Genomic DNA, 57,671 nt, shown 5'->3' with positions numbered 1-57,671 from the left:
CCACCAGGGAGTAATACGCTTCGCACTCGCGACGGGCGTCCTCTGGCGCACAGGGCAGTTCTGCCAGCACCATGTCGATGGGGTTTAGTAGCGGCAGCGTTATTTCTGCGCTGCTGTTGTAGTGATAAAGTTCGGTTTCCGGAAAATGGTGACGCATAATGGTCTCCAGCCCGGTATGCATCACGGGGGTTTGGCTAATGATAATGCCTAGTCTGCAACGTCCTGGTAACATATTTCCTCCGGTTATATCCTTCCGGCCAAACAAATTTCAAAACCAACTTATGTAATAACGTAAAAATAAATTTCAAAATCTAAATCAAGAAAAAAACGCAGACCGCGTTAGCAGATAATGTATATAAGTGGACATAAAGAATTTTCTGCCCGACAAAACATCGGCATTCTATGAACCCTTTATTTTACTGTCAACGACAAACAAGGCTAAAAATACGCCACCTCGGTTTAAAGGATATTCTCATAGTAAAAAGATAAAAAATGTCTATTTATAGACACAATATAAATACCTGTTTAATTAATTTGGCGGCTCCGCCAGTACGACATTAATTAACTGTGATAACAGCACCCGCCTCGATTGTTTTCTGCGGAACGAGATTGGCTACCCGCACTCACATACCCCCTGAAGCCACGCCGAAAAATGCAGCAATCTTGATCTACCGCCACGGCTGCGCCTGGCGGCGCATGGTAATAATGGACATCTGGCACCCCCCTTTTCTCACCAGGACCGAATATGGAAGCGGATGCTTTAGCGCAGCGGGACGTGACCCGTTTGTGTATTCAGTGCGGGCTGTTTTTATTGCAGCACGGCGCGGAGAGCGCGCTGATTGATGAACTCACTACCCGGCTTGGCCGCGCGCTGGGCATGGACAGCGTGGAGAGTTCTATCTCCGCTAACGCCATTGTGCTGACCACGATAAAAGATAATCACTGCCTGACGACGACACGAAAAAACATCGATCGCGGCATCAACATGCACATGGTGACCGAAGTCCAGCACATCGTCATTATGACTGAACATAAGCTGCTGGACCGGCACGACGTCGCGAAACGCTTTTCGCAATTAAAACCGCTGCGTTACCCGCGCTGGCAGGTGGTGCTGATGGTCGGGCTCTCCTGCGCCTGCTTTTGCAAAATGAATAAAGGCGGTTGGGACGGCGCGCTGGTGACGTTTATCGCGAGCACCCTGGCAATGTATGTGCGCCAGACGCTGACGCAGCGCCATCTGCACCCGCAAATTAATTTCTGTCTGACGGCCTTTGTGGCGACTACCGTCTCTGGTCTGCTGCTGGCGCTGCCGCCATTCGCAGGTGCGTCCACCGTGGCGATGGCCGCGAGCGTCCTGCTGCTGGTGCCGGGGTTTCCGCTTATCAACGCAGTGGCCGATATGTTTAAAGGCCACGTGAATACCGGTCTTGCCCGCTGGGCGATGGCGAGTATGTTGACGCTCGCCACCTGCATTGGCGTGATTATGGCGATGGCGTTATGGGGGCTGCGGGGATGGATGTAATTCGTATTATTACGCTGATGCTGGAAGATATGCTGCTTTCCGCGATTCCGGCGGCGGGCTTTGCGATGGTGTTTAACGTGCCGCGACGCGCCCTGCCCTGGTGCGCGCTGCTGGGCGCGGTCGGCCACGGTTCGCGCACCGTCATGATAATGATGGGGCTGAATATCGAATGGGGCACGTTTCTCGCGGCAATGCTGGTCGGCTGCATCGGCATTCAATGGTCGCGCTGGTATCTGGCGCACCCGAAAGTATTTACCGTTGCCGCGGTGATCCCGATGTTCCCAGGCATCTCGGCCTATTCGGCCATGATATCCGCCGTGAAGATCAGCCACTTCGGCTATACCGATGCCTTGATGGTTTCGCTGGTGACCAACTTCCTTAAAGCCGCGTCCACCGTTGGCGCGCTCTCTATCGGGCTGTCGCTGCCCGGCCTGTGGCTCTATCGAAAACGTCCGCGCGTATAACGACTATCAAAGCAAAAGATAAAACCTGGCTTGCAATTAAATCGCGCACTATCTATATTGAAAGCATGAAGACGACACAACAACACGACGGGCTCTCGCTGGGCTTAGACAATCAGCTCTGCTTCGCGCTTTACTCGACAAACCTGGCGCTGCATAAAATTTACCGCCAGTTACTGACGCCGCTCGGGCTGACGTACCCGCAATATCTGGTGATGCTGGTGCTGTGGGAGAAGGACGACGTGACCGTTTCTGAGATTGGCGAGCGGCTCTATCTGGATTCCGCCACGCTGACGCCGCTGTTAAAGCGTATGGAAACAGCAGGTTTATTGCTTCGCCAGCGTTCGCGTCAGGATGAACGACAAGTGATCGTCACGCTCACCGACGCAGGCCGGCAGCTCAAGGCCGAAGCCCACAACATACCGGGCTCGGTGCTCTGCGCCACCGCGTGCGACAAAGAGACTTTGCTGGATCTGAAAGATCAGCTTGAAGCATTACGCCATAATCTGAATCAGTCGTAAGCGCCATCTGCGGATGGCGTGAAAGCACCAAATAAGTAGCGCACGATTAAATCGCCTAAAACTTAAATAAGGAATATTACATGTCTTTAGAAAACGTCATCTACCGCGCCAAAGCCAAAGCCACCGGAGGCCGCGACGGCCGCGCCACTTCTTCTGACGGCGTGCTGGATGTAAAGCTTGGCGTACCGAAAGAGATGGGCGGCATGGGCGGCGACGTCACCAACCCGGAACAGCTGTTTGCCGCAGGCTACTCCGCCTGCTTCCTGGGCGCGATGAAATTCGTCTCCGCCCGCGACAAAATCGCGATGCCGAAAGACGCGTTTATTGAAGGCGAAGTCGGGATCGGCCCACTGCCGACCGGTTTTGGTATCGAAGCGAAGCTGAATATTCACCTGCCGGGGATGGACGCGGCAGAAGCACAAAAACTGGTCGATGCGGCGCATATCGTCTGCCCGTACTCTAACGCGACCCGCGGCAACATCGACGTCACGCTGAATATCATTGCCTGACGCTATCCCCGCTAACGGGGAAGCTTAAAATAAAAAACGAAACTGCCCTCACCAGGGTACGCGGAGCGCGCCAGATGTCATGGCGCGCTCTTTTTTTTACGTGCGATCCCCTGCGCCAATAAGCTCAAACCCCGCCTCTGACTATGCTACTATGAAGGAATTATCGTCTCTGCTGGCGATTTTCGCGCCAGTATCTGATAACGCTTTGATTGAGAACGTTTTATGTCTTCCAGAATCCTGACCCCTGATGTCGTTGATATTGACGCCTTCCGGCGCAATCCCGGCAGCGCGCTGGCGCACGCCGAACGTGGGGCCGTGGCGGTGTTTGATAACAATGCGCCCGCATTTTATGCCGTGACGCCGGCGCGCATGGCGGAACTGCTGGCGCTGGAAAAACAGCTCGCCGCGCCCCGCTCCGATGTCGCGCTGGAAGCGCAATTTTTCGACGAAGGAAACGACGTCGCCCAGCCCGTGCCGGTGCCGATGGGCAAATTCGCCATGTATCCGGGCTGGCAGCCCGACCCGGAGTTTCAGCGTATGGCCGCGCTCTGGGGCATTCCGCTGGCACAGCCGGTCACCAGCGAAGAGCTGGCCTCGTTTGTCGCTTACTGGCAGGCGGAAGGCAAAGTCTTCCACCACATCCAGTGGCAGCAGAAGCTGGCGCGCAGTATTCAGATGAACCGCGCCACCTTTACGTCATCAACGCGGCGTGATGTAAACGCCATCGCGCAGCCGGACGACCATATTCCTGACGGCTTTCGAGGGTAACAATGAAAAACGTCACTGACCTGATGATGCGCCTGAAGCGGCTGATGCCGCCTGATGTCAAGCCGGCCTTTAAAACCGGCGAAGAGCTTATCGCCTGGCAGCAGGAGCAGGGGCGAATTCGCTCAGAGGCCATCGAGCGCGAAAACCGCGCGATGAAAATGCAGCGCACCTTCAACCGCTCTGGCATTCGCCCGCTGCATCAGAACTGTTCGTTCGATAACTATCGTGTTGAAAACGACGGGCAGATGAACGCTGTCAACAAAGCGCGCCAGTATGTCGACGCTTTTGACGGCAACATCGCGAGCTTTGTTTTCGCCGGTAAACCGGGCACCGGCAAGAACCATCTTGCCGCCGCCATCTGTAATGAACTGCTGCTGCGCGGTAAATCGGTGATGATCATTACCGTCGCCGATATCATGTCCGCCATGAAAGACACGTTCGGCAACCGCGAAACCAGCGAAGAGCAGCTTTTAAAAGATCTGAGCAGCGTCGATCTGCTGGTGATCGACGAGATCGGCATGCAGAGTGAGTCGCGCTACGAGAAAGTGATCATCAACCAGCTGGTGGATCGTCGCTCGTCCTCCAAGCGCCCGACCGGCATGCTGACCAACCAGAATATGGAAGAGATGACCAAACTGCTCGGCGAGCGCGTGATGGATCGCATGCGCCTTGGCAACAGCCTGTGGGTGAACTTCAACTGGGACAGCTACCGCAGCCGCGTCACGGGTAAAGAGTACTAAACTCCGCACTTTTTACGGGGCGCGTTTTCTGCGCCCCGACACTTCCCCTTCCCTGCCGTCTCGCTTTACTTTTACGCCTCTGCAGTGAAATCTGCGCCGTCATAAAATTTTCATAAAAGAATCCGCTTTTTAGCGTTTCCGCTCACTGTGTATTACTAAACACCTATTTTCAGGCCTTGCCCGACGCTATCCCCGCGCCACAGGCGATGAGACGCGGCTCATAATTCCGCATATCTAAACCTTATCTGAACTGCTCCATAAAAAGATGACGCTAAAATGGTACCAGTATGACAGTAGCGTTATATTTCGGTGTTAAAAAAGCAGTTTAACCTAACGGGCATGGCGCCTTCGCTGCGAGGATGTAGTGTTGTCAGAGTGGCTTTCCATACTTTTCTTTATCGCCTCCGTGGCGATTTACGCCTTCAAGGCGGGCCGTAACACTTGGTGGTTTATCGCCACTCTGGTGGTGTTAGGGCTGTTTGTTATCCTGAATCTGACGCTGCTTGCCAGCAACTATTTTACCGGCGATGGCATCAATGACGCGGTGCTCTACACGCTGACCAACAGTCTCACCGGCGCGGGCGTCAGCAAATACATCCTGCCTGGTGTCGGGCTGGTCGCGGCGCTGCTCGCGGTCTTTGGCCTGCTGACGTGGATTTTGCGCCGTCGCCGCCATCTGCCTTATCACTTCGGCTACAGCTTCGTGGCGCTGCTGCTGGCGCTGGCCTCGGTGGACGCCAGCCCGGCGTTTCGCCAGATAACCGAACTGGTAAAATCCCAGACCGCCGAGGGCGATCCAGACTTTGCGGCGTACTATAAAGAGCCGCAAAAGCGTATCGACAACCCACAGCTCAATCTCGTTTACATCTACGGCGAAAGCCTGGAGCGCACCTATTTTGACGATCAGGCGTTCCCGAACCTGACGCCGGAGCTGGGCGCGCTGAAAAACGAAGGGCTTGATTTCAGCCATACCGCGCAGTTGCCCGGCACCGATTACACCATCGCGGGTATGGTCGCCTCGCAGTGCGGCATTCCGCTTTTTGCGCCCTTTGAGGGCAACGCGTCTGCGTCTATGTCGAGCTTCTTCCCGCAGAACGTCTGCCTGGGCGATATCCTCAAAAACTCCGGCTATGAGAACTACTTCATCCAGGGTGCTAACCTGCGCTTTGCCGGAAAAGACGTGTTCCTCAAATCCCACGGTTTCGATCATCTCTACGGTGCCGAAGAGCTGAAAAACACGGTAGCGGACCCAACCTATCGCAACGACTGGGGCTTTTACGACGACACGGTGCTGGACCAGGCGTGGAAAAAATATGAAGAGCTCTCAAAAGCGGGCAAACGTTTCTCGCTCTTTACGCTGACGGTCGACACGCACCACCCGGACGGTTTCGTCTCGCGCACCTGTACGCGAAAGAGCTACCCGTTTGAAGGCAAACCGAACCAGTCTTTCAGCGCGGTCACCTGTAGCCAGCAGCATATCGCGGCGTTTATTAACAAAATCAAAGCGTCGCCGTATTTCAAAAACACCGTCATCGTGGTCTCGTCGGATCATCTGGCGATGAACAACACCGCCTATAAATATCTCAGCAAGCAGGATCGTAATAACCTGTTTTTTATTCTGCGAGGCGATCAGCCTCAGCAGGACGTGCTGGCGGTGAAACGCAATACAATGGATAACGGCGCGACAGTGCTCGATGTGCTGGGCGGCGACAACTTCCTGGGGCTCGGGCGCAGCAGTCTTTCCGGCCAGTCGCTCTCGACCGTGTTTCTGAACATGAAATCAAAAGTGCTGGCGTGGAAGCCCGATATCATCAGCCTGTGGAAATTCCCGTCGAAAATAGACAACTTCACGGTCGACACGCAAAAACAGACCATCGCCTTCTCCGGAAGCCATTTCCGCCTGCCGCTGCTGCTGCGCGTGTCGGATAAACGTATCGAACCGCTGCCGGAGAGCGAATACTCTGCGCCGCTGCGCTTCCAGCTGGCGGATTTCGCTCCGCGCGATAACTTCCTGTGGGTGGATAACTGCTACAAAATGGCGCGCCTCTGGGCACCTGCGCTGGCGCTCTCCACTGACTACTGCGTCTCGCAGGGGCAGCTCGGCGGTGAGCAAAAAGTGCAGCGGGTGGATAAAGCCACCTGGCAGGGCAAAGCGGCGTTTCGCGATACGGTTATCGACACCGCGCGCTACCAGCGTAACGTCGAGACGCTCAAAGTGATGGATAACGACATCCGCTATCAGGCCGACAGTTTTATCTTTAACGTGGCGGGCGCGCCGGAAGAGGTCAAACAGTTCTCCGGCATTTCACGCCCGGAATCCTGGGGCCGCTGGTCCAACGCACAGCTCGGCGAAGAAGTGAAAATCGAATATAACCAGCCGCTGCCGGAGAAATTCGATCTGGTCATTACCGCCAAAGCGTTTGGCCCGAACGCCGGGAAACCGGTGCCGGTGAAGGTGGGCGAGAGTGAACAGACGCTGACGCTTGGCAACGAGGTATCCACCACCACACTGCATTTCGAAAACCCGACGCGCAGCAACACGCTGGTGATTGTGCCGCCAGACCCGCAGTCGACCAACGAAGGCAACATTCTTGGCCACTCGCCGCGCCGTCTCGGTATCGGCATGGTGTCCATCAAGGTCATTAACGCGAGCGGGTGATCCCGCTCGTTAGCCGATCCGCTTTCTGCGCTTCTCGGAATACATCACGTTGTCGCTCTCTTTGATCATCTCAAGCAAAGAGTCGTAATTGCCTGAATCGCGATGGAGCATTCCGTACGAGTAGTTGATGTTATAAGGCTTACCGGCGCGCTGGTTATGCGCGTCCAGGCTCGCGCGCAGATTGTTCAGAAACGGCTGCGTGTCGCTTTCCCGGGCCAGGAGTACCGCGAACTCATCGCCACCCAGCCGCCCGGCGATATCTTTCGGGCCCAGATGCTCACGCAACTGGCTGGCGAACACTTTCAGCACCTCATCGCCTTCCGCGTGGCCCCACAAATCGTTAATCGGCTTAAAGCGGTCGAGATCGAAATAGAGAATGCTGAACGGCTCGGGATTCTCCTTCAGGGCACGAAAACGCCGCTCGCCGCTGCGATAAAAACCGCGGCGGTTCGGAATACCGGTCAGGCTGTCGGTCATCGCCATGCTAATCACGTGAAACTCATCTTCAACGATAAACGCCAGGTCTTTCAGCGTCGTGATATCGTCATCGCTGAAATCGCGCGGCGTGCCGTCGATAATACAAAGCGTGCCGACCACCGCGCCATCCGGCAACCGCACCGGGTAACCCGCATAAAAACGGATAAACGGCTCGCCGGTGACCAGCGGGTTATCGTGAAAACGCTCATCCAGGCGGGCGTCATTTACGATAAACGGCCCTTCCTGCAAAATCGCATGCCCGCAAAATGAGACGTCGCGCGTGGTTTCGCGCGTGTTCAGTCCCTGGCAGGCCAGCAGCCACTGACGGTTGCGATCGAGCAGGCTAATCAGCGCCACCGGCACCCGGAACAGTTTTTTCGCCACCCGCGTCAGGCGCTCAAAACGCTCGTCATCCCTGGTATCAAGCAGATCCATCATATACAGCGACTTCAGCCGCGCTTCTTCGTTTTCAGGGATACCAGGAAATTTCATGTTCCGCCTCCGCGTCAGTAGCAGCGCGCCCGCCAGTGTAAGGGAAGCATTCTGCCAGAAAATATATTGAGGTAAACGGATGAGTATAGGAGGAAAAACGGGCGATTTGCGAAACGGCAGCCACTACCGCGGATGACCCGCACCCTATTTGCCGCCGTTGCGCCGCCGCGCCGTCAGGCGCTCGGCTTCAGCCGGTTCGCCACCACGATGCGCGAGCGGCCCATCTCTTTGGCAAGATAAAGCGCAATATCGGCATTTTTTATCAGGCTCTCGCGCCGCGCGTGATCGGGCCAGGTGGCGAGGCCGATGGAGACCGACACCGGGCCAATCTCAAGGCCGTTATAGCGCAGCGATAACTCACTGACCTGCGTCAGAATACGCGTGGCCAGCGCATGAGCCTGCGCCTGTGGCATACCGGGCAGTAGCATCAGAAACTCTTCGCCGCCGTAGCGAAACACCTGCGCCGTCTCGCCCGGCACAGCGCGAATCGTCCGCGCCACTTCTTTCAGCACCGCATCGCCCGCGTCATGCCCGTACTGGTCGTTAAGCGATTTGAAGTGATCGATATCAATCATCAGGCAGCTTACCGGCGAGCCGGTCATCTCCGCCTGACTGATGCAGGCGTACAGCGCGTCTTCCAGGTGATAGCGGTTGCGCAAGCCCGTCAGCGAATCGAACATCGCTTTTTCGGTCAACTCATCGCGCAGCTTCTGGTTGGCGAGCGCCAGCGCCAGCGTCTCGGCCATCAGTTCCAGATAAACGTAAGGCGGCTCAAGCTCCTCGCTGATTTTTTCAAACGACAGCAGCCCGATGGTTTCATTCTGGGCAATCAGCGGCACGCAGATGGCCCGCAAGGCAGCGGCAGGCGGCAGATGCTTGCAGGGAATATCCACCAGATCACGGTCAGGGCTGTGCATCTGCCCGCGCCGCAGCGCCCAGCATTCGTCCGGCGTAAACGCGCTGTCGCCGCCAGAATTTTCAGGCCAGCGAGCGGCGCACACCATCAGATGATCGCGCGTATCCAGCACATAGAGCCTGCCCGCGAGCCCCGGCGCAATTTGCGGTGCAAACAGCCGGACCAGCTCGATAATATCGCCGCGTGATTCACTCCCCTGTAACCGCTGGGTCATGCGTGACAATAATCCCCGGATGGCCCAGTCGGCATCGCGCTCCCGCTCAAGGCGCTGGCGCGCCAGCCCGTTTTCGCGAAATACATGGATAGCCTGCGCCATGTCGCCAATCTCATCCACCTGCTGCAACAGCGGCGCTTCCACTTCGTAATCCTGCGTCGCCAGCCGGTTGACCACATCGCTCAGCTTCACGACCGGCCGCAAAATACGGCGTTTGAGAATAAACCCGAGGACAAAGAGAAACAGCAGCGCGGTGAGGCCGACCATAATTTCCGACAGCGTGCGCAGCCGCAGTGAGGCGTCGGTCGCAGCCTTAATCGACATGCCGGTCCGATAATCAAGCAGGCTGCGAAATTGCGCGAACTGCAGATCCACCCGGTCGAGTTCATGCTCATAATTCACGCCAAACAGCAGTTGCAGCGCGCGTGCGTTATCGCCGTGCGCCACAGCCTCGATCGCCTGCTGCTGCTCCTGCTCCAGGGCATGCGCAACCGCCATGCCCTGGCGCAGATGCTCTAACTCCTCAGGCGTAGCGCCCAGATCCCGCAGCCGCGCCAGATGCGCTTCATCTTTATTGTCCTGCGCTAGTTTCGCCTGCCAGGCCGTCAGATCCTGCGTTCTGCGATCCACTACGTAAACACGCGCCAGCTCGGTGAGCGCGTAAGTCTCCTGTTCTACCGTTTCCGTCAGGCTGTCGTATGCCGCGCTCTGGCGCACAGCCGCCCGCTCCGCCTTGTCGGCGCCGGAGGCCATCATCAGCACGACCCCGGAAATCAGGGTGAGCGCTACCGTTGCGCCATAGGCAATGTTAGTCATCGTTGCGATGCGCACAGAGGATCCCGTTCGTTAAAAAAAGGGCCGAAGATGATATGGCGTGCCTGCGTAAGAAAGACGCCCCGGTTTGGTTATTTTACTGACAGATAAATTATAGAAGCCGTTAACCGATTCTTAATATAAATGCATCAGCGCGGGTGACGGTTTTCAGCCGCCTGTTCGGGGGATGAACGCTGACCATAAAAAAGCCCCCGCCGCGTGAGCGACGGGGGCTTTTCAGGTAAAAACGAACCGCTTAGAACGTTTCCCAGTTATCGCTGCCCTGGGCCACCACCGGCTTTGCGGTGACGACCGGCGCGACGCTTGCTTGTACCGGGCTTACGCTACGCGGCTTGTCCTGCGCGCTCTGGCTGATGCGGAACACGGCGACGGACTGCGTCAGGCGGCTCGCCTGCTCTTCAAGCGCGGCGGCGGCGGCGGCGGATTGCTCCACCAGCGAGGCGTTCTGCTGGGTCACGCGGTCCATCTCGGCGACGGCCAGGCCCACCTGGTCGATACCGCGGCTCTGCTCGTCAGAGGCCGAGGCGATTTCGCCCATGATGTCGGTCACGCGGGTCACCGCGCTGACAATTTCGCCCATGGTTTCACCGGCGCTTTCCACCAGCGTCGAGCCCACGTCCACTTTGCTGACGGAGTCTTCGATAAGGCCTTTGATCTCTTTCGCGGCCTGGGCGCTACGCTGCGCCAGGTTACGCACTTCACCGGCCACCACGGCGAAGCCGCGGCCCTGTTCGCCTGCCCGCGCGGCTTCTACCGCGGCGTTCAGCGCCAGGATGTTAGTCTGGAAGGCGATGCCGTCAATCACGCTTGTGATATCGGCGATTTTCTGGGAGCTGCCTGCGATGTCGCGCATCGTCTGCACTACGTTATCCACCACTTTGCCGCCTTTCTGCGCGGTTTCCGACGCGCTCAGCGCAAGCTGGCTCGCCTGACGGGCGTTTTCGGCGTTCTGTTTCACGGTGGCGGTCAGCTCTTCCATGCTGGCGGCGGTCTCTTCGAGAGACGCGGCCTGCTCTTCGGTACGGGAAGAGAGATCGTTGTTACCGGCGGAAATTTCGCTCGCGCCGCTGTAAATGGCATCGGCACCGTTACGGACTTCCCCCACGGTACGCACCAGCTCGCCCTGCATATGTTTAATGCTGGCGGCCAGCTGGCCCATTTCGTTCGTGCCGTCGACGTCAATCTGACGCGCCAGGTCACCGCTCGCGATATGGCGAATGCTCTCAATAATGCGGTTCAGCGGGGTGATAAGAGTGTTCTGGATACCGAACCAGACGCAAACAATCACGCCCAGCACTACGGCCAGCACGCCAATCAGGATCCAGATAGCCATGCTGTAGGAGCTGTTGCTACCTTCCACGGCGATGTCATACAAGCGGTCGTTCTGCGTCATGTAATCGGTATAGGCTTTTTCGAAACCGTCCTGATATTTCTGGGTCGGCTGGTCAAAGAATTCGTTGATTTTCCCGGCCGCGAGCAGCTGAATCAGCTCCGCCAGCGCACCGTGGTAGATGTCGTAGTTACGCTTAATTTCCTGCGCGTACTCTTCGCTCTGACGCGGATCGCGCAGCAGCGCCTGGTAATCCGCCCAGTGCGTTTCCGCCTGTTTCAGCGAGCTGCTGGCGATTTGCATCAGCTCCTGCACCGTCGCGCCGCTGCCGATGTTGTTCGCATCCATCATGTGACGGATACCGGCGCGGTTTAAGGTGTTACGGGTCTGAATCAGCGCAACCCAGCTGCCATTCAGCGTGGACTGCTGCTGACGGATGGTTTGCAGAACGGTGAAATTTTCCTTGTCACTTTTGATGGCATTAAAGAACAGGCCACCGGAAGCCATTTGCAACAGACCAAACAGGGCCAGAACAAACAGCAAACTGGTTACAACTTTGATGCGGTTTAACATGGTTTCTCTTCCCGATACGACAGATGGAGAGAGTTTCGGCATTAAACCCAAAAACTTTATAAGGATAAGCCCCGCTCAGGCCCGATTTTTGTACTAACTTTGGTGGGGAAATCGCCATAAATACGCAGTGTGTGACGCAGCTCATATTGTGACTTGCGAGAATACAAATTAAGCGCCGCTTAATTTCTGATTTCAGCATGACAAAATAATGCCTAAGCGCAAAACGTTAGCGGTTTGCTCGAAAGTGGGAGAAGAGAGAAAAACAGAGACGTTCCCTGCTTTCCCTCAAAGGCATTTATTTTTTAATCGCGCCATTCGCGCCAAACAGCGTATCCCACCGGCGGATCTCGCCCGTTTCAAAGGCGACACAGCCTTTCATCATCTGGCGGAAATAGCGTACCGAGGCTTCGTTATTGCCGGGGATGAAATTCGCGTAGTCGCGTGCCGTGGCCTGCGCGCGCAGTTTGACAATATAAGCCGGGCAGATGAGATTGACACTGCCGGTGGAAAACAGATTTACACCGCGGATAAAAAAGGCTTTTTCATCGCGGCCCGGCATTTCCTGCGTCTGCCAGACGGTTTGCGGAAACAGCGCTGGTGAGAATTTTTCGTCATCGACCCGGTAGTAATGCGGCTGCGTATCAACCAGACCAATCGAGACCAGCGAGCCAAAAACAAGCGTACTCCAGAGGGTCGGAAAAAGCAGAACGATAAAGACGACGGCAATAAAGGCCGTCACAAAAAAGTTTTTAATAGCCCCGCTGTTATTTTGAGCGTCACTTTTTTGCGAGTAATGCACGATAGCAGGCAAAAATGCCAGCAAGGAGAACAGGCTGATAAACACCCATGCGAATACCACAGCCCATGAACCTTCACCGCGGCTGGAGTGAATAAGAAAGCCCGCAGGTATCGATATGGATAATCCTGGTAACAGGATAAAAAACGTATTGGCGATCAAGACTCCCGTCCACATTAAAACCAGCCACACTCGTTGCCATTTGCCAGGTTTCAGGGGGCGAAGAAGAAAACCGAAGTTGAAACAGATAACCAGTAAGGTTGCGAAGAGAGCAGTAATGAGCAGTATTTTTTCAACGCTAAAGGCATAGTCCCCCGTCAGTTTTTTCACAAGCGTTGTGTGCGGCAGAAAGACAAGCGTCAGATAAAAAAACGAGACAGAAAAGCAGATCCACGGCAATCCTTTATTAAAATAACGCTCAGGATCGCCAGGATTAATTTCGCGGTGTGCCAGTAAAATCGCACTGGGCAGCACCAGCGTAAGTGCCGTCGCCAGTGAAAACACGGCAGCGGAGATCAGAAGCGAGACCAGACCAATATCAAAAGAAAACGCCCCCATCAGAAGATCGAGCCGTCCAATACTCGTCAGATAACTCCAGATAATCGCACCAGATAACAGGGTTGAATAAGGTAATAACGCGACGAAATATTTCCCGACTCGCTTTGCCAGTAATTTTAACTTGTCACTCTCCGTGCTCATCTCTGCGTTCCTTCACTAACCGTATCGTTAGCAGGCAATATACCGGAAAACATCGTCATGCATGTGCATAGTGATTTATCATTGTGCATGTTTTAAACAGTAAAGGCGCCCAGGCAGGCGCCTTTATTTATGACTGCAAAATGACTACACGCGATGCCGGGTTATCAGAAATTCCAGCTAAAGCCCGCGTTGACGCTGTTGTCCTGATAGTTATCGGAAATCAGCCCGCTGTAGCCGAGCGACAGATGCGCGTTGCGGTTCGCCGCGACTTCCGCGCTCGCTTTCAGCACCGTGCCGTCGCGTGAGGCTGACACGCTGTTGGTGACAAACGGCGTGCTGCTGCCCCGGAATTTCAGGCCGGTGGCGCGATCGAGCTCGCCATACTGATGCTGCCAGCCCACTTCGCCGCGCAGCGCCACGGTCGTTTCCGCGGTAGCGTCCCACTCAAGCCCGGAGCGCAGGCCCAGCGTGGAGAACGTGGCGTCGGTATGCTGCTTGTCGCCATGCAGCGCCGTCGCACCGCCCTGCTCGTTAATGCGGTTGTTCTCAAAGTTCACGTAAGAGACATTCGCAAACGGCTCGACGTTTACCATACCCGCCGCCAGCTGATAACCCGCTTCGGCGAAGAACTGCTCGGTACGCGCGTTATATTTCGCGTCAGCACGGTCAGACTGCGAACCAAAGCGGACGGAACGGCTGGTGTCGAAACGGTGCCAGGTGTAACCCGCGCCTGCACGCAGCGCCAGCTCGCCGAGCTGTTTGCCGCCGTAGACCGCCAGATGGTAGTTGTCGCTGTCCGCACTGGAGCCATAACCGCCGTCAAGCGACGTGCGGGTGTAGCCGGTCGCCACGCCCATGCGCCAGTCGTCGGCATAAGCGGAATCGAGCCCCAGCAGCACGCCGTAGGTCGAGGCCTGATAGCCCGTCGCGCTTTGATCGCCGGAGGCGTGATCCCATGCGCCTAACAGCTTCGCCCACGCGCCGCCATCATCGGCAGCCACCGGCGAAACGCTGGTCAGCCCTTCGGCCTGACGCAGACGCTCGTTCAGCGTATCGCGCAGGTAGCGGCTGTCGTTGATCTGCGCCGAGGCGATATCCGCGTGGATCTGGCCGCCCAGCTGGCGGAACGCCTGACGCGCCTGCGCTACCGAACCGGTCGAAAGCAGGCTCTCATACAGCGGGTTGCCCGCGCCGAGCGTTTCCAGCGCGCCAGCGACCGCACGGCCATTGGCGGTATCCGCGATGCTCGCAAACGTGGTGTCGTTACGCGCCACATCCAGCGTCACCTGGCCGCCCGTATAGCCGAGCGAAGTGCCGAGGAACAGATAATCCGGTGCCACGCTGTCGAACTGGCCGGTAATGCCGTCCGCCGCCGACAGGATGTTGTACTGCTGGCCGAGCAGGCTGCGCACTTCCGCCTGGCTTAGCAGATTGCTGCTGTTCTCAAGCGATACCGCGACTTCACCGCCGTTCAGCGCGATAGCGCCCGTGGCGTTAATCACATCGCTGCGCCCGTCCGGCGACACTTCCACCGCGTAGCGCGAGCCTGGCTGGAACGTCACGTCGCCATTCACATTCAGCGTGCCGATGGAGTTACCCGGCGCAACCGTACCGCCGCGCGCCGCCGTCAGCGAGCCGACCGTACCGTTACCCGCCAGCACGCCCTGCTGCTGCACGGTGACGTCAGAGGTCACGGAGCCGTTAACCACCAGCAGGCCGTCGTTAACCAGCGTCGGGCCGGAGTAGGTGCTGGTGCCGGTGAGCCACAGCGCGCCCGCGCCCTGTTTGGTCAGGCCGCCGTGGCCGGAGATATCGTTCGACCAGACATCCATCGCGCACTGAATATCGCTACAGGTGCGCGCCAGTTTGGTACCTGCTTCCACTTCTTCGCCGATGCCCGGAATATCGGCGATAAATTGCGAGGATCCGTAGGCAACGCCATCCGGGTCCGGCACGCGGAATTCTTCAGGAATATCGTCCACGGTGTAGAACATGCCCGGCCCGTGGATCGCCTTGCTGAGATCGATCATCCCCCAGCCGTAAAGCGCATCGATGCCCGGATCGCCCATATCCACGGTCGTGGTTTTCAGCACCTGGGCTATCTGCTCGCCCGTCATGTACGGGAAGCGCTCCATCAGCACCGCCACGCTGCCCGCCACGTGCGGGGCGGCCATGGAGGTGCCGCTGTAGTTGGCGTAATCGGTGGTCAGCGTCTCCAGGCTGTTGCCCTCAATCACCGAGCTGTAAATCCGGCTGCCCGGTGCCGAAACGCAGAAACTTGCGGTGTAGCCACAGCGGGAGGAGAACGTACTGATGGTGTACGGCACGCTGTTGGCGGAGGCCGGATCTTTCATCACGCTCGCGACAGAGAGCCAGTTCGGCGCGATATCCGGCACAAAGTAAGCGAGGCCCGCCATCGCGTCCGGGTTGTTGAGGTTGTAGTCGTTACCGGCGGCGAAAATGGTGACGATGCCGCTGCGGGCCGCGTCGATAGCGCCCTGATACGCGCCGCCCGGTTTGGTGCCGAGGATCTGTTTGATCTGATCGAACTGCGCCTGGGCGTCAGACACGGTGAAGTGCGGATAGGCCGGATCTTTTCCGCCCTGATCGAATTTCTCGGTGATGCCGATGCCCCAGCTGTTGTTAATAATGCGCGCGCCGCTGTCCATCAGCGCGTGCCAGCCCGCCTCATACACCGCGCCGTCGTTGCCGAGAATAATCCCGTCTTCCGGGCCAGGGTCGCCGTTTTCAGCACTGATAATTTGCGCGTTAAATGCGACGCCGTGCATCGGCCCGCCATCGCGGCTGCCTGCCGCAATACCGCCAACGTGGGTGCCGTGCGCGCCCAGCTCGCCATCGGAATCCACAGACGGCGTACCGTCATAGCGGAAAGGGTCGCCTTTTTTCACCGGAATATACGGGTCGGTATATTCGCGGATCCCTTCGGTGACGAGGTTAATGACTTTATCGGTGCCGGAGAATTCCGGGTGCTTTGCATAAACCGGCTGATCGAAAATACCGAGCTTAATGCCTTTCCCGGTATATCCCGCCGCGTAGGCTTCATCGGCGTGAATAGCGCCAAGCCCCCACTCCGCATTAAATTCGCTGCTGCGCCAGCTGGCGGCATCGCCCGCTTTGCCCTGCTCAATATAATTACTCGCCGCCGCCTGCCCGATACCGGCCAGACCTAACGCTATCGCCACCGCGCTCATGCGAATACGACGCCCGCCCCGCACAGGCGAAAATCCCGCCTGAACAGGTTCTGCTGCTCTGCTTCTGTTAATCATCCCAGAGACCGTCCATTGATTGTGAGTTTGCAAGGGGCCAGACGCGCCGGCCCTTATTGTCATAGGTATTGCGCGCGGCCACGGCGGCCGCTGCGAATATCAATGTTAAGCAGAATTTATTTATTTGCGCCAGTGCCAATAAAGAGGGTCAAAATTTAAAAAGGTGAGCTACGTCATACTATTTTTCTATCGGTTTTGTGGTTTCAGGCAGTTAAAAAATCGCGGTGCGCATCAACTCACCGAATATCGGCAATTTTTGCCGCTTCGCTTATTTCTCGGGTTTCCAGAAACCCATGTAAAATTAACCGATTACCATCAATGAACTATAAGCAGATAAATAGTATTTTGATGAAAATATAAACACCTAAAACTACCAGACATAATATTTACGACGCATTTCTTAATTATGCATAAATAAAAATCAAAAAAGCCTATGGCGCATTTTCAGCGTTTTAGGATGTTTCTTAAAAAAGAGTGAAAAATAACCACGTTGCATTTATTCATATTAATGCCAGCCGTAAGCAATAAAAAAGCGCCCGCAGGCGCTAATGAAATGAAGAGATCGTGACCGGCACTGCCGGGCAGACATTCTTTTACGCATAATGCAGCGTTTCCGGCTCCCGGCGCAGAATCACCTTGCCGTGGCGCACGGAATAACGCGCCTTCGCCTGGCGGCGCACCACTTCGTAATCATCCGGCGCGTCGAGCACCACCAGATTCGCCGGACGCCCTTCACAGAGCCCGTAGTTATCGCCGAGGTTCATGGCACGCGCGCTGTTATCGGTGACAAAATCCAGGCTGTGCTTGAGATCCTCATAACCCATCATGTGACAGATATGCAGCCCGGCGTCGAGCACGCGCAGAATGTTGCCGTTGCCAAGCGGATACCAGGGATCTTTAATCGAATCCTGCCCGAAGCAGACGTTTAGCCCGGCGCGGTCCAGCTCCGCCACGCGCGTCACGCCGCGACGCTTCGGCCAGGTATCGAAACGCCCCTGCAGATGAATGCTTTCCGTCGGGCAGGAGACGAAGCTTAAGCCAGCGCGTTTGAGCAGGCGGAACAGCTTTGAGCAGTAGGCGTTATCATAAGAGCCCATCGCCACCGTGTGGCTCGCCGTCACCCGCGCGCCCATGCCGCGCACGCGCGTCTCCTCCGCCAGCACCTCCAGGAAGCGCGACTGCGCGTCGTCGGTTTCATCGCAATGCACGTCCACAAGGCAGCCGGTGCGCTCGGCCAGATCCATCAGGAATTTCACCGAGCTGACGCCCTGCTCGCGGGTGTTTTCAAAATGCGGAATGCCGCCGACCACATCCGCGCCCATCTCCACCGCCTGCTCCATCAGCGCCCGCCCCTGCGGGAAGGACTCAATGCCCTCCTGCGGGAACGCGACGATTTGCAGATCAATCAGGCCGCGCGCCTCGTCTTTCACTTCCAGCATCGCTTTCAGCGCGGCGAGCGTCGGGTCGGTCACATCCACATGGGTGCGCACGTGCTGAATGCCGTGGTCGCGCAGCATGCCGATGGTCGCGTGCGCGCGGCGTTTGGTGTCCTCATGAGTGATGGTGGCTTTGCGCTGGCCCCAGCGCTCGATGCCTTCAAACAGCGTGCCGCTCATGTTCCACGCAGGCTCGCCCGCCGTCAGGGTGGCGTCCAGATGAATATGCGGCTCCACCAGCGGCGGAATAACCAGCCCGCCCTGCGCGTCCAGGTCGCCTTCATGGGGTGCCTGCATCGCCGACTGCGGCGTAATGGCTTTAATGATCCCGTCATCCAGCACGAGCGTGAACCAGCCTTCGCGGCGGCGTAAACGGGCATTAACGATATTCATAACGGCTCCTTTGAGTAAGACGGTGAGTGTGGCTCACGGCTGCGGCTGTGCCAGCGCACGACGCTGTTCCCGCCCGCGCGCCAGGCGCACAAACAGAAGATAGCTCGCCGCCGACACCGCGATACCCACCAGCGGGGCGACCCACGGTGAAAAGTACGCGGTCAGCGCGCCGAGCGAATAAGCGGCAAGCCCGGCATAGTTAAAGCGCGGCAGGCGGGCCTCGCTGAGCGCCGGATAACGCCCGCGGCGGTGAAACACATAGTCGGCGATAATCACCCCGCCGACTGGCGGAATAATGCTGCCGAGCAGCACCAGAAACGGGATCAGCAGCTCATACATCCCGCCGATGGCCAGCAAAATGCCGATGCCCGCGCTCGCGACGGTGAGCGTGCGGCGACGCTCGCTGCGCAGTAAATGGCAGGCGGCAGCAGAAACGTTATAAATCGTCGGCCCCTGAATGGTCCACAGATTCAGACACAACATGATAACCGCCGCCACCGACAGCCCCTGCAGCGTCATGACCGCCACGATATCCGCCTGCTGATAGACCACCGCGCACCATGCGCCTGCGACCACCATCAGCCCGTTGCCGATGAGAAAGCTAATCAGGCTGCCGGTAATGGCGGTGCCGCTGCTGCGCGCCATGCGCGTCCAGTTGGTGGCCTGGGTCGCGCCGCTCGCAAACGTGCCGAACACCATGGTGATAGCCGCAGACCAGCCCAGGGTTTCGGTGGGTTCAATGCGCTGCATCGCCTGCCAGCCGCCCGCGTGGCGGGTCGCAATCCACATTGAGGCCACCAGCAGAATAAACATCAGCGGCACCGAAACGCGCGAGAGCAGATCCAGCCCGCGATAACCCACCAGCGCCGTGACGCAAAACGCGAGGCCGAAGAACACCATCAGCGGCGTGGTGAGCCATTCCGGCAGCGCCAGTAATTTAACGAGCGTGATGGCGACCGTGGCGGTGCCCCACGCGTACCAGCCCAGCTCCGCGAAGCCGAGCAGGAAATCGGAGAGCTTGCTGCCCTTCTCACCAAAACAGAAGCGGCCCATCAGCACCGTGTTAAGCCCGCTGCGGGCGGCTATCCAGGCAAGCGCCGCCGCATAGAGCGCCAGCAACAGGTTGCCGATAGTGGCTATCCAGAGCATCTCGACAATCGGAAACGCGACGCCGAGCTTGCCGCCTGCGAACATCGTGCCGGTGAAAAAGGTAAAGCTGAACAGCACCATAGAAATGGAGAGCAGGCCTTTGCGCCCGGCGGCGGGTGCCTCGCTTAACGGGAATTCGGTGTTGGCTGACATAACGACTCCTCTGCGAAAGATAAAACGCGGGTGGACAGAGATTCAGCAAGTTATGTGCCAGGAATCGGCGGGCGAAATGACGGATATATCCGGCATCAGCAGAGAAACAACGCCCTGCGATTGTGCAACGCGGCGCGGTTTGCACTGTTGGCGGGAGACGCGCGCCGCCCCGGACGGCGGCGCGCGTTACAACGGATGGCAGGATCAGTCGAGATCGGCCCCGTTGCTGGCGATCACTTTTTTATACCACCAGAACGATTTCTTACGCTTACGCTCCAGCGTGCCGCGACCCTGGTCGTCGCGATCCACCCAGACGAAGCCGTAGCGCTTGCTCATCTCGCCGGTGGAGGCCGACACCAGATCGATGCAGCCCCAGGTGGTGTAGCCCATCACCGGAATGCCGTCTTCGATGGCTTCGCGCATCGCGCGGATGTGCTCGCGCAGATAACTGATGCGGTAGTCATCTTCGATTTCGCCGTTTTCATTAAACGCGTCTTTCGCGCCAAGGCCGTTCTCCACCAGGAACAGCGGTTTCTGGTAGCGGTCATACATCATGTTCATGGTGATGCGCAGCCCCAGAGGATCGATCCCCCAGCCCCATTCGCTCGCCTCGATATACGGGTTTTTGAGCGATTTCACGATGTTCGCCGCACTCGTCACCTGGCTGTTCATATCCGCCGAGGCGCAGCGCGAGGCGTAGTAGCTAAAAGAGACGAAATCGACAGTATCTTTAAGGATCTCATCATCTTCCGGCGCTTTTTCAATCACGATGCCTTTTTCACGGAACAGGCGCTGCGTATAGGCCGGGTACGCCCCGCGCGCCTGCACGTCGATGAAAAACAGATTTTCGCGGTCTTTCTCCAGCGCCGCCCAGACATCTTCCGGCTTGCAGGAGTAAGGGTAGAAGTTACCGCCCGCCAGCATGCAGCCCACCTGGTTTTGCGGGTTCACTTCATGCGCGATACGGGTGGCGATAGCGCTGGCGATAAGCTCGTGGTGCGCGGCCTGGTATTTCACCTGCTCATGGTTTTCGCCCGGCTCAAACGCCAGGCCAGCGCCGGAGAACGGGCTGTGCAGCAGAATGTTGATCTCGTTGAACGTGAGCCAGTATTTCACCAGCCCGTCGAACGCTTCAAAACAGGTGCGCGCGTAGCGGGTGAAAAACTCCACCATTTTACGGCTGCGCCACGAGCCATATTCGGTCACCAGGTGCATCGGCACGTCGAAGTGGCACAACGTCACCAGCGGCTCGATGTTGTATTTTTTGCACTCGCTGAACAGCGCGCGATAAAACGCGATGCCCTCTTCGTTCGGCGTCTGTTCATCGCCGTTCGGGTAGAGACGGCTCCAGGCGATCGATGTGCGAAATACCGTAAAGCCCATCTCGGCCATCAGCGCGATATCTTCTTTATAGCGGTGATAAAAATCGATCGCCTCGTGGCTTGGGTAAAATTCATCGTCGCGCCAGCCGGTGCGCTTATCGAGCCCAAGCTTTACCGCCAGACGATTCGGGCCGTGCGGCAGCATATCGACCGTGGCTGGCCCTTTGCCGCCCTCGCGCCACGCGCCTTCCGCCTGGTTTGCCGCAATCGCGCCGCCCCATAAAAATCCTTCTGGAAAAGTGTTGTTATCCATACGCGTCCTCTGATTAATTCGGTTTTACTGCGGGCGCCTGCGCGGTGAAAGCCGCAGGCTGCGGGTTATCGCGGGCGGGTTCGGGTGCTTCGACGGGAATATCCTCAAAGCCCAGCACCAGCGTCAGGATAAACGACAGCACCACCGCCAGCGCCATCACCCCAAAGACCCAGACAATCGTCATCGGGTTGGCCGGATCGAAAAACTGCACGCTGGTAAACAGCCCCGGCGCGGCCATCGAGTGGCTCGCAAGCCCGGCCAGGCCCGCCACCGCGCCGCAGACGAAGCCGCTAATCAGGCTCGCCACCAGCGGGCGCTTCAGCCGCACCGCCACGCCGTACAGCGCGGGCTCTGAAATGCCCGCCACAATGGCGGATGCTGCCGCGGCCAGCGCCGTCTGGCGCAGTTCCGGGTTGCGGGTGCGCCACGCGACCGCCAGCGACGACCCGCCGAGCGACAGGTTGGCCCCGATTTCCGACGGCATCACCATGCCCTCTTTGCCGGTTTCGGCGATGGTCTGGATGATGGTCGGCGTAAACACGCGGTGCATTCCGGTAATGACTAACAGCGGCCAGAGCGCGCCCATAATCGCTACCGACAGCCAGCCCAGATAGCTGTGGATGGTGTACACCACCGACGAAATGCCGCTGCCAATCCAGATACCAATCGGGCCAATCAGCATGATGGCGATGGGCGCAGCGATCAGCACAATCAGCATCGGTTTCAGGAAGTTCTTGGTCACCGCTGGCGTGATTTTGTCCACCCAACGTTCAATATAGGAGAGTATCCAGGTCATGCAGAGCGCCGGGATCACGGTATAGGTATATTTTACCGCGGTGACCGGAATGCCAATGAAATCCACCGGTTGCCCCTGCGCGGCTTTGGCCATCAGGTCAACGAAGTTCGGGTGCACCAGCACGCCCGCAATGGCTATCGCCAGCGACATATTGGTTTTGAATTTCAACGCGGCCGAGGCGGCCACCATGATCGGCAGGAAGAAAAACGCGCCATCGCCAATCACGTTGAGAATGGTAAGCGTCGGCGCGCCCTTCTCCACCACGCCCGACATCTCCAGCACCATCGCCAGCAGTTTGACCATCGAACCGCCGATAATCGCCGGGATAAGCGGCGACATAGTGCCAATTAGCGCGTCGAGAATGCCCGCGCCGATGCGCCGCAGGGTGATTTTGTCGTTACGCGGCAGCGCGCGTTCAACCCGCGCGCCCTCCGGCAGCAGTTTCAGGACTTCGGCATACGCCTGCGACACCGTGTTGCCGATGATGACCTGGCACTGGTTCTCATTGCGCACCACGCCGAGCACGCCGGGAATGGCTTTAAGGCGCGCCATGTCCACGGCGCTGTCATCGTTCAGCACAAAGCGCAGGCGCGTCATGCAGTGCGTGACCGCCGCCACGTTACCGCCACCGCCAATCGCCTCGACGACCGCGCCTGCCAGCGCTACGTAATTCTTTGACATGATGGTGAACTCTCTCGTTATCACACGCCGTGGCACCAGAGCTGCTTCTGCGCGTTTATTATTTTAAATTCAGGTACTTGCCATGCGTTATGGCGCTAAACGCCGCGTCGCACTGACAGGATGATGTAATAGGTAACCGGTTCCACATTAGAGTGGTTGCGGTCATAAAACAGATCAACTGAAATTTAATCGGGCTTTAAAATCTGTGATGCGGATCGCCATGAGGCGCGCGTAAGCGTGCGCGATCTCCTGCCGCCTTACCGGGAAATGTGTAGAATGTGCGGCAATTAAGCCGAGCCGGAGGGATAACATGTCGACAATGCAGGAAGTGGCCAAAAAAGCGGGCGTCTCTAAGGCCACCGTGTCTCGCGTGCTCTCCGGCAAAGGGTATGTGAGCGAAGAGACGCGCAAACAGGTGTTCGAAGCTATCGACGCGACCGGCTACCGGCCCAATCTGCTGGCGCGCAATCTCGCGACCAACACCTCCCAGTGCATCGGGATGGTGGTCACCAACACGCTCTACAGCGGCAGCTACTTCAGCGAAATCCTCTCGCGCGCGGCGAAAAAGCTGGAAGAAAATGGCCGCCAGTTGATTCTGGTGGACGGTAAACACAGCGCCCGCGAAGAGCGCGAGGCGATTGAGTTTCTGCTCGATTTACGCTGCGACGCCATCATCCTCTATCCGCGTTTTCTCGGCGTTGACGAGATTGACGAGATCATCAGCCAGACCCGCCAGCCGGTGATGGTGGTGAACCGCAAGCTGCGTAAACACCAGAGCCACTGCGTTTGCTGCGATCATAAAACCGCAAGCTTTAACGCCACCCTCGCGCTGCTGGAGCGCGGGCATCGCGACATCGCGTTTATCACCGGATCGCCTGATTCCCCTACCGCGCTGGAGCGTCTGGCAGGCTACAAAGAGGCGCTGCGCCAGCATGGCATTACACCTGCGGCGTCGCTGATTGTGGAAGGCAAATGGACGCCCGCAAGCGGCGCGCAGGCGGTAAACACGCTGCTGGAAAGCGGCACCTCATTCAGCGGGCTTATCGCCAGTAACGACGATATGGCGGTCGGCGCGCTGAAAGCGCTGACGGACGCAGGCATTCCGGTGCCGCAGCGGGTGTCGCTGATAGGCTTTGACAACAGCCCCACCGCGCCCTTTCTAAGCCCGGCGCTCGCCAGCGTGAAAGACCCCGTCACGGATATGGTGCATGAAACGATAAACCGCCTGATTGCGATGCTCGACGGCGGCTATCTCTCACGTGATAACCTGTTCGTTTCAGAGCTTATCCTGCGCGATTCGGTGGGGAATGGGCCTTACTGCGCCCGCTCGTAAGTGGCGCTGATTTTTAACGGGAAAGTCTCCGCCGTCGCGAAATGCGCGGTGAATAAGCGCAGCGGACCGCCTTTAAGGCTCTGGAAATAGTAGTACGCCGAATAGCGGTTGCCGGGGCGGTAACGGAATCCCAAATCGGGTAAACACTGCCCGCGCGCCACGTGGCGTTTCTCCTCGGGCAACTGCGATTCCATTAAGGACTCTCCCCTCTCGCTGTATATTTCAACCGAGCGAATGACCTCATCAGGTTGATTCGCCACCAGCAAACAGACCGTATCGCCGCGCGCCATTACCGCGGCGGGCTCTTCAAGAGATATCTTGTCCGCACCGGACGGACACCCCGTCAGTAAACCGGTTAGCATCACGACAAGCAGGCGTTTCATCTTCCCTTTCCCTTCGCATTTCCTGGTGTGCGAGAGTAACGCGTTGTCCACGAGCGCGCCTGTCGACGCGCCGAAAAATGACCGTTTTCAGATTTGCACAAGACGCCTTACGGCTCGCTTTTCACCACGTAACGCGTAGCGGGAAAGCGGTTCAGAATCAGGTGCACTAAAAACACCATCGTCAGCGTGATAAGCAGCGACACGGTGACGGAGCTGATGCGGTAGAGATCGCTGAAAACCAGATCGGTGTCGGGGTGAAGGTTCTGCCCGAACATGATGCCGAGCGTGGTGATACTGGCGAACCCGACGCCCGCGCCGACTTTTTCCATCACATGCAGGCGGGCGCTGAAGGCGAAACCGAGCGCGATAAGCGGCATCATCAGCACCATATGGCTGCTGTGATCGTAGAGCACCAGCTGCACCAGCAGCACATAAAGACAGCCAATCACCACGCCCACCACGCGCCACAGCGAGCTTAACACCGCGCCGCGATAATGCATGGGAAAGAGGATCAGGATGCCCGCCATCAACGCCGAGAGCGAATCGCTTAAATCCGCCATCTGAAACACCACGAAATTCAGCGTTGCCACCGTGCCGGAGAGCAAATATTCATGGCGCACCCGCGCGGCGTCTTTTTCAATCAGCGGCGGCGGCTTGCGCGGTTCAACATCCGGCAGCAGATAGTGCATCAGCGCGCTTAAGCCCACGGCCATCACGCTCGCTTCCATGTTGGAAAAGAGCAGCGTGTGCCAGTCGCTGGTCGGGTAGCTCATAAAGTTGAGCATCACGCTCTGGCAGACGACGCCCATCGAGCCGAAGAGAAACAGCGGGCCTTTGCTCATAAAGCGAAAACGCATGACGTAGAGCGCAAACACCACGCCGGTCATGATCACCGGCCATTGCGACAGATAACCGACAATAATCACCATTTCGACGCAGTTCAGCGCGGCGCTGAAGATAAATTGCTTCGCGACGTGGCGGTTAAATACCGGCACCAGCGACAGCAGCATGATCGGATAGATAACAAAAAAGACGCCGTAGCTGGTGTTATAGAAACTCGAAATGCTGAGCGCGATAACGCCCGCCAGCATGATGCGTAGTGTCTGGCGGAAATCATTCGCCGTATAGACGATGTTGCCGTGCGGGGTAAAGACCCGCGCCAGTGTATTAATAGACATAGTTAATACACATAGTGCAGGAGGCTTATCAGGTGGATCTGTACGCCCGAGAAGAAGCGGGCGAACGGACCTTCGCTGTTGTAGAGCTGCACGGTGGCGCGCGCGCCGGTCGGCAGCGAGGCAGGCAACGGCTCGTCCAGCGCCACATGAATGCGCATCCGGCGGGCGTCGCGCACCCAGCGGTTCGACTCCTCCGGCTGCGACAGCTGCCCGTTCACCGCCTGCTGGCCCGCCAGTATCCCTGCGTCATGGCTGGTGACGTGCGCGTGGAACACCTGGCCTGGCAGCGCGTCGAACACCACGGCGGCGTCGGTGCCCACATGCGTGTGCCGCAGGCTCTTCTCGCGGAAATCAGCCACGATATCGGTGTGCTCGCTCACCAGCGCCAGCGCGGGCGTACCGGCGGCGGCAAACCAGCCGGGGCTTAACTGCAGGTTGCTGACGGTGCCGTCGGCTTCGGCGCGGATCTGTGTCCAGCCGAGATTAAGCTGCGCGTCCTGTAGCGCGTTGCGGTATTTCTGTAGCGTCACGTTACGGTTGTCGTCACGCTCGCCGCGCTCGATGGTCAGTTCGTTGATTTTCGCCTCCAGCTGCGCCACCGCCTGTTCGCTGGTCTGCCAGGTGGTGCGTACCTTATCGAGATCCTGCTGCGAGACGTTTTGCATCGTGCTCAGGCGCTGGTAGCGATCAAAGGTGACTTTATCGTTGCGGGCCGTCAGGCGGGCGGTGTTGAGATTCGCCCTGGAGGCGACGATCTGCGCGTCCAGTTGCTCGTTGGCAAGCCGCGCCTGGCGCAGCGCGATTTCCGCCGCCTCGACGCGGTTGGTAAACGGCGCGGCATCCAGCTCAAACAGCAGATCGCCCTTTTTCACGTGGCTGTTGTTGGCGACATGCACCGCCGCCACGTAGCCCGAGACGCGCGAGGAGACGGGCGTCACCACGCGCATCACGGTGGAATCCGGCGTCAGCGGGATCCAGATATCGGCGAGAATGAAGTAAACGAACATCGCCAGGAAAGTGGCAATACTCACCCTTACCCAGCGGGCAAATTTTTGTTCCGGAGTCATCATAGTTATTGTGCGTTGTTAGCGTCTTCGTCGCGGATCGTGCGCAGATTACGCGCGATCTGGTTTAAGGTGTCGCTGAAGATGTCCATATCCTGCGCGGGAATATTGTGTGACACGCGCGCCTGGTAGCGCGCAATCACCGTGTTAAGCGTGGCGAGCATCGCCCGGCCTTCGTCGGTGAGCGAAACCAGGCGAATGCGTTTGTCCCAGGGTGACGTAGTGCGCACCAGCAAACCTTTACTTTCAAGGCACGCCAGCGTGCGCATCAGCGGCGGCAGTTCAATGCCCTGCACCTGCGCCAGTTCGCTGACCGAAAGATTATCCCCCTGCTGATCGAGCTGCATCAGCACCGTCCAGCCAGACTGCGTCAGGCCGGTGTCGGTAATCGCACTATCAATAATGGCGCGCCACTGACGCACTATCATCGCCATGCGCATGCCCATCGGACGGCGGGCGAACCGTTCATCTTCAGTCATTGAGGGCTCCCTTCAGTTAGCGGGAGGGCAAATTAATACTTATCAGGGTAAGTATCAAGAAACGGGCGGCAGAAAAGCATGGATTGCGAAAGGCGCGGGCCGCCGCATAAGCTGCGCGGCCCGTGATGGTCAGGCGTGATTACTGGCTGAGACGGCTTGCGATAAGCCGCAGCTCATCGGCGATTTTGCGCATATCCGGCGCGTCGTCTTCACGCGGGCCGGTGGAGTGGCGGATCACCAGCCGCGCCGGGAGAATGGAAGAAAGCCGCGAGGCGTCGCTTTCGCTCGCTTCCAGCAACCGCCGCACCGCCTCTTTGCCCTGCATGTCGAGATCGAGCGAGACGGTGGTCAGCGCCGGGTAGAAAAACGAGCTTTCGTAGGTGTCGTCATAGCCGATCACCGATTTCTGCCCCGGAATGGAGAGCTGCTGCTGATGAAACGCACTCAGCACGCCAAGCGCCATCTGGTCGTTCGCCACCAGCACGGCGGTGAAATGCGGCGCTTCACGCAACATTTGCAGCGCGCCCGCGTAACCGCTCTGCGCGTCCCAGTTGCCATGCAGCACCGTCACCGGCGTTAAGCCGTAGCTTTCCAGCGTCTCAAGCCAGCTTTTGAGGCGCAGCCGCGCGGACACCGAGCGCTCCGGGCCCGCCAGCAGTGCGATATCGCGATGCCCCAGTTCATATAAATACTTCACGCTCGCGCGCGTGCCGTCCGCCGGATTAAAAGAGACGTTAAACACCGAGCTGTACGGGTCTACATCAAGGAACAGGCACAGGATGTCGTCGTTATCGGCGGCGATTTTCTCTGCTTCCTGGGTCTCCAGCGGCACGTTGATGATAACCTTATCCACCAGCTGGGACTTGAGTTCGTTGATGGAATCCTGAATTCCCTGGCTGACGTTCTCATCGATCATCGAGATCAATACCTGGTAGCCATCCAGATTTGCGTAACGTTTCACCGCCGCCGCCACCTGTGACGGCGCATGGAGCGCAAGCGACGTGGTGACCAGGCCAAGCGTCATGCTCTGCTTACCGACCAGCTGCTGCGCCAGTCGGTTAGGCACATAACGCAGATGCGCAATCGCCTCTTCCACCTTGCGACGCGTGGCTTCAGAGACATTCGCAGACTTATTCAAAACACGAGACACCGTCTGGTAGGAAACCCCCGCATGGCGGGCGACGTCTTCCAGTGTGGCGCTTTTAGACTTCATGTTCCGGTTCCTTTTTCATGGGCTGCGCTGATTGTAACAGGCACCAGCCGGAAAAGCCTTTTCTGCCTAAATCCCCGTTAGCCACCCGCTTAACCAAGTATTACGTTCACAATACATAAAACTCGTGAGAAACATCACCGTTCGTTACAAAAATGCCTGATTTATTTGCAGTGAGTCACAATTAATTAAGATCAAAATTGCCTGAAATTCTGCAAAGGCGTTTTATGGCCTCGGTTATGTGAACGTAATACAAAACAATAAAAGAGGTTACTATGAACACTACGCTACGCACAGTGGCCGTTGCGTTAGCTGCCGCGCTGACTTCACCTTGTCTGCTGGCCGCTTCATCTTCTGTACCTATTGATTTTCATGGCTATTTGCGTGGCGGCGTGGGCGTCTCGCAGGATGGTGGGCAGGAAGAGTGGCAGAAAAACAAGCTGGGGCGTCTGGGTAACGAAACCGACACTTACGGCGAAGTTGAACTGGGCTCTGAGGTCTACAAAAAAGACGAAGTCAGCTTTTATGTCGACAGCATGGTCAGCATGGTGTCCGACGGCTCTAACGACAACGAAAGCACGCTTAACGACGATGCCCAGTTCGGCCTGCGCCAGTTAAACCTGCAAATTAAAGGGCTGATCCCGGGCGATCCGAACGCGGTTATCTGGGGCGGCAAGCGCTACTACCAGCGCCACGATCTGCACATCATCGATACTAAATACTGGAACATCTCCGGCTCCGGCGCCGGGATCGAAAACTACACCTTAGGCCCGGGCGCGATCTCCTTCGCGTGGATCCGCGGCGACGCCAACGATCTCGACTACCGCGTCGATGGCGATAACGACGTTAACATCAACTATCTGGATCTGCGTTACGCAGGCTGGAAGCCGTGGGCAGGCGCCTGGACGGAATTTGGCATCGATTACGCCATGCCAAACCCGACCGACAAACAGAAAGAGTACGGCGGCCTGTATGAAGCCGACAACGGCGTGATGCTGACCGGCGAAATCAGCCAGGACATGCTCGGCGGCTATAACAAACTGGTGTTGCAGTACGCCAACAAGGGCCTCGCGCAGAACATGGTGTCGCAGGGCGGCGGCTGGTATGACATGTGGAACTACGTTAACGACGCTACCGGCTATCGCGTAATCAACACCGGCCTGATTCCGATCACCGACAAGTTCTCGTTTAACCATGTGCTGACCTGGGGCTCGGCGGACGACATCACCGCCACGACCGATAAATCACGCCTGCTCTCGCTGGTAGGCCGCGGCCAGTACCAGTTCACGCAGTATGTGCGCCTCATCGGGGAAGTGGGCGGATTCTGGCAGAAAGACACCTATAACAACGGCACGGATTACAAGCAGAGCGGTGAAAAATACACTATCGCGCTTGGCCTCGCCGATGGCCCGGAATTTATGTCACGCCCGGAACTGCGCGTGTTTGCCTCTTATCTGAACGATTCACAGAACGGTAAATCCCTGCAGGACGGCACGGCGGACGACACCTGGAACTTCGGTGTTCAGGTCGAAGCCTGGTGGTAAGAAGCAGTCCCTGGCGCTAACCACGCGTCAGGCTGTGCGGGCGGCGGCCCGAAACCGCTGCCCGCAGGCGTTGTCTGATACCGACACGCAGAAGTAAGCGTTGTATCTCTGAGTTATGGCACTGCCATCAAGGCGTCACTGCCGCTGATGCACCCTCGTTGCCTTTTGCGGGATAACCTTTTATGCAGGGTTATCCCGCTTTTTTATCACGCGTTTCTGAAACGCTCATCCAGCAGTTTGCGCAGCGCGTCGGATTGCTTGCCGAAAATCGCATGGACTTCCTGGCCGAGAATAATCACGCCCAATGCCCCTTCCGACTGCAACGCCTCGGTATCAACGTGGGTCAGCTCTTTGACTTTGACGCGCAGACGCGTCATGCAGGCGTCCACGCTCTCAATATTCTCCTGCCCGCCGAAATCCGCCACCAGACGCGCGATCTGCTCGCGCTCCTCTTCGGTTAACGTCTGGGTAGTGGCGGGCTGCGGGCGGGTGACGTGGTGCAGAAACGATTTCAGGCTAACCATAGCGGCTCCTTTTTCAGACCAGATAATAAAAAAGCGCCCGTTCGGGTGAACGGGCGCGCAGGGAACAACTCAGGCGAGGCGGCGGCGCAGAATGCGACAGCCCCAGGGGGCGAGCGACAGCCTGCCGCTCAGCGCGTCGCCGGTCAGCATATCGGCGCAGCCCTCCGGCAGCGTCACCGACTGCGGCGCGCCGGTGTAGTTTTCAACGAAGATAAACGCAGATTCGCCATCGTGACGGGCATGCGCGGTGACGCCCGGCGGAAAATCCGCGGCCAGCGCGCGCGCAAGCGACAGCTCGTTAATGATGTTGCCGAAGAAATCGCGCTGGAAGGCGAGATCGTTACGCGAGGCCACATACCAGGCTTTGCCCGCGCCAAACGCGTTCACCGTCACCGCCGCGCGTCCGGCATAGAAATCGTCGCGATAGGTGGCAAGCGCCGTCGCGCCCTCGGTGTGGATGAGATCGCACAGATGGCGCACCTGATACGGCCCCTGTAAGCCCGCCTCGTTGCCCGCCAGCCCCTGAATCAGGTTGCGTTCGCCGTCGGCAAGGCAGTCAATCTCTTCCGCCCAGATGCCCAGCAGCTTACGCAGCGGGCCGGGGAAACCGCCGAGATGGCAAAGATCGGTCTCGTTGACGATGCCGCTCCAGTAGGTGGTCACGAAGTGGCCGCCCTGTTCGACAAAGACTTCGGCGCGCTGCGCAAACCCGTCGCGCACCATGTAGAGCATCGGCGCGATAACCAGTTTATAGCCGCTCAGATCGGCGTCGGCGTTAATGATATCGACCGCGATCCCCTGCTCCCAGAACGGCCGGTAGTGCTCGGCGACGGTCTTTTCATACTCCAGCCCCAGGTTGCGCGGCCCCTGCGCGTCATCCATCGCCCAGCGGCTTTCCCAGTCGAAAATCACCGCCACCTGCGCGTCCACCCGCGCGCCGACCACCGGATCAAGCTGGCTTAAGATATCGCCAAGCTGCGCCACTTCGCGCCCGATACGGGTGTCGATATGACCGACGTGATCCACCACCGCGCCGTGGAATTTCTCCACCGAGCCGCGGCTTTTGCGCCACTGGAAGTACTGCACCGAATCCGCGCCGTGCGCCACCGCCTGGAGCGAAGAGAGAATATGCATCCCCGGCTTTTTCAGCTTGCTGGTGGGCTGCCAGTTGGTCGTACCCGGCGTTGATTCCATCAGCACGAACGGCTTGCCGTGCTTTAAGGTACGCATCAGATCGTGATACATCGCGGTGTAGCAGGCAAGCTCGGTTTCGTCTTTATCGCGGTGCCACATCGGGTAGCTGTCCCAGGAGATAAAGTCGAGCGGTTCGGCAAGCTGCCAGTAGTCGTAATCGTAGAAATACTCCATGAAGTTGGTGGTGGCCGGTAATTCCGGGTTCACCGCCTTCAGCGGTGCCAGTTCGTGACGGCAGAAGTCAGTGACCTGCGCGGTGTTAAAGCGCCGCCAGTCGAGATTCAGACCGTGAATGGAGTTTTCGCCCTGCGGCGCCGGGGATTCAATCTGCGACCAGTCGGTAAAGGTGTGGCTCCAGAAGGTGCTCCACCACGCCTCGTTGAGTTTATCGAGCGTGCCGTAGCGCGCTTTCAGCCAGCCGCGGAAATTCTCCTGGCACAAATCGCAATGACACTCGCCGCCATATTCGTTGGAGATATGCCAGCCGAGCACCGCCGGATGGTGCGCGTAACGCTCCGCCAGCAGGCGGTTGATGGTGGCGGTTTTGTCGCGATAGACCGGCGAACTCATGCAGTGGTTATGACGGCCGCCATGCAGCGCCGGGACGCGGTCGCGCCCGACGCGCAGCACCTGCGGGTATTTCTGCGACATCCAGGCCGGACGCGCGCCGCTCGGCGTGGCGAGAAACACGTGAATGCCGCCCTGATACAGCTTGTCGATAATCTCGTCGAGCCACTCGAAGCGAAACACGCCCTCTTCAGGCTCAAGCTTCGCCCAGCTAAAAATGCCCACCGACATCACGTTGCATTTCGCCTGCTGCATCATGGCGATATCGCTCTCTACCGTGCCGGGGTAGTTCTCCCACTGCTCCGGGTTATAGTCCGCACCGTGCAAAAGGGCGCTGACCTTCGGACTTAAAGGCGCAAATTTGTTCATTTACAGGCTTCCTGATACGGCATACCCGTCCGGCGTCACCCGGCGGGCGCGCAGCCTGCCGGGTAAAGCATCAGGGTATAAATGGAATAAAAAGGATTAATTAAAGACTTTTACCGATGGCAGCACGTTACCGTGGCAATCGAAAAACGCCTGGTTTTCGCGGGCGTTGCCGGTTTTCCATTCGTCATGGATATATTTCATGCCCGCAGGCGTCGCCCAGGTGTTCCCCGGTACGGCAATCCAGGCCGGCTCCCAGTAAAAAATGCCTTTGCCGCGATGGTTTTCGACGTTCGCCACGCTCTGCATCAGGTCATGCACGTAGTCGTACTGGCCCTGCACCGTCGCCGGGTAGCCGCCCTCTTTTTCCTCTTTCTGCTGGAAGCTGTTTTCGGCGTTGTCGCAGTTCTCCAGCGTGTACGCATAGGCGGCTTCCACCACAATCACATCTTTGTCGTAGCGCTTGCTGATGTCGTCCATGTTGGCTTTCAGCGCGCTGATGGGGCCGTTCCAGTAGGTGTACATGGAAAGACCAATGACATCGAACGGCACCTGGCGTTTGGTGATTTCATCGAACCACCAGCGGAAGGTGTCGTTTTTGGTGCCTTCGGCCAGATGCAGCATGATTTTCACCTGCTCGCCTTGGGTCAGGTTTTCGCGCAGGCCGCTGATGGCGGCGTTCAGCAGCCCGGCGAGACGATCAAACTCGCCGCCGCCCTGCCCCCAGCTTTTGCCTTCCGGCCACAGAATGCCGCCGTTAATTTCATTGCCGATCTGCACCATATCCGGCAGCACGCCCGCCTTTTTGAATTCGGCGATGGTGTCGCGGGTGTAGTCGTGGATCGTGGTTTTAAGCTGGTCGTAATTCTGGTTTTCCCAGGCTTTCGGCTTGAACTGCTTGCCGGGGTCGGTCCAGAAATCGCTGTAGTGGAAATCGAGCAGCAGGCGCATTCCCTGCGCTTTCACGCGTTTTGCCAGCGCAAGCGTGGTGGCGAGATCGTTGGTGCCGCCGCCGTAAGGCGCGCCCGCGCTGTCTTTCGGGTCAACCCACAGGCGCAGGCGCACGTAGTTCACGCCGTTCTCGCGCAAAATGGTCAGCGCGTCCTGTTGTTTGTGGTCGGCGTCGTAGAATTTCGCGCCCTGGCGCTCCAGCTCCGGCAGCGTGGAGATATCCGCGCCCTTGATAAAATCCGCCGGGAGGTTAAGCGGCTTTGGCGTTATCTGCGTCATGTTGGCGGCGAAAGCGGAAAAACAGCAGGCCAGCGAGACAGCAAGCAGTGCGGGTTTACACAGTTTCATCAGATTATCCTTTGGTACTGCCGGAGGTCAGACCGGAGACGAAGTATTTTTGTAAGGCCAGATAGAGAATCGCGACCGGCACCGCAATCAGCACCGCGCCCGCGGCGTAGGTGGTGTAGCTTGCGCCCATCTTCTGCGCGACCAGGTTATAAAGCCCGATCGGCAGCGTGTATTTATCCGGCGTGCGCAGAATGGTGCTGGAGAGAATGAAATCCCCGAGCGGTCCGGTAAAAGAGAACAGCGCCACCACCGCCACAATCGGTTTAGAGAGCGGCATGATGATTTCGATGAAAATCCGGAAGTTGCTGGCGCCGTCCATGCGCGCGGATTCATCGAGGTCTTTCGGAATAGCGTCCAGATAGCCTTTCATCAGGTACGTGTTCATCGGGATCATCCCGGCGACGTAAATCAGCACCAGCGCCAGGTGGCTGTTAATCAGCCCGAGCAGTTGCGAGAGCACGAAAATGGCGATCAGCGCGGAAAACTGCGGGATCATCTGCAACAGCAGGAACAGCATCAGCCCGTTCTGGCGACCCTTAAAGCGAAAGCGCGAGAACGCATAGGCGGTGAAACTGACGCTGATTAACGTCAGCACCATCGTCATGAAGCTGATTTTCATCGAGTTCCAGTACCAGGTGACGTAATTCACCTGGCCGTTGAAGAGATCGGCGTAGTGCTGGAACGAGAGGTTTTCCGGGATTATCGAGCTGCTGAGCAGGCTGTTGCCCGCGTTCAGCGACGCGCCCACCGTCCAGATCAGCGGATAAATAATGATCGTGCTGACCGTCAGGATCAGCAACCACGACAGCGAGAGCCGCAGCCACTTCTCCTGTTTCATGCTTTGTCTTTTAGCCATGGTGCCTCCTTATGCCGTCTCGTCATTTTTGAACGACTTCGTGGCGCGGAACTGCCACAGCGCCAGCCCCACTACAAAAATGGAGAGCAGGATGGTTATCGTCGCGGCGATGGCGTACTGGGACGAAGACATCGTCAGCTTGTAGATCCACGAGACCAGAATATCAGTGCCGCCCGCGTTGGAGCCGGCCACCGCAGGCCCGCCGTTGTTAAACAGGTAGATGATGTTGAAGTTGTTAAAGTTGAACGTGTATTGCGTGATGATGATGGGCGCAATCGCGTAGAGCACCAGCGGCAGCGTAATGGTGCGCAGGCGCGTCCAGGTGCTGGCCCCGTCCATTTTCGCGGCCTCATACAAATCATCCGGGATCGCCTGCAGCACGCCGGTGGTCATCGCGAAGACAAACGGGAAGCCAAGCCACGTCTGCATCATGATGAGCGCGGTTTTGGTCCAGAACGGATCGGTCATCCAGGGTTTCGGCGCGATGTTGAAAAACGCCAGGATCGCGTTGTTAATCACCCCGAAGCTGTCGTTAAACATTCCGGCGAACACCAGAATGGTGACAAAGCCCGGCACCGCCCACGGCAGAATGAAAATGGTGCGGATAAGCGGCTTAAAGCGCAGATCTTTCTGGTTCACCAGAATCGCCAGCAGCACGCCCACGGTGCACTGGAACGTGGTGGCGAGCAGGGTCCAGACCACAGTCCACTGCAACACGTCAAAAAATGTCGAGCGCCAGATGGAGAGCGTGAAAATATTGACGAAATTCTTAAGCCCCACCCAGTCCACCAGCTTCGCTGGCGGCGTGTGGTAGAGGTTGTAGTTGGTGAACGCGATGGCGAAACCAAAGAGGATCGGGAACACGACCAGGAACACCAGCAGAATAAAGCCGGGCGCAATCATCAGATACGGAAAGCCGTCCGAGAGCAGCAGCTGATACTGTTTACGCACGCTGTTAAGCGTCAGCCCTTCGTCGCGGCGCTTGCCGTTCACCCACGCGTCACGCAGCGAGAAGTAATAGACCGTCAGCCCAAAGCCCACCACCAGCAGGCTCAGAATGCCCTCCGCCAGCAGGAAGATGGAGTTGTCGCGCGGCACCTCTTCACCGAGCGTATAAAGCCCCCACAGCCCCACACGCAGGAAATCGTGAAATACCCCGAGAAAGCTTGCCAGCAGCACCAGAAAGGTGACGCCTTTTAGCCACTGGCGGTTATAAAACTGGCCCACGCCCGGCAACAGAGCGCAGAGCAGCGCGCACCAGGCGTGTCGGCCCGCCCCTCGGGCAACGGGCATCTTTTCGCTGGGACTGATAATCACACACGGCTCCTTCTGAAAACGGGAGGCGCCCCTCCCGCTTTTAACGGTTCATCCGGCGACGCCCGCAGACGCCGCCGGGTACGGCTTACTGATTACTGGCCTGCATCGCTTCGATCTGCATGGTTATCTGTTTCACCGCGTTATCGAGCGCGGTTTTCGGCTCCTGCTTGCCGGTGACGCTCAGCTCCAGCGCCGCGTTAGCAGGTGCCCACACTTCGCCCATTTCAGGTATGCCCGGCATCGCGCTGGCGCGCGCCGCCTGTACGGCTACCGCACTCGCTTTCTGGTCGCCTTTAATGACCGGATCGTCCATCAGCGCCACCAGCGGCGGGATCTCGCGGGTCGCGATGTAGCGCGTTTTCACATACTTCGGCTGGTTGATGAACTCGATAAACTGCTGTGCCAGGGCTTTGTCTTTGCTCCAGGTGGAGACCACGTAGCCTTTCACGCCGAGGAACGAGCTCATCGGTTTGCCGTCCGGCAGCGTCGGCAGCGGCGCCACGCCGTAGTTAATGCCTGCGGCTTCGTAAGGCTGGAACGCCCACGGGCCGTTAATCACCGCCGCCGCTTTTTTCTCGGTAAACAGCGAATCGATGGCGTTCAGGCCGTTATCGCCGATGATCCCCGCCGGGAAGACGCCGTCGGCATAGAATTTTTTCAGGAAGGTGACGGCTTCCACCGCGCCGGGCTTGTTGAGGCCGACATCCAGCGGGTTAAAGCCGCCTTTGTCGTTTTTCCCGAAGATGTAGCCGCCCATCGGGCCGATAGCGCCCCAGCTGTAGTAAATCTGGTCAAACTTGGCGAGCAGGCCGTACTGGTTTTTCGCGCGCTGCGCTTTGGAGAAGTCATACCAGGCCTGCAGGCTGTCGAACGGCTTTTCCACCAGATCTTTGTTGTAGATAAGCACCAGCGTTTCAACAGCTTTCGGCACGCCGTACTGGGCGTTATCCATGCGGAACGCCGCGACGGAAGATGGCGTAAAGGCGTCGGTCTGCGCTTTATCAAGCGTCAGCGGCGATAGCAGCCCCTGCACTACCGCGCCGCCCAACTGATCGTTTGGGATCACCAGCACATCCGGGCCGATCCCCGCCGGGCCGTCGAGACGCAGTTTTTCCAGCTGCTGGGCGAACGGCATCTCCTGCATGTTCACTTTCACGTCGTACTGCTTTTCAAAAGCCGCCACGGCATCCTTAATTCCGGCGGATTTTTTAATGTCTTCCCACACGTTAAGCTGTCGGGTCGCCGCGCTGGCGCCAGCGCTGACCATCAGGGCGGAGAGAACCAGGGCGGTAAGGATGTTCTTTTTCATTATCAACCTCATGTGAAGGTATAACAATTACGTTGTTTTTATTAAGTGCTTCGCTTCTGTTTTAAAACTCAATCGCTGTAACCACGCAGCCTGCAAAAGCCTACTCAGCGCGTTTCCATTTTGTTATACGCTACGCTGCCAACCCTGATAACTCTACAAAAAACTGTGCGTTGTGTGATCGTCGTTACAGAAATGAAAACCGGCGATAGGGGGCGAAATCCGGGGAAGTTATAGTCATGACACTGATTTAAAGCCGTTGCGTATCACTCCGCTGAATTGTTACACGTAATACAAAATAAGGTTCAGCGCCCGTCAGAAACGCCCGCGGCCACCACGGCTTACACTTTCGAGGAACCCTGATGTCCAGCATAAGACTGAGGAATGTCACCAAACGGTTCGGGAAAACCGAAACCCTGCACAATATCAATCTCGATATTGCCGACGGCGAATTTGCGGTGTTCGTCGGGCCGTCCGGCTGCGGAAAGTCCACGCTGCTGCGCATGATCGCGGGCCTTGAAGAGGTGAGCGACGGCGAGGTGCTGATTGGCGATGAGGTGATGAATGACGTCGCGCCTGCGCACCGCGGCGTGGCGATGGTTTTTCAGTCCTACGCGCTCTACCCGCACATGACGGTGGCGGAGAACATGGGCTACGGGCTGAAGGTCAATAAAGTGCCGAAAGATCAGATCCGCCATCAGGTGGAAATGGTGGCGAAGACGCTGCAACTCTCGCACCTGCTGGACCGCAAACCCAAACAGCTCTCCGGCGGCCAGCGCCAGCGCGTGGCGATTGGCCGCGCCATTGTGCGTAACCCGCAGGTGTTTATGTTCGACGAGCCGCTCTCGAACCTTGACGCCGAACTGCGCGTTGAGATGCGCCTGCATATTGCGAGGCTCCACCAGGAGCTGAAAACCACGATGGTCTATGTCACGCACGATCAGGTCGAGGCGATGACGCTCGCCGATAAAATCGTGGTGATGAATTACGGCAAAGTGGAGCAGATGGGCTCGCCGATGGCGCTTTACTACAACCCGGTCAATAAATTCGTGGCCGGGTTTATCGGCTCACCGAAGATGAATTTCCTGCCAGCCACCGTGGCGCGCTGGGAAGACGGCGCGCTGGACGTCACGCTCTCGCAGGGCAAAACGCTGCGGCTTGCCATTCATACCGCGCCGCTGAAGCAAGGCGATGCGGTGACGCTGGGCATTCGCCCGGAGCATCTCTCCACCGGCGCGCAGGCGGAAGCCTCGTTAACGTTTAACTGTGAAGTGGTGGAGCGCCTTGGCAATAATACCTACCTGTTCGGCCAGTGTTACGGGCATGACAACGTGAAAATTCTGCTGCCGGGCGACGTGCATTTCAGCCCGTGGCAGGCGGTGGAAGTGGGCTTTAACCCGCGCGACTGTATGGTGTTTGACGCCGACGGCCTGCGCATCAGCGCCGAAACCGACGTCCCGCACGCGCACTAATGTTCTCCTGCGTCGGCCCGAGTGGGCCGATGATTTTCTCGCCGCTTTTCGGATTTCACAAAGGTTCCCTCCCCTAATTACTGTATATAATTCCAGTATTTTGCAGGCTGGCTTTGCTGCCCGTTTAAGGAGGAACTATGTCGACATTATCCGTGCTCCCTGAAGTTTTACCCGAGGCGCTCCCCGCGCCCGCCGCGCTGACCGAGCCGCGCCGCATCCGCGTGAGTTACGCCAGCCGCTTTCATGACGGCGTGAGCCTTGCCGCACTGACGCTTCGCGGCAAATGGCTGGAGGAAGCCGGTTTCCCTACCGGCACCGATGCAGATGTGCGGGTGATGCCCGGCTGTATTGTCATTACGGCGCGCGCGCCGGAGCCGGAAGATCCGCCGCTGCTAAAATCCCTGCGCCGCGTCTGCAAGCTGTCGGTGCGCAAGCAACAACAGGTGCAGGAGTTCATCGAGGTGATCGCTGGCAAGCGTAAAAAGCGGGTGTGAATGCGCGCAGGCAACACGCCGCCCGCGCCGGCGTTTAATACGTATCGTCGCGTCGCAGCCCGACGTCGCGCAGCTGCGCCTCGTTCATTCTGCTGAGCACTTTTCGGGTCTGCGCGCGCAGCCGCCAGGCTTTCCAGGCGCGCCAGATCAGTATGAAGCCGATAAATGGTCTGCGGGGTCGGTTCTCGTGAAATTCCATCGTCGCTCTCCTGTATCAGGCTGAGCCTTATGATGGCCGGGATCGCCGGTAACAATACAGATTCACAAAATCTATTTGTTAACCATACAGAAGCGCGACAGATGCGGCTGAAAGGCGTATTGTGCCGTTATCTGTACCGGTTTTGTGATCTGTACTGTATTAATGGAGCATACAGCATGACGCGTTATCAGCACCTCGCCTGCCTGCTGGCGGAGCGTATCGAACAGGGCCTTTATCGCCACGGTGAAAAACTACCGTCGGTACGCAGCCTGAGCCAGGAGCATGGCGTCAGCATCAGCACCGTGCAGCAGGCGTATCTGGTGCTGGAGAATCAGCAGCTCATCGTGCCGCGCCCGCGCTCGGGGTATTTTGTCGCGCCGCGTAAAATGCAGCCGCCGGTACCTGCGATGACGCGCCCGGTGCAGCGCCCGGTCGAGGTGACGCAATGGGATGAAGTGATGACGCTCCTCGACGGGCGCGGCAATAAAAGCCTGACCACATTTGGCGGCGGCGCGCCGGATATCACCCACCCTACGCTTAAACCGCTCTGGCGCGAGATGAGCCGTGTGGTGCAATACAATCAGCTGGATGTATTCAGCTATGACGACCTGGCGGGCCGCCCTGAACTGCGCCAGCAGGTAGCCCGCCTGATGCTGGATGGCGGCGCGAACATCAGCGCTGACGAACTTATCATCACCAGCGGCTGCCACAACGCGCTCTCTGTCGCTCTGCTGGCCGTCTGCAAGCCCGGCGATATCGTCGCTGTGGAATCGCCCTGTTACTACGGCACCATGCAGCTGCTGCGAAGCCTCGATATCAAAGCCATTGAGATCCCGACCGATTCGCAGACCGGCATCAGCGTCGAAGCGCTTGAGCTGGCGCTGGAGCAGTGGCCGATTAAAGGCGTGATCCTGGTGCCGAACTGCAATAACCCGCTCGGCTTTATCATGCCCGATGCCCGCAAGCGCGCGGTGCTGGCGTTGGCCCAGCGCCACGACATCATCATTTTTGAAGACGATATCTATGGCGAGCTGGCGACCGAATACCCGCGTCCCCGCACCATCAAATCCTGGGATATCGACGGGCGCGTCATACTGTGCAGCTCAGTCACGAAAACGCTCGCCCCCGGCCTGCGGGTGGGCTGGATAGCGCCGGGGCGTTATCACGAGCGTGTGCTGCAGATGAAATACGCCGCCAGCGGCACCAACGTGCCTGCCACGCAGCTCGCGGTGGCGGCGTTTATCCGCGACGGCCACTATCATCGCCACCTGCGCCGGATGCGCCAGCACTATCAGCGCCAGATGGAAACCTACACCTGTTGGGTACGTGAATATTTCCCATGCGGCATCTGCGTCACGCGCCCTAAAGGCGGGTTTATGCTCTGGATAGAACTGCCGGAGAGCGTCGATATCGTCTGCGTGGCACGCCAGTTAACGCGCCTGAAAATTCGTGTCGCCCCCGGCTCGCTCTTTTCCGCTTCAGGCAAATACCGCAACTGCCTGCGCATCAACTGCGCGCTGCCTGCCAGCGAGCATTACCGTGAGGCGCTGCAACAGATTGGCGAAGCGCTGCATCACGCCATGGAAGAGAGCTGAGACTCCGGAGTTATCCCCTGTCGCAACCGCCGCATGGGTTATATGCTTAACGCATGGAAAAATTAGCTGAATTAAAGCGCGCCAAGCGTCTGGCGCTCGGCCTGCTGCTGACGGCGGCGGTCACTTTTGTCACTACGCTGTTTTTGCCGCCTGGTTTCTGGGTAAGCGGCGTTAAGGCTATCGCGGAAGCCGCGATGGTGGGCGCGCTGGCGGACTGGTTCGCCGTGGTGGCGCTGTTTCGCCGTGTGCCGATTCCTTTTATCTCGCGCCACACCGCGATTATTCCCCGTAAAAAAGACCGCATCGGCGAAAACCTCGGGCAGTTTGTGCAGGAAAAATTCCTGGATACCGACTCGCTGGTCGCGCTGATCCGCCGCCACGAACCGGCGCAGCTGCTCGGCCAGTGGCTCAGCCAGCCTGCCAACGCGCAGCGCGTGGGCCAGAACCTGGTGCAGGTGATGAGCGGTTTTCTGGAACTCACCGACGACAGCCGCATTCAGGGGTTATTAAAGCGCGCCGTACACAAGGCGATTGATAAGGTCGATCTCACCCAGACCAGCGCGCTGATGCTGGAGAGCATGACCAAAAACAACCGTCATCAGGTGCTGCTGGATGCGCTTATCGGCAAGCTGATTCGCCTGGTGCAGAAGCAGAGCACGCGCGATTTTATCGCCCGCCAGATTGTCCACTGGCTGAAGACCGAGCACCCGCGTAAAGCGAAAATTCTGCCTACCGAGTGGCTCGGCGAACACAGCGCCGAACTGGTCTCCAGCGCCGTCAATTCCATGCTCGATGACATCAGCCACGACCAGGCGCACCAGTTGCGTCTGGCTTTTGACCGCATCACCGTGGATTTCATCGAGAAGCTGAAAAGCGACCCGGAAATGGCCGAGCGCGCCGACGGCATTAAAGCATACCTGAAAGAGGACGAGGCGTTTAACCACTACCTGGCGGAGCTGTGGGGCGACGTGCGCGGCTGGCTGAAGAACGACATGCAGGCGGAGGATTCCCGCACCCGCCAGCGCATTGCCGATGCTGGGCAGTGGTTCGGCGAATCGCTGATGGCCGACAGCGCCCTGCGCGCCTCGTTTAACGAGCATCTCGAACAGGCCGCGACTACCGTCGCGCCCGAGTTCGCCACGTTCCTGACGCGCCACATCAGCGACACGGTAAAAAGCTGGGACGCGCGCGAGATGTCGCAGCAGATAGAACTCAACATCGGCAAAGACTTACAGTTTATCCGCATCAACGGCACGCTGGTCGGCGGCACCATCGGGCTGGTGCTGTATTTGTTGTCCCAGATACCCCGCCTGCTCTGAGCCGTTATTACCGTACAAACACCTGCGCGATGCGCCGGGATTTTAAGAAGTACGGGAGCCAGCACGTGACGCCAATAAACGCTGACAGGACGCTGCGAATGCTGCTGTTATCCCAGCTCGCCCCAAACAGGCTCACCGGCAGCACAGCGAACCACAGCGCGCTTACCACCCCCGCCAGATAGTAGATAACCATCGCGCGGGGCGTGTGCCGCTTACGCTGAAAGAAATGCCAGCTCGCATACGCCGTGATGCCAATAAGCGCCACTAACAGCACCACCGCGCCTGCGGCATACCACGTAATAATGCCCGAGCGGCTGAAGTACGCGCTTATCGCACTGATCAGATCAAAAAACTCCACCGGCAGAAAGATCAGGCTGAAAATAAGCCCGGCAGCTGGCAAGTACAGTAACCCGTTAATTTTACTGGCTTCCGCTTTTTCGCAAGCGTGACATAACCCCGACTCTTTGTTCGGCTCGTTTTCATTGCACTGGATGCACTTCATTTTCTTTCCCTGTTAATTTCACTTAAATTAAAAAATGGTCAGCCGCAGACGCCCAGAATAACGTAAGAAGGGCCTATAGCGAAGGGAATTCATGGGAGGAACGATTAATAGCCAGTCATCACGCAGCCATTATTTTTATTCTTAAGTAAGAAGCATCGGAGAAAGGATTGAGTAGACACTCTGTTCCAGCCCTCACTCATTTTACAGACGTTTCAGTCGACAACATCAATTTCAGAAAAAGAATTAGTCGATATAATAATTAACTGCATATAGTCATGCATTGACTGAAATTCACAGCATATTATTTTTAATATAATCAATCAATTAATCAATGAAGTCTCTTTTAATTAAGCGTGTTAATGAAGCGTCTATTACAAAGATAAATTCCGACCTTGAGCACTCGATATCGCCGTTACGTCGACACTTTTAATTTTCAATGAGAGCAATCCGGGCGTATTATTTTTCAGCCACTAAGAACCTGTTACAGAGAAGACCATTATCACTGAACTTTATCATTTAACAAACAACACTCACCCATGCGGGTGATCATTAATAGTAAAAAGTCGATCATATTTTAACTATTTAATTAAAACTCAACGGTGTTGCTAAAAGGGATATTATGCTTCATCGCTATCAGGCAACTTCTGCCGATAATCTTTGCTACGAAGATATCTGCCATATCCTGCATCCGGATTCGGCAGTACATGAGCTTGCCTTTACTGCAAAGCCGAACCAGTTAATCAGGGTTTGGGATCTTCCCATAGGCTATAGCCAGTTCGTGAATTCGTGTCACCAGTTTCATTACCAATATCCATGGATGGCGTATCGGGATGTGTTGGAATATATCAAATCCGGTAAAGTCGTTTTGCTGAGACAAAGTCTCCTCGAAAATACTATTACCGGCGTCCTTACCGCCTCCGGAAACCTGCGGCATGACCTCCCTTTGTTGCTGCAATCCCGGCTTAGTTACCTGATATCGCATCAGTTAAATGGCATAACATCCGCGGTTCCCGTACAGCATGCCCAGACCACAAAAACGCTCAACAGCAAAGGTGCAGGCCGACTTTTGGCAGCAGGTGGTATTTATAACGGTAATAGCGAAGGGTTCAGGAAGACAGCAGAAGATCTCGGCGGCGAGGCTCCAGACGGTTATAACCAGATCATGGCTAACAGAGGGTTACTCATTGCAGGGGCGTCTGTTACCGTCGGATTATCACTGGGAAGGATGCGATTCCCTGAATTAGAGGAGCTTAAGCATTTTGGTGCCAGAGGCGTTTCGTCAGGCAGACAATTTGAGCCTGAACTGGCTGGCGGGCCGATTGAAAATCTGACAACGGATGGCGTGGAAATCACTCATGAAGGGATTAAAATTGTGGAAAAACATTTGTCCCGATTCGCCCCCGATCCAGGTAACGATTTTATGATGATCAGATTAAGAAAAATTGCTGACGGTGAATTATCAGCAGAAAAAGTAGACCTAAATTACTACACTCATGAGTGTCGGGAATATCAACGTTATTGTAATTTAGGTTGGGAAACAGGAAGACCAGCCGATGATGCAAAGGCCTATGATTTATGGAATAATACGCATACGGCTACACTGGAAGATTACAGAATAACTGGTGATGACCTTTATCACCCGGATGCACCATTATGGTAAATAATGCTGAATTCAACATTCTGACGCTCTTAGCGTCAAGAGACGATGTGAAATGGACCTGGTATAGTCTTGATCGCGCAATGTCACTGCGAAAAATGGAGGGCGTGGGTAATGTCGCCAGGCTTGTAAGGAATTTACATGAAGCCGGATTAGTCGACATAACACCCTCAACTCCTGCTGGCATGGATTACTACCATATTTCAGCGCAAGGCATACGGCTTCTTAAACAAATCCAGAAGCAAAATATTTAACTGCAATGGCATATTGCTTCATCCGGACGCACTGAAATGAAAATACCCCATACGGAACTTAATGTCCTGAGAGTCATGGCTGAAAAAGATACCGACTGGACGTGGATAATGCTGGATCGCACTCTTGCCATTCGTGGCAATGAAGGGTTTAGCAATGTTGCGAATATTGTCGCCAGCCTTGTTAATAATGGGATGGTTGAGGCTGTGTATATCGAAAATGCCTCGAAGCTCCGTTATCGCGTATCAGAACAAGGTCACCAGTTATTAAGGGAAAACAATGATAATTAACGAGGCTGAATTCAGCATTCTGACGTTATTAGCGTCCAGAGCCGAAGTGAAATGGACCTGGTATAGTCTCTATTGCGCCTCCTTTAGATATAGCGCAACAAATGCGCACTCCCCCGGCGGTAGAGTCAGAGACTGAGAAGTCTGAGCAAGACAAGGAAACACAGCAGGTTAACTCACTCTCTGAAGGAGGAATGTTATGGATCGCATTATTCAGTCACCCGGTAAATACATTCAGGGCGCGGGCGTGCTCTCCCGCATCGGCGACTATTTAAAACCGCTGGCCGAACGCTGGCTGGTCGTCGGGGATAAATTCGTGCTCGGGTTTGCAGAAAAGACGCTGCGCCAGAGTTTCAAACAGGCGGAGCTTAGCGTCGAAATCGCGCCCTTCGGCGGTGAATGTTCGCAAAATGAAATCGACCGGCTGCGTAAGCTCGCCGATAGCGCCAGCTGTACCGCTGTGCTGGGCATCGGCGGCGGGAAAACGCTCGATACGGCAAAAGCGCTGGCGCACTTTATGGCGGTGCCGGTCGCTATCGCGCCGACCATCGCCTCCACCGACGCGCCGTGCAGCGCGCTTTCGGTGATTTATACCGACAGCGGTGAGTTCGACCGCTACCTGATGCTGCCGCACAACCCGAACATCGTTATCGTCGACACACAGGTTGTGGCGGGCGCCCCGGCGCGCCTGCTGGCATCCGGCATTGGCGATGCGCTGGCCACCTGGTTTGAAGCGCGCGCCTGCTCGCGTAGCGGTGCCACCACCATGGCGGGCGGCAAATGCACCCAGGCCGCGCTGGCGCTTGCCGAGCTGTGCTACAACACGCTGCTTGAACAGGGAGAAAAAGCGATGCTGGCCGCCGAACAGCACGTCGTCACCCCGGCGCTTGAACGCATTATCGAAGCCAACACGTACCTGAGCGGCGTGGGCTTTGAGAGCGGCGGCCTGGCGGCAGCCCATGCTATCCACAACGGGCTTACCGCCATTCCGGACGCGCATCATTACTATCATGGCGAAAAAGTGGCCTTCGGCACGCTCACCCAACTGGTGCTGGAAAATGCGCCGTCAGAGGAGATAGAAAGGGTTGCCGCGCTTTGCCACAGCATCGGGCTGCCCATCACGCTCGCGCAGCTTGATATTAAAGAGGATGTGCAAACCAAAATGCGCCTGGTGGCGCAGGCGGCGTGCGCGGAGGGCGAAACCATTCACAATATGCCGGGTGGCGGGTCGCCGGAGCAGGTGTATGCCGCGCTGCTGGTCGCCGACCAGTACGGCCAGCGCTTTTTGCAGGAGTGGGAGTAAGCGCGGCGAGTAGTTGTGTTTTGAAATGTGTTTACCTGGAAATCCCCGCTGCGGCGGGGATTTTTATGGAGTGCAGAACAAGGAGACAGTATTAATTATTTCTGATTTAAGAAAGAACCTATTTTTCGTTTAATCATACAACCAGCGGCCAGCTCTAGCAGAGGCGATCAACATCCCAATAGTAAAATCCGGCACCGGAATGGGTTCCGGTTTTTTAAAAAAATTCCATGAGAAAGGTGAATCAGGAAAATAGGTTTTAATCGTAAACCCGGCGCGATCAACGTTAAATGTCGTAAAAAAGGCATCCATCAAATCTTCTATTTCAGCCTCGTCTATTTGCAGATCGGTATCTAAATCCGTTTCCGGCGTCAACGGGACTTCCTTCCCCGTGAAGAGATACGTACCGGCGTAAGGCCGAATGAGTTTGTAAATCTGCTTTTCGAGGTTGTCTGCCATATTTTGTCATCTCCTCTGGCGATAGTGTTGTAATCGCGTATCGTACAGAAAATAATTTGTGAGACATCTGCCGACAAAATAATAATACCGAGCAAAGAAATAGTCCGGCCAATAAAAGGCGTGATATTGCGAACCATTACCCGACGCGCTGTCCATGGTATATAACCACCTAACCATGTAGGTAATTTTATACCAAACGGGAACCTGGCCTTCTTAAAAACCTTTCTTGCTGCTCTGGATGCATAAAATGAACGATTGATGACACCATCAAACACTAGCAGTGTGCCCTCGGCAACACGCGCCTGCAACGGTTGTCTCGGATGAGCAAAATCTTAGGGTTTTCTCAGCGCCCCCTGACGCGCGGGCACGCACGGGGGCGCGGGCGAGCTATACAGTTGAGGGAGTCCGAACTATAAAACATGCAATTTTTCAAGCCGGGGATTCAGCTATAGGCTCACGGTAGAATGCGGCTTGTAGAGGGTTGTGCGCACATACCCAGTACCACCGCATTACTCCACGCGCACAAGTTCCTAAGAGCCGAGTGTGGCAGGGATTGCAGAAGAAGTCAGCTCAATGGAAACGACCGAGTAGCCCTCAATTATTCAATTCCTTGGTTAGTTCTACTTCACCAGTGGTAACATTAGAGCGTAGGTAAAAGAGATCACTATTCATCTGCTCTGGCTTCGTCCATATCTCCGCCTTCCTCGAACCGCCTTTCTGTCTGGTATAACCCAGCTTAGTCAAATAAGCTCTCAACGGCTCGACGTCAGATACTCCCCTAAAAATGATTGTGTTTGATGGGGCGTATCCATCTCCGGGATGTGATTCAAAGTAATAATCTTTCGATATGCGCGGAGCCTTCGCAATATCTTTATCAGTCAGGGAGTGATAATTGAAAAAGTCCTTTTCAGTGTACGTGGTCGTTTCATTGATACCAGAGGCAATAAAATAGATAAATAACCAGCAGAGGATAACAACCGTAATTAATACAAGGATGCTCCATTTAAAGAATTTACGCATTATCACTTCACCCCTGTGTAACCAAGTGACGTCCCATTGTCTGTAATAACTTTAACAATCCCAGATGTAAAATCGTCCCACGGCCTCAACGATGTCATAAAATGCGGGAGATTCCCTGTGTACGACTGGTGACGCACGCACGGATCATCCGGGTCAGGGAACAGAATCGGACGGAAACCACGGTTTTTATGGGAGCCTATAGCACCGTAATGATCCCAACGGCGAACAGCGGAATCGTAACTCACAGGTTTAAGGCGATAACCATAACGCCCCGGCATGATAGCTCGGTGGAATCCGAACAGGTCAGAAACTAAATCCTCACCACTGAAACCGCTATCGGTGTACCAAGAGAAAGCCCGCAAGCTTTGCAACCCTTCAAATCGAGCTGCTGTGCTCATCATCATCGCCAGCATGATTCTGTTAATATCTTCGGTACTCCGCCCGCGCTTAATTTCCCAGCGGGAGAATTTGCCTACTCCGAATTGTGAGTTGAATTTCACAAAGTGCATATCCTGCCGATACATCACTATGTAGGAAGGCTTGCCGCTACGCTCCCCCGCGATGAACTGGCTTTTAAGCTCCATGATATCACTACCACGAGCATGCCCCATGTCAACCCAGCCAAGCACCTCAGTATAAACAATACCCCTACGCAAAACGTCGAACTGCACCCCATCCTGTATTTCCGCTCTGGTGCTCATCCTTCCACCTCCTTGGTAGATTTTGTTGCCAATGTTATAGCCTATTTTTAAGCCAGTCCAGACAGCTGACAATACCGCTTATAAGCCCCGTTGGTGGTACAGACAAGCGGAGCCTCTGGCGACTTCATCAGGGTTATGTCAGTTAGTGAGGCTTATCAGGATGACCATGTACCCAAGGGGAGCGAGGCCGAACCGCTGGCAGAGCTTGCATATGGTCTGCAAGTACCGTGACCACCATAAACCTGTTTATCCCCTGCGGCGTCTCGCGACGGCGACAGAACGGGGGCATCGGGCTAAAATGTGCTTCACTAAAAGTTTTTGGGATTGTTTAGAGACGGTGGCTACGTCATAGCTTTCAAGTTGAGTCAGTAAGTGTTTGACGCCTGGAACTACACGCCGCTATGAGTAAACATCCCAATTACCACTATCAACCACAGCGGCTTTTTCAAGGGACCTAACAGAGCATTTCTTACAGGCAAAAGAGACAGATTTTATTGTCTAACTAGCTGTATTGTAAGGAATTTAGCGACTTGGTGCGAAGGCCGGACTCGAACATAGCAACTATCCTTATGATCTTTAGTAATTAAAGCAACCCGCATTATCGATGATACCATCATTGATACCATCATTGATACCATCAGTCCCGATTGATGATAATCGAACAGTAATAAATTACGACTAAACAATTTATGCTTCAACATAAGATTGAATGCTTGGGTTTACCATTTTAATGTAGTGGAAAAATTTTAACACAATGCTTAAGAAAAATAATCACACATGAAAAATACATTTCCTTTCATATAGTTAACACACCACAAATAACTGTATATAAACCCAGTATTAAATGGTAAAATCACTGTTGTGTTCAATTGTTGAACATTTATAATACATTTGTCGGATAGGGGGTGTTTATGCAAAGGAACACATACAACAAAGTAGGTCTATACATCCTATCTTTAGCTATGCTTTTTGTTTTTATCATTATCCTGACTGCCAAAATCCCCTTTTGCTTCACTTCGGATTGTAGCTTCATAGGTTTAAAAAAACTTGTATTAACAAATATTGTTCCTATTGTTTGCTTTGTATTTTTTCTATTTAGTATTTATTTTTATAAAAGATTAAAAAATATAACAAAATACAATGGACAAGATAGTGTTAAAATAACATCATGTCAAAGCGAAAACTATGAAAGCTTAACATTCTTAGCAACATACATTGTACCTTTTATGGGGTTTAGCTTTGAAGACATGCAAAAGAATATAGCATATCTTTTGCTTGTAGTAGTAATAGGCATTATTTTTATTAAAACAGACAAGTACTATGCGAATCCAACTTTAGCTCTGTTTGGCTTTAAACTGTACAGGGTAAATATACTACACCCAGGAAGCGGAGAGACAAAAAATCTGATAGCTATTTCAAATGATGTATTAAAAGTGGACGATAATGTTTATTATAGTTTCTTTGATGAATTTGTTTTTATAGCAAGGAAAAAAGCATGACGACTCAGCAGTTAAAAGAAAAAATTTCAAAAATAATTGATAACTTTAGCGGGATTAGAGTTGTATTTACTACTACTGCTAATGAACTAAAGCTTTCCAGAATTGAAGGGAGTGCGTTAAGTAGCATAGCTGAAGGGTTTATTGATAAAATCAAAGAAGACATTATAGATAATGAAGATCTCACCTCACCCTTATTATCCAATTTTGATGATAGAAAAAATGCCTTGTTTAAATTTGATTATGAACAATATCCTGAAGAATTTAAAAAAATCACTCAGGCCATCGCTATCCCTCCTAACTCACAAGATTATTATAACCCTTTAAATAAATTCACAGATGTAAAAGGGATTATAATTTTAATAAGCGGAGATAACAAATGCTTGGCTCTTTATAAAAATAAAACTAACCTAGCGGTGTTAAGAAATAGCAGAAAACTCTTTAATTTGGTCCCAGACCCTGATGGCTATTTGAAACAACTTCCTAATGAAATATTACGTTTGGATTTCAATTATGATCTTTTTTTAATTGATGAGGATTTTTACATTAAAAATCACAAGACACTTGAAACCCAAATGAAATTTCATCAAGTGATTGAAGCCCAAGCAGCTATTGCTTTAAATTCTTTACGGGAATCTTTATTAATTGAAGATATATCCTTTTTAGAAAAAAGTTCGAAAGAACTATCTTTTTCCAGAAAACTTGCAAAGGTATCAAAACACTCACCGGTTTTAGGTAAAATAGAAGCAACGAACATTATCAATTATGTTGCTAACCATGAAGTATTATCTTCGCTGTTACAGATTAATGAGCTGAAGACTAAATTAATTATCAAAACCAAAGAGTCTCAGAGATTTTTCATAAAGTTAATGTGTGATGATTATTTAAAATCTGATTTAACAAAACTAATGTATGATAGTCTTGCAAAAGATATTTTAAAAAAATAATAAGGAATAGTAGAGTGTAAATTCACTTACTTATTCATTATAAATACCTCTTAACATTTAGTGCATTTTAAGTTACAATACTTGGTTAAACGATAAGCAAGTTGCTGTGTAGGCAACATTTTCAACATAGCTGATCTTAGATTGAAATTAGAGGACATATGACTATTGGATTTACATTGATCTGCCCGGTAAGGGGAGTACTCAAAGCCTCAAGGAAAAGCAAAGATGGACTAACACCATCTGAGGAATTCCGACGAGTTGAGGCAATCAAGTACCTGATCAGACAAGGATATCCAAAAGAAAATTTCATCATAGAAGGTGTTGTTAAGAAATTCGGGAATTCCGGAAGGAATAGTATGCGATGTGATTTTATTGTCTTGGATAAAAAAGCATCCCTTGTCGATAAAGGAAATATCGACGACATACTCGAACACTCACTAGTCTTGGCTGAAATTAAAAGAGATAACAAGAAAGCTGATTATGTAAAAGATACACAGGTTAAGCCTCTTTTAGATTTTGCCAAAAATCAGTCATGCATTGCACTTTATTGGGATAATATTGAGCAAAGAATATTTTGGAATGTTTACTCTAATTCTAAAAGGACGGTTAATGAAGGGCCGTTGGCCTTGCTTCCCAAATTTGGACTAAAAGTTGAGGTTAAAGCTCTTTCATTACAGGACCTGATGTTACCTGATTCTTTATTGGGCACCTATGCTTTGATAGAAGATATCCTACATCAGTCAGCGATTGATATGGAAGAACGTTATGAAACAATATTAAAGCTTCTTTTGTCAAAAATATATGATGAACATTTTACTGCTGCTAAGAAAAATAATGAAATGGTCTTTCAAGACTATTTTCTGTTAGGATGCTCTTTCAAAGATGGCAGTGACAAACTTAATAAATTATTAAATGATGCCGTCACTTATTATGAAAGACACTTACCTAAAAAAATATCTAAAAAATTCAACATTAGACCAGATGTTCTATGCGAATGCGCCAAAATTCTGGCTCCAATTAAAATAACGTCCTCGAAGAGAGATATAATTCAAACTTTTTACATGAAGTTTGCAAAAGATCTTTATCGTTGGGATTTAGCTCAGTACTTCACTCCTCCGACTGTTACCGATTTTATAATTGACATGCTCAACCCTCAATTTGGTGAGCATCTGAAAGATCCAGCATGTGGTAGTGCTGATTTCTTGGTTGCTGCATTCCATAAAGGTAGAAGTATCGACAAAAACTATGCAGATTGCCTTTGGGGTAGTGATAATTCAATGAATGCGGTTCAAGCTGCAGTGCTGAACATGCTTTTAAATGGCGATGGAAAAACAAACATAAAAAAAGAAGACTCACTTGAGAATGTCAACAACTCTCTAGATTCTTATAAAATAATGGTCTGCAATCCTCCTTTTGGAGTAAAAATTGTAGAAAAAAGAGCAGAGATTCTTAATAGATTTGATTTAGGTAAGCTTTGGGAGAAAGATAGCAAGGGTGATATTGTAAAAACAGATAAGATCGTAAAAAGTCAGGAAACAGGATTGTTATTTGCTGAACTGTGTGTCAAACAAACTTCACCTAAAGGTAGAATAGCCATAATCGTCCCTAATGGATATTTAGGTAATAGATCAGAAAACTATGTTTTCTTCCGTGAATGGTTATTGCGACACTGTAAGATTGCATCTATTTGCTCATTCCCAAGGTTTACATTCAAAACTAGCGGTGCCGATGTTAGTGCAAGTGTTCTTTTTTTAGAAAAAAGGACAGAGCCATTAAAACGCAGCACTGATTCGGAAGAGTATTTCTTTCATGTTGGAATGATAGAAAGAGTTGGCTGGGACTTAGGGAATAAAGTAGCCGCTCCAGTATTCAAGCGAAATGAAGATGATGGTAGTTATTTGATCAGTCCTGATACAGGTGAACAACTTATCGATAGCGATTTTTCATCTATATTGACTGACTTCAGAAATAGCTTACCTGCTGACGAGATGGACTGGATTACTGAAGGAATTACATCTAAAGTCTGTTCGGCTGAAGGATGGTCTGTTTCGATTAAAAATGTTCTTGATGATGATTTAAAAACTTTAGACCCGAAGCGATACTGTGAAAAATATGTATCTTTAGTAGATGCTATAAAACAAGAGAGCCATTTCTACCTAACAGATGCACTAGAAATAATTTCACAAGGGATTAACTCCTTAGGTGAGAGAATTAAAAAAGAAGATTCGAAGGTTTATAAATATATCGAAATACAAGATATTGGATATGGAGATTATAAGTATACCGAGATGAAAGGATGGGAGCTTCCATCCAGGGCAAAACATCACGTAGAACCGGGTGATATATATTTAGGTTCTGTATGGGGTAGTGTAACTAAATGGTTCATGGCCGATTCTCGTTTAGAAGATGCAATTGTCACTAATGGTTGCTATAGATTACGTCCTTTATCTGGTGAGTCCGACAAATTAATTGACATAGTCGCATTTCTATGTACTGAAGCTTATGCAGTACAGATGAGAGCATTAGCCAGAGGCTCAGATGGTTTAGCAGAAGTCCATGAAACTGATCTTTCTAAAATCGTAGTCCCGATAGTTACAGATAAAAAACTTAGAATAGAAATCAAGGAATATTTGAATTCATTGCTTGATGGTCGCCAAACACTGTCTTCAGCAGTCCAGTTATGGCAGAGCAATAATGCTATATCATTGCCAAAAGTATCTAAAAGACATCATCATGCCGTATTAGTTTAAAAAAATGAGCCAAGGATGGCTATTATCATATAAAATGATTAAATTATTGATATGTAAATGAAATATTTCCTTGCAATTGAGTTGCTTTCGACATAAAGTTGGTATTTACATAGTTGAGGATGGCAATATGGACATAATTAATGAAGCAGGTTTATATGCAAATTACTTTAACTACTTTATAGAACACTATTTTTTATGGTCTCTTCTATTTATCTGTGCATCAATATTTTTCTGGCGACTATACAGAAAAGCACACATTGAAGATCAAATGAAATTTAAGAAATACTTATACCTTCTATTAGTATGCTTTTTAATATTTATCTGCATATTTATATTCAACACAAAGAAAGAAGTTGATAAGGAGCGTAAACAAAGCCATCAATACTTATCTACACATAAGTAATATCATAACGTTTTGTAAACTAACCATATGCCATAGATAAAAGGAACAAGATAAATGAAAAATGCTTGTTCCTGTAAACTAAGACCTTTCCACCACAGAAATATTTTCTTTTTTGTCTTTTCAAAATTTATATACATTTATTATCTCCTTTTTGGATGATGAATAACATATTCTAATTATATGTCAATCACCAAATAAAATTAAAAATCTCTGTTAGCAAGAGCTAACTCAGAGAAGCTCCGCTTCTCCCGTTGCCTTGCTTTTTCTGCTCTATGATTGAAAAAGAATAGCTCTACACATTATACTTATGTATAAACACTAATAGTCTTGAACAATCAACAAGAGTAGGAAAAATCATGAAGTTTGAAGATGGTAAAATCATAATTGATGATAAAGACTTCTTAAGAAGGATGAAGCACTCCATTGCTGATCCTAAAAAGACTATATCTACGCGAGGGAAATGTCCATACTGCTCAAATACTCTAGAATATTATGAGGTGTTTACTTCTGATTTCCCGATGCCAGAGAGACAAACCATTATACCTGCCTTTGATGAAAAAGGTGTAATGATCGGAAAATGTGAAAATTGCAATAATACATTTAAAGTGGAAATAACCAATCCGGAACTATCAAATTTCAATCCAGAAAGAATCAAGGAAGATTTTTATTTTTTTAGTGATACCAATCAACAAAAACCCCAAAAATACTCAAATATTAAAACTATTCAAAGTTTTGTTGAAACAAACACTATTTTGACTGACAGGCACCGGGGTTATGATTTTAATGATAATCCTTTATTCATATGTGAAGACTGTCACAGTAATTTAGAAAACATATCATACACATTTTTAAAAGATCAAAAATGGAATGCAATATCCAATAACTATAGTAATTATATTAACTGGGATCTTGCAAGTCGTGGTGGTTCTCCAAAATACATTGTAATCCGTTTTCCATTTTACTGCTCATGTGGAAAGGAACATGATGCGATATTTTATAGTGATTATCACGAAACATCAGACTTTCAACACCATCAGTTTGGCTTATTAAATATTTTCGGTGCTCAACCTTTATCGGAAACATTATTTGGTGTTCATACAAAAACAACTATTATGACTTGGCTATACAAATTACTGACAAGGTGGGATTTTCTTTATGATGAGGTATATATTATATCCCCTTTCGTCGGCCACCAATTTTTAAATAAGAAAGATTTGGTAAATACATGGCTAAATGTTCTTTCCAGAGTTAACCCGCAAAAGACAAAGATATTTGTAAGAAACGGTCAATCTAAATCCTTTAAGCGAGCGTTTTCAGAAACCAATATGATTAGTTATGATGTCATGGAAAAATTCGACTTAGGATCAGTACTTATTGATGAACTTAAAAGTAAGAATAATTTCCACGCAAAAGTCTATTGTGCGGTGAGTCAAAACAGATGTGAAATATTGAATGGTTCAATGAATCTCGTCGAAGGAAAATCATTTGAAGTGGCTAATTTTGACATATTAGATAGTTATTCGAAAGCATTTGATAAATTTCTTAATCCACTTGGTATTAACAGAACAGATAAAATACCTCCTGAAAATAACAAGAAAGAATTCTCACTATTATTTGATGAAAAAAGTGACTTCAATCCATACACGGGCACATTATATCCTGAGAGTTATATATCTGTCGCAATAAACAATCAAGACCCAACTCCTCGCTACCCTTAAGCAGATACTTCTAAACCATAAAAAACCCATTGCTTCTCTAAACCAAATACAGTTGTCGGAATATAGAACCAATGGGTTGACTTTATTATTAAATCATATAAATATTAAATGACATTATGGACAGCATGTAAAAGGATATACATATGACCACATCAAACAACTCTCCTCAATTTTCCATAGTAGATACCGTAAAACTAAAAAGTCATTTACGGACTCATTGTATCAGTGTCAGATTAAATAACACTGAACTGCAACTTCTCAACACAAAACGAGGCTCTATGAGAAAAGGAGAGTGGCTTCGTATGGCTTCCCTTCAAAAATTGCCTCCAGTTATACCAGCTATTAATACCAAAGCCTGGATAGCTTTAACTGACATATCGCAAAAGCTAAATCGAATTGCGATCCATATCGATGGTAAGAGCAAAGACAGCAAGCTTACTCATACAGAGCTTTTCGCAGTGAAACGACAACTGGAAGAGCTTCGCCAGCACCTGCTAAATGCTGACATATGGAGCAAATCCTATGAAGGGTATGCAGAAGATCAAAAGGGGTAAAAGCTTCGCTGGTGTGGTCCAATACGCATTGAAACCGGGAGCACATCATAAATGCAATCCAGTCGTAATCGGGGGCAATATGCTGGGTGACACCGCCCATGAAATGATTGCAGAGTTCGATAGCACCAAGCATCTTCGCCAGGATGTCGCAAAACCAGTTTGGCACAACTCGCTTCGCTTACCTGATGGTGAATCATTATCGAATGACCAATGGGCAAGGATAGCTGACGACTACATGAAGAGGATGGGATTCAGTGATACTCATCTCCGTTGCTATGTGCTTCATGACGACGATGGCCAGCATATACACATTATCGCCAGCAGAATCGACATAGCCGGTGGGAACCTCTACTTGGGTAGGAACGAAAACCTTATAAGTACACGGATCATTAGTGAACTCGAAATCGCTCACGGTCTGACAGTGACCAAGACAGCAGCTTCCATTACACCAAAACAACAGAAGCGAAGAAAGGTTTCCCGCAATGAACAGATGCTATCAGAAAGAACTGGTGTTCCCTCCCCTAAGGAAGCCCTACAACAGATCATTGATAAAAGTTTGGCTGATAAGCCTGACCTTCTAACTTTTATCAAGAGGCTGGAAGAAGCAGAAGTCGGCTGGACGGCGAATATCGCTTCTACCGGGAAAATGAACGGCTTCTCATTTTCTTACCGCGATATTGCTTTCAAAGCTTCGCAATTGGGTAAAAGCTATTCTTGGGCAAATCTCAGTAATCGGCTTAACTACGACCCCGACCACTTAGAAGCTATGCAGGCTATAAAGGAAGCTATCCCTGCTCCTGCTCCTGCTCCTGCTCCTGCTCCTGCTCCTGCTCCTGCTCCTGCTCCTGCTCCTGCTCCTGCTCCTGCTCCTGCTCCTGCTCCTGC

The 57,671-nt window shown here is 53.6% G+C and carries 49 protein-coding genes and 1 pseudogene (1 of these 50 running past the window's edge); 23 read left to right on the top strand and 27 right to left on the bottom strand.

The annotated features are described in order from the left end of the window. Positions 1–232, bottom strand: partial view of a LuxR C-terminal-related transcriptional regulator gene (locus ACUW6V_RS12750; RefSeq protein WP_454038442.1) — the 5' end (the start) only. Its footprint begins 485 nt before the window's first position; the window shows 232 of its 717 coding nt (coding positions 1–232); the start codon lies at positions 230–232; the stop codon falls past the left edge of the window. Between the two features lie 513 nt (positions 233–745). Here ACUW6V_RS12750 and ACUW6V_RS12745 point away from each other — a divergent pair. From ACUW6V_RS12745 to opgB, 7 genes are all read left to right on the top strand, one after another. Further along, positions 746–1,522: a threonine/serine exporter family protein gene (locus tag ACUW6V_RS12745; protein ID WP_007847024.1), complete on the top strand. Its 777-nt coding sequence runs from the start codon at positions 746–748 to the stop codon at positions 1,520–1,522. Further along, positions 1,513–1,986: a threonine/serine exporter gene (locus tag ACUW6V_RS12740; RefSeq protein WP_004386489.1), complete on the top strand. Its 474-nt coding sequence runs from the start codon at positions 1,513–1,515 to the stop codon at positions 1,984–1,986. The genes ACUW6V_RS12745 and ACUW6V_RS12740 overlap by 10 nt, the downstream gene beginning before the upstream one ends. Before the next feature lie 65 nt (positions 1,987–2,051). Next, positions 2,052–2,504 carry a MarR family winged helix-turn-helix transcriptional regulator gene (locus tag ACUW6V_RS12735; RefSeq protein ID WP_038879523.1) on the top strand — a complete coding sequence of 151 codons (453 nt, stop codon included), beginning with the start codon at positions 2,052–2,054 and terminating at the stop codon, positions 2,502–2,504. An 80-nt stretch (positions 2,505–2,584) separates the two neighbouring features. Next, the gene (locus ACUW6V_RS12730) at positions 2,585–3,013 is read left to right on the top strand and encodes an organic hydroperoxide resistance protein (protein ID WP_004386492.1); all 429 of its coding nucleotides are present in this window, start codon (positions 2,585–2,587) and stop codon (positions 3,011–3,013) included. A gap of 222 nt (positions 3,014–3,235) precedes the next feature. Next, positions 3,236–3,781, top strand: coding sequence for a primosomal protein DnaT (gene dnaT, locus ACUW6V_RS12725; RefSeq protein WP_004386493.1), 546 nt, complete (start codon positions 3,236–3,238; stop codon positions 3,779–3,781). Positions 3,782–3,783: 2 nt separating this feature from the next. After that, positions 3,784–4,521 (top strand): DNA replication protein DnaC, encoded by a 738-nt coding sequence (gene dnaC / locus ACUW6V_RS12720; RefSeq protein ID WP_004386494.1) that lies wholly within the window; start codon positions 3,784–3,786, stop codon positions 4,519–4,521. 367 nt (positions 4,522–4,888) lie between these two features. Next, positions 4,889–7,180 (top strand): phosphatidylglycerol--membrane-oligosaccharide glycerophosphotransferase, encoded by a 2,292-nt coding sequence (opgB, locus tag ACUW6V_RS12715; protein WP_454038441.1) that lies wholly within the window; start codon positions 4,889–4,891, stop codon positions 7,178–7,180. Positions 7,181–7,189: 9 nt separating this feature from the next. Here opgB and ACUW6V_RS12710 read toward each other — a convergent pair whose 3' ends face one another. The 9 genes from ACUW6V_RS12710 to ascF form a co-directional block, all read right to left on the bottom strand. After that, positions 7,190–8,149: a GGDEF domain-containing protein gene (locus ACUW6V_RS12710; RefSeq protein ID WP_014729658.1), complete on the bottom strand. Its 960-nt coding sequence runs from the start codon at positions 8,147–8,149 to the stop codon at positions 7,190–7,192. A 173-nt stretch (positions 8,150–8,322) separates the two neighbouring features. Beyond that, positions 8,323–10,110 (bottom strand): sensor domain-containing diguanylate cyclase, encoded by a 1,788-nt coding sequence (locus tag ACUW6V_RS12705; RefSeq protein WP_105578343.1) that lies wholly within the window; start codon positions 10,108–10,110, stop codon positions 8,323–8,325. Between the two features lie 238 nt (positions 10,111–10,348). Further along, entirely contained in the window at positions 10,349–12,016 is a 1,668-nt protein-coding gene (tsr, locus tag ACUW6V_RS12700; RefSeq protein WP_454038440.1) for a methyl-accepting chemotaxis protein, read from the bottom strand. A gap of 295 nt (positions 12,017–12,311) precedes the next feature. After that, positions 12,312–13,511, bottom strand: a complete 1,200-nt coding sequence (locus ACUW6V_RS12695) for a hypothetical protein (protein WP_454038439.1) — start codon at positions 13,509–13,511, stop codon at positions 12,312–12,314. A 164-nt stretch (positions 13,512–13,675) separates the two neighbouring features. Further along, positions 13,676–16,723 carry an autotransporter outer membrane beta-barrel domain-containing protein gene (locus ACUW6V_RS12690; protein ID WP_454038499.1) on the bottom strand — a complete coding sequence of 1,016 codons (3,048 nt, stop codon included), beginning with the start codon at positions 16,721–16,723 and terminating at the stop codon, positions 13,676–13,678. Between the two features lie 668 nt (positions 16,724–17,391). Next, entirely contained in the window at positions 17,392–18,627 is a 1,236-nt protein-coding gene (gene codA, locus ACUW6V_RS12685; protein WP_454038438.1) for a cytosine deaminase, read from the bottom strand. A 33-nt stretch (positions 18,628–18,660) separates the two neighbouring features. After that, positions 18,661–19,929, bottom strand: a complete 1,269-nt coding sequence (codB, locus tag ACUW6V_RS12680) for a cytosine permease (RefSeq protein WP_007889341.1) — start codon at positions 19,927–19,929, stop codon at positions 18,661–18,663. A 204-nt stretch (positions 19,930–20,133) separates the two neighbouring features. Next, positions 20,134–21,564 carry a 6-phospho-beta-glucosidase gene (locus ACUW6V_RS12675; RefSeq protein ID WP_097641246.1) on the bottom strand — a complete coding sequence of 477 codons (1,431 nt, stop codon included), beginning with the start codon at positions 21,562–21,564 and terminating at the stop codon, positions 20,134–20,136. 13 nt (positions 21,565–21,577) lie between these two features. Continuing rightward, positions 21,578–23,041 (bottom strand): PTS cellobiose/arbutin/salicin transporter subunit IIBC, encoded by a 1,464-nt coding sequence (gene ascF / locus ACUW6V_RS12670; protein ID WP_454038437.1) that lies wholly within the window; start codon positions 23,039–23,041, stop codon positions 21,578–21,580. 310 nt (positions 23,042–23,351) lie between these two features. On the opposite strand from ascF, the gene ACUW6V_RS12665 reads away from it, so the two are divergent. Next, complete coding sequence (locus ACUW6V_RS12665) at positions 23,352–24,374, top strand: LacI family DNA-binding transcriptional regulator (RefSeq protein ID WP_454038436.1); 1,023 nt, start codon at positions 23,352–23,354, stop codon at positions 24,372–24,374. Here the strand turns inward: ACUW6V_RS12665 and ACUW6V_RS12660 are convergent. The 5 genes from ACUW6V_RS12660 to ACUW6V_RS12640 form a co-directional block, all read right to left on the bottom strand. Beyond that, positions 24,356–24,757, bottom strand: coding sequence for a putative T6SS immunity periplasmic lipoprotein (locus tag ACUW6V_RS12660; protein WP_454038435.1), 402 nt, complete (start codon positions 24,755–24,757; stop codon positions 24,356–24,358). The genes ACUW6V_RS12665 and ACUW6V_RS12660 overlap by 19 nt on opposite strands. Positions 24,758–24,864: 107 nt before the next feature. Continuing rightward, complete coding sequence (locus ACUW6V_RS12655; protein WP_029039378.1) at positions 24,865–25,935, bottom strand: DUF2955 domain-containing protein; 1,071 nt, start codon at positions 25,933–25,935, stop codon at positions 24,865–24,867. A 2-nt stretch (positions 25,936–25,937) separates the two neighbouring features. Beyond that, positions 25,938–27,005 carry an HlyD family secretion protein gene (locus ACUW6V_RS12650; protein ID WP_454038434.1) on the bottom strand — a complete coding sequence of 356 codons (1,068 nt, stop codon included), beginning with the start codon at positions 27,003–27,005 and terminating at the stop codon, positions 25,938–25,940. 2 nt (positions 27,006–27,007) lie between these two features. After that, a complete protein-coding gene (locus tag ACUW6V_RS12645; RefSeq protein WP_004387097.1) occupies positions 27,008–27,478 on the bottom strand; it encodes a MarR family winged helix-turn-helix transcriptional regulator in 471 nt (156 codons plus the stop codon). 139 nt (positions 27,479–27,617) lie between these two features. Further along, a complete protein-coding gene (locus ACUW6V_RS12640; protein WP_032972220.1) occupies positions 27,618–28,691 on the bottom strand; it encodes a LacI family DNA-binding transcriptional regulator in 1,074 nt (357 codons plus the stop codon). A gap of 272 nt (positions 28,692–28,963) precedes the next feature. Between ACUW6V_RS12640 and ACUW6V_RS12635 the strand changes: the two genes are divergently transcribed. Next, on the top strand, positions 28,964–30,232 hold the full coding sequence (locus ACUW6V_RS12635) for a maltoporin (protein WP_004387099.1): 1,269 nt from the start codon (positions 28,964–28,966) through the stop codon (positions 30,230–30,232). Between the two features lie 206 nt (positions 30,233–30,438). On the opposite strand, the gene ACUW6V_RS12630 is transcribed toward ACUW6V_RS12635, so the two are convergent. The 6 genes from ACUW6V_RS12630 to ACUW6V_RS12605 all read right to left on the bottom strand — a co-directional run bounded on the left by ACUW6V_RS12630 (position 30,439) and on the right by ACUW6V_RS12605 (position 37,664). Next, the gene (locus tag ACUW6V_RS12630; protein WP_105589000.1) at positions 30,439–30,756 is read right to left on the bottom strand and encodes a glucose PTS transporter subunit EIIB; all 318 of its coding nucleotides are present in this window, start codon (positions 30,754–30,756) and stop codon (positions 30,439–30,441) included. A gap of 69 nt (positions 30,757–30,825) precedes the next feature. Then, positions 30,826–32,886, bottom strand: coding sequence for a beta-galactosidase (locus ACUW6V_RS12625; RefSeq protein ID WP_454038433.1), 2,061 nt, complete (start codon positions 32,884–32,886; stop codon positions 30,826–30,828). Between the two features lie 96 nt (positions 32,887–32,982). Then, entirely contained in the window at positions 32,983–34,182 is a 1,200-nt protein-coding gene (locus tag ACUW6V_RS12620) for a glycoside hydrolase family 53 protein (RefSeq protein ID WP_104673688.1), read from the bottom strand. Between the two features lie 4 nt (positions 34,183–34,186). Next, on the bottom strand, positions 34,187–35,038 hold the full coding sequence (locus tag ACUW6V_RS12615; RefSeq protein ID WP_012125870.1) for a sugar ABC transporter permease: 852 nt from the start codon (positions 35,036–35,038) through the stop codon (positions 34,187–34,189). A 9-nt stretch (positions 35,039–35,047) separates the two neighbouring features. Further along, on the bottom strand, positions 35,048–36,331 hold the full coding sequence (locus tag ACUW6V_RS12610; protein WP_085958945.1) for a carbohydrate ABC transporter permease: 1,284 nt from the start codon (positions 36,329–36,331) through the stop codon (positions 35,048–35,050). A 109-nt stretch (positions 36,332–36,440) separates the two neighbouring features. Continuing rightward, the gene (locus ACUW6V_RS12605) at positions 36,441–37,664 is read right to left on the bottom strand and encodes an extracellular solute-binding protein (protein ID WP_454038432.1); all 1,224 of its coding nucleotides are present in this window, start codon (positions 37,662–37,664) and stop codon (positions 36,441–36,443) included. A gap of 359 nt (positions 37,665–38,023) precedes the next feature. On the opposite strand from ACUW6V_RS12605, the gene ACUW6V_RS12600 reads away from it, so the two are divergent. Next, a complete protein-coding gene (locus ACUW6V_RS12600) occupies positions 38,024–39,133 on the top strand; it encodes an ABC transporter ATP-binding protein (RefSeq protein WP_105588999.1) in 1,110 nt (369 codons plus the stop codon). A gap of 137 nt (positions 39,134–39,270) precedes the next feature. Then, entirely contained in the window at positions 39,271–39,627 is a 357-nt protein-coding gene (gene symE, locus ACUW6V_RS12595) for an endoribonuclease SymE (protein WP_063265504.1), read from the top strand. Positions 39,628–39,661: 34 nt separating this feature from the next. Here the strand turns inward: symE and ACUW6V_RS12590 are convergent, their stop codons facing one another. After that, positions 39,662–39,826, bottom strand: coding sequence for a DUF1127 domain-containing protein (locus tag ACUW6V_RS12590; protein ID WP_004387107.1), 165 nt, complete (start codon positions 39,824–39,826; stop codon positions 39,662–39,664). Between the two features lie 176 nt (positions 39,827–40,002). On the opposite strand from ACUW6V_RS12590, the gene ACUW6V_RS12585 reads away from it, so the two are divergent. Beyond that, entirely contained in the window at positions 40,003–41,421 is a 1,419-nt protein-coding gene (locus ACUW6V_RS12585; protein ID WP_454038431.1) for an aminotransferase-like domain-containing protein, read from the top strand. 53 nt (positions 41,422–41,474) lie between these two features. After that, the gene (locus ACUW6V_RS12580; RefSeq protein WP_088276981.1) at positions 41,475–42,740 is read left to right on the top strand and encodes a DUF445 domain-containing protein; all 1,266 of its coding nucleotides are present in this window, start codon (positions 41,475–41,477) and stop codon (positions 42,738–42,740) included. A gap of 7 nt (positions 42,741–42,747) precedes the next feature. Here the strand turns inward: ACUW6V_RS12580 and ACUW6V_RS12575 are convergent, their stop codons facing one another. Further along, positions 42,748–43,242 (bottom strand): DUF2569 domain-containing protein, encoded by a 495-nt coding sequence (locus ACUW6V_RS12575; protein WP_004387110.1) that lies wholly within the window; start codon positions 43,240–43,242, stop codon positions 42,748–42,750. A gap of 619 nt (positions 43,243–43,861) precedes the next feature. Here ACUW6V_RS12575 and ACUW6V_RS12570 point away from each other — a divergent pair. From ACUW6V_RS12570 to gldA, 4 genes are all read left to right on the top strand, one after another. Then, entirely contained in the window at positions 43,862–44,902 is a 1,041-nt protein-coding gene (locus tag ACUW6V_RS12570) for a hypothetical protein (RefSeq protein ID WP_097569711.1), read from the top strand. Beyond that, entirely contained in the window at positions 44,896–45,153 is a 258-nt protein-coding gene (locus ACUW6V_RS12565; RefSeq protein ID WP_012125880.1) for a hypothetical protein, read from the top strand. The genes ACUW6V_RS12570 and ACUW6V_RS12565 overlap by 7 nt, the downstream gene beginning before the upstream one ends. A 36-nt stretch (positions 45,154–45,189) precedes the next feature. Then, positions 45,190–45,441 carry a MarR family transcriptional regulator gene (locus ACUW6V_RS12560; RefSeq protein ID WP_181035589.1) on the top strand — a complete coding sequence of 84 codons (252 nt, stop codon included), beginning with the start codon at positions 45,190–45,192 and terminating at the stop codon, positions 45,439–45,441. Between the two features lie 196 nt (positions 45,442–45,637). After that, positions 45,638–46,741, top strand: coding sequence for a bifunctional L-1,2-propanediol dehydrogenase/glycerol dehydrogenase (gene gldA, locus ACUW6V_RS12555; RefSeq protein WP_454038430.1), 1,104 nt, complete (start codon positions 45,638–45,640; stop codon positions 46,739–46,741). A gap of 129 nt (positions 46,742–46,870) precedes the next feature. On the opposite strand, the gene ACUW6V_RS12550 is transcribed toward gldA, so the two are convergent. The 4 genes and pseudogenes from ACUW6V_RS12550 to ACUW6V_RS12535 all read right to left on the bottom strand — a co-directional run bounded on the left by ACUW6V_RS12550 (position 46,871) and on the right by ACUW6V_RS12535 (position 48,918). Further along, entirely contained in the window at positions 46,871–47,197 is a 327-nt protein-coding gene (locus ACUW6V_RS12550; protein WP_012125882.1) for a DUF1493 family protein, read from the bottom strand. Continuing rightward, positions 47,194–47,445 (bottom strand): annotated as a pseudogene (locus ACUW6V_RS12545) (STM2901 family protein); the annotation flags it as partial. The pseudogene ACUW6V_RS12545 and the gene ACUW6V_RS12550, both read right to left, overlap by 4 nt. 346 nt (positions 47,446–47,791) lie before the next feature. Then, complete coding sequence (locus ACUW6V_RS12540; protein WP_012125883.1) at positions 47,792–48,217, bottom strand: VOC family protein; 426 nt, start codon at positions 48,215–48,217, stop codon at positions 47,792–47,794. A 2-nt stretch (positions 48,218–48,219) separates the two neighbouring features. Then, the gene (locus ACUW6V_RS12535; protein ID WP_012125884.1) at positions 48,220–48,918 is read right to left on the bottom strand and encodes a hypothetical protein; all 699 of its coding nucleotides are present in this window, start codon (positions 48,916–48,918) and stop codon (positions 48,220–48,222) included. A 911-nt stretch (positions 48,919–49,829) separates the two neighbouring features. Here ACUW6V_RS12535 and kwaA point away from each other — a divergent pair. From kwaA to ACUW6V_RS12505, 6 genes are all read left to right on the top strand, one after another. Beyond that, on the top strand, positions 49,830–50,417 hold the full coding sequence (gene kwaA, locus ACUW6V_RS12530; protein WP_079987285.1) for an anti-phage protein KwaA: 588 nt from the start codon (positions 49,830–49,832) through the stop codon (positions 50,415–50,417). Further along, a complete protein-coding gene (gene kwaB / locus ACUW6V_RS12525) occupies positions 50,414–51,361 on the top strand; it encodes an anti-phage protein KwaB (RefSeq protein ID WP_088546532.1) in 948 nt (315 codons plus the stop codon). Before kwaA ends, kwaB begins: the two co-directional genes overlap by 4 nt. A gap of 158 nt (positions 51,362–51,519) precedes the next feature. After that, a complete protein-coding gene (locus ACUW6V_RS12520) occupies positions 51,520–54,111 on the top strand; it encodes an N-6 DNA methylase (RefSeq protein ID WP_069924882.1) in 2,592 nt (863 codons plus the stop codon). 759 nt (positions 54,112–54,870) lie between these two features. Beyond that, positions 54,871–56,232 carry a hypothetical protein gene (locus ACUW6V_RS12515; RefSeq protein ID WP_454038429.1) on the top strand — a complete coding sequence of 454 codons (1,362 nt, stop codon included), beginning with the start codon at positions 54,871–54,873 and terminating at the stop codon, positions 56,230–56,232. A gap of 143 nt (positions 56,233–56,375) precedes the next feature. After that, a complete protein-coding gene (locus tag ACUW6V_RS12510) occupies positions 56,376–56,786 on the top strand; it encodes a hypothetical protein (RefSeq protein ID WP_454038428.1) in 411 nt (136 codons plus the stop codon). Further along, a partial coding sequence (locus ACUW6V_RS12505; RefSeq protein ID WP_454038427.1) for a relaxase/mobilization nuclease domain-containing protein occupies positions 56,755–57,671 on the top strand: 917 nt, incomplete at its 3' end. The genes ACUW6V_RS12510 and ACUW6V_RS12505, both read left to right, overlap by 32 nt.

The sequence above is a fragment of the Cronobacter sp. 153480017-3 genome (genome assembly GCF_053627815.1).
The sequence above is the reverse complement of the archived record's forward strand: the minus strand, read 5'-3'. Positions and strand labels throughout refer to the sequence as shown.

Coding starts and splice junctions, on each gene's coding strand:
- ACUW6V_RS12745 (WP_007847024.1), top strand. CDS start 746: ATGGAAGCGGATGCTTTAGCGCAGCGGGACGTGACCCGTTTGTGTATT.
- ACUW6V_RS12740 (WP_004386489.1), top strand. CDS start 1,513: ATGGATGTAATTCGTATTATTACGCTGATGCTGGAAGATATGCTGCTT.
- ACUW6V_RS12735 (WP_038879523.1), top strand. CDS start 2,052: ATGAAGACGACACAACAACACGACGGGCTCTCGCTGGGCTTAGACAAT.
- ACUW6V_RS12730 (WP_004386492.1), top strand. CDS start 2,585: ATGTCTTTAGAAAACGTCATCTACCGCGCCAAAGCCAAAGCCACCGGA.
- dnaT (WP_004386493.1), top strand. CDS start 3,236: ATGTCTTCCAGAATCCTGACCCCTGATGTCGTTGATATTGACGCCTTC.
- dnaC (WP_004386494.1), top strand. CDS start 3,784: ATGAAAAACGTCACTGACCTGATGATGCGCCTGAAGCGGCTGATGCCG.
- ACUW6V_RS12710 (WP_014729658.1), bottom strand. CDS start 8,149: ATGAAATTTCCTGGTATCCCTGAAAACGAAGAAGCGCGGCTGAAGTCG.
- tsr (WP_454038440.1), bottom strand. CDS start 12,016: ATGTTAAACCGCATCAAAGTTGTAACCAGTTTGCTGTTTGTTCTGGCC.
- ACUW6V_RS12695 (WP_454038439.1), bottom strand. CDS start 13,511: ATGAGCACGGAGAGTGACAAGTTAAAATTACTGGCAAAGCGAGTCGGG.
- ACUW6V_RS12690 (WP_454038499.1), bottom strand. CDS start 16,723: ATGAGCGCGGTGGCGATAGCGTTAGGTCTGGCCGGTATCGGGCAGGCG.
- codA (WP_454038438.1), bottom strand. CDS start 18,627: ATGAATATCGTTAATGCCCGTTTACGCCGCCGCGAAGGCTGGTTCACG.
- codB (WP_007889341.1), bottom strand. CDS start 19,929: ATGTCAGCCAACACCGAATTCCCGTTAAGCGAGGCACCCGCCGCCGGG.
- ACUW6V_RS12675 (WP_097641246.1), bottom strand. CDS start 21,564: ATGGATAACAACACTTTTCCAGAAGGATTTTTATGGGGCGGCGCGATT.
- ascF (WP_454038437.1), bottom strand. CDS start 23,041: ATGTCAAAGAATTACGTAGCGCTGGCAGGCGCGGTCGTCGAGGCGATT.
- ACUW6V_RS12665 (WP_454038436.1), top strand. CDS start 23,352: ATGTCGACAATGCAGGAAGTGGCCAAAAAAGCGGGCGTCTCTAAGGCC.
- ACUW6V_RS12660 (WP_454038435.1), bottom strand. CDS start 24,757: ATGAAACGCCTGCTTGTCGTGATGCTAACCGGTTTACTGACGGGGTGT.
- ACUW6V_RS12655 (WP_029039378.1), bottom strand. CDS start 25,935: ATGTCTATTAATACACTGGCGCGGGTCTTTACCCCGCACGGCAACATC.
- ACUW6V_RS12650 (WP_454038434.1), bottom strand. CDS start 27,005: ATGATGACTCCGGAACAAAAATTTGCCCGCTGGGTAAGGGTGAGTATT.
- ACUW6V_RS12645 (WP_004387097.1), bottom strand. CDS start 27,478: ATGACTGAAGATGAACGGTTCGCCCGCCGTCCGATGGGCATGCGCATG.
- ACUW6V_RS12640 (WP_032972220.1), bottom strand. CDS start 28,691: ATGAAGTCTAAAAGCGCCACACTGGAAGACGTCGCCCGCCATGCGGGG.
- ACUW6V_RS12635 (WP_004387099.1), top strand. CDS start 28,964: ATGAACACTACGCTACGCACAGTGGCCGTTGCGTTAGCTGCCGCGCTG.
- ACUW6V_RS12630 (WP_105589000.1), bottom strand. CDS start 30,756: ATGGTTAGCCTGAAATCGTTTCTGCACCACGTCACCCGCCCGCAGCCC.
- ACUW6V_RS12625 (WP_454038433.1), bottom strand. CDS start 32,886: ATGAACAAATTTGCGCCTTTAAGTCCGAAGGTCAGCGCCCTTTTGCAC.
- ACUW6V_RS12620 (WP_104673688.1), bottom strand. CDS start 34,182: ATGAAACTGTGTAAACCCGCACTGCTTGCTGTCTCGCTGGCCTGCTGT.
- ACUW6V_RS12615 (WP_012125870.1), bottom strand. CDS start 35,038: ATGGCTAAAAGACAAAGCATGAAACAGGAGAAGTGGCTGCGGCTCTCG.
- ACUW6V_RS12610 (WP_085958945.1), bottom strand. CDS start 36,331: ATGCCCGTTGCCCGAGGGGCGGGCCGACACGCCTGGTGCGCGCTGCTC.
- ACUW6V_RS12605 (WP_454038432.1), bottom strand. CDS start 37,664: ATGAAAAAGAACATCCTTACCGCCCTGGTTCTCTCCGCCCTGATGGTC.
- ACUW6V_RS12600 (WP_105588999.1), top strand. CDS start 38,024: ATGTCCAGCATAAGACTGAGGAATGTCACCAAACGGTTCGGGAAAACC.
- symE (WP_063265504.1), top strand. CDS start 39,271: ATGTCGACATTATCCGTGCTCCCTGAAGTTTTACCCGAGGCGCTCCCC.
- ACUW6V_RS12590 (WP_004387107.1), bottom strand. CDS start 39,826: ATGGAATTTCACGAGAACCGACCCCGCAGACCATTTATCGGCTTCATA.
- ACUW6V_RS12585 (WP_454038431.1), top strand. CDS start 40,003: ATGACGCGTTATCAGCACCTCGCCTGCCTGCTGGCGGAGCGTATCGAA.
- ACUW6V_RS12580 (WP_088276981.1), top strand. CDS start 41,475: ATGGAAAAATTAGCTGAATTAAAGCGCGCCAAGCGTCTGGCGCTCGGC.
- ACUW6V_RS12575 (WP_004387110.1), bottom strand. CDS start 43,242: ATGAAGTGCATCCAGTGCAATGAAAACGAGCCGAACAAAGAGTCGGGG.
- ACUW6V_RS12570 (WP_097569711.1), top strand. CDS start 43,862: ATGCTTCATCGCTATCAGGCAACTTCTGCCGATAATCTTTGCTACGAA.
- ACUW6V_RS12565 (WP_012125880.1), top strand. CDS start 44,896: ATGGTAAATAATGCTGAATTCAACATTCTGACGCTCTTAGCGTCAAGA.
- ACUW6V_RS12560 (WP_181035589.1), top strand. CDS start 45,190: ATGAAAATACCCCATACGGAACTTAATGTCCTGAGAGTCATGGCTGAA.
- gldA (WP_454038430.1), top strand. CDS start 45,638: ATGGATCGCATTATTCAGTCACCCGGTAAATACATTCAGGGCGCGGGC.
- ACUW6V_RS12550 (WP_012125882.1), bottom strand. CDS start 47,197: ATGGCAGACAACCTCGAAAAGCAGATTTACAAACTCATTCGGCCTTAC.
- ACUW6V_RS12540 (WP_012125883.1), bottom strand. CDS start 48,217: ATGCGTAAATTCTTTAAATGGAGCATCCTTGTATTAATTACGGTTGTT.
- ACUW6V_RS12535 (WP_012125884.1), bottom strand. CDS start 48,918: ATGAGCACCAGAGCGGAAATACAGGATGGGGTGCAGTTCGACGTTTTG.
- kwaA (WP_079987285.1), top strand. CDS start 49,830: ATGCAAAGGAACACATACAACAAAGTAGGTCTATACATCCTATCTTTA.
- kwaB (WP_088546532.1), top strand. CDS start 50,414: ATGACGACTCAGCAGTTAAAAGAAAAAATTTCAAAAATAATTGATAAC.
- ACUW6V_RS12520 (WP_069924882.1), top strand. CDS start 51,520: ATGACTATTGGATTTACATTGATCTGCCCGGTAAGGGGAGTACTCAAA.
- ACUW6V_RS12515 (WP_454038429.1), top strand. CDS start 54,871: ATGAAGTTTGAAGATGGTAAAATCATAATTGATGATAAAGACTTCTTA.
- ACUW6V_RS12510 (WP_454038428.1), top strand. CDS start 56,376: ATGACCACATCAAACAACTCTCCTCAATTTTCCATAGTAGATACCGTA.